Origin of the sequence: Rhizobium sp. 10PS4 (assembly GCF_032464805.1) — a bacterium.
Taxonomy (GTDB): Bacteria; Pseudomonadota; Alphaproteobacteria; order Rhizobiales; family Rhizobiaceae; genus Rhizobium; species Rhizobium laguerreae.
Window position 1 is genome coordinate 341,741 of the sequence record NZ_JAWDIW010000003.1, and the last position, 57,671, is coordinate 399,411.

The following is a 57,671-nucleotide window of genomic DNA, read 5'->3' on the forward strand; positions in this document are numbered from 1 at the left end:
AAGAGCTGCAGGCGCCCATTTTCGAGCGCCTGCCGCGCGGCCTGAAACTCACGAGTTCCGGCGAGATCCTCATCCAGCACATTCGCGAGACACTGCAGGCGCATCAGCGGATGCGGGCGCAGATCCAGTCCCTGAAGGGGCTCAATCGCGGCGAGGTGGTGCTGGCGACCATGGCAACGCTCGCTGCGGGCCCGATTGCCGAGATCGTTGCCGCCTACCGAGAAAAACATCCGCAGGTCAGCCTGCGGATCATGGTCGGCGACCGGACGACTGTTGCGGAGATGGTTGCGCTCGGCCAGGCCGATCTCGCCATTGCCTACAACCTGCCGGACGATACCCGGCTGCAACGCGCCGCCGAATTCCGCCATGCGCTGGGAGCCGTCGTCGCGCCCGCCCATCCCCTCGCAAACCGCAAGACCGTGCGCATGTCCGATTGCCTGCTCTACCCGCTGGTTCTGGCGGATCGATCGCTGTCGCTGCGCGAGGTCGTCGAGGCGACTGCTCCGGCGCGTGCCACCCTTGTTCCCGTCGTCGAGACCAATTCGATGGAACTGATGAAGCGCCTTGCCCGGACAACGCCTCACATAACCTTCCTCAACCGGCTCGATGTCGACCGCGAAATGGCGACCGGCGACCTGGTCTTCATTCCGCTGACGGGAACCGGCTCGCTGCAACGGCTCAATATCCTCCACCGCGCCCGCGGCTCGCTTTCGCCCGCCGGCAGCCATTTCATGCAATTCGCGCAGGAGCGTCTGCTCGCCTCGTTCGACCAGAGCTGACCGCTCGGCAACCCATCCAATAGAGACCCACCATGAACGATCTTTCCCTGTTTCCCACCCTTGCCTCCCGTCTGGCGAGACAGGAGCGCATTCGTCTTGCGAAGGCGCGCGTCCCGGTCGCGCTGCTAGCAGATGGCGTGCCTGGTGGTGCGGAGGTGGACAGGGACGGTTCCGCCCTCGTCGATATTCTGGTCGAGAACGGTGGGATCGCTGCGATAACGCCGGCCCTTGCCGATGGTGGCGAAGATGCAGTCGCGCTCCACGGCCGCCATGTCTGGCCGCTTCTGATCGACGCGCACGCCCATCTCGACAAGGGCCACACCATGGGACGTGCTCCCGATTCCGGCGGCACGCATCCCGGCGCGCGCGCCGCGACGACGGCGGACCGGCTTGCCCACTGGAATGCCGACGACCTCCTGCGACGGATGGAATTCGCTCTTGCAACGGCCGACGCCCATGGCGTGGCCGCTATCCGCACCCATCTCGACAGTCACGAGGGGCAGGCGGAAATCACCTGGAGCGCGTTTGCCGAAACGCGCGAACGTTGGAAAGGCTGCATCACCTTGCAGGCTGCCGGCCTCGTGCCGCTCGATGCCTATCGCGACGACTATGGCACCCGCCTTGCCGATATCGTTGCCGTCCACGGCGGCTTGCTCGGCGGCGTCACCCGCGCCTCCGGGGGCACCCATGGGTCAGGCCTCGACGATATCGACCTGCTGCTCGACCGGTTGTTTGCGCTGGCGAAGGAACGGGAACTGGATGTCGATCTACATGTCGACGAGGCGGCACAGGCCGACGCCCTGCCGCATGTGGCGCGTGCCGCCATCCGCCACGGTTACGAGGGGCGCGTGACATGCGGCCACTGCTGTTCGCTTGCGCTTCTGGGCGAGCAAGAATTGCGCGACACGATCGCGCTGATCGCCGATGCCGGCCTCTCGATCATCACGCTGCCGACCGTCAACATGTATCTCCAGGATCGTGAAGACGGCCGCACGCCACGCTGGCGCGGGGTCACGCCCGTGCAGGAGTTGCATGCGGCTGGCATTCCGGTCGCCGCGGCCGGCGACAATTGCCGTGATCCGTTCTTTGCCTATGGCGATCACGACATGCTGGACACCTGGCGGCAAGCGGTGCGCATCCTGCATCTCGACCACCCCTACGCGGATGCGCCCGCTCTTGCCGGCCCGGCACCCGCTGGCATCATGGGCATCGACGCCGGTACGATCGGCGTCGATCGTCCGGCAGACCTGATGATCCTGGAAGCCTGGAGCCTCGACCAGGTCATCGCCCGTCCGCACTCCGACCGCGTCCTCCTCCGCAAGGGGATCTTCGCCAACAGGACATTGCCCTCCTACAGCATGCTCACAGATTTCCAGACCGCTTGAGCCGCTCTCTAGCCAACCTCTTCCACATCCCCGGACACGATATCTCCTCCGGCCATCATCGAGAACTGCGTGCTGCGGCGATGAACCTGTGCGCGCAGATCGCTCGGGCATGAACCGTCGAGGCGCGGCCGGCCTAGAATTGCCTTGCGATCTTTAAGTTTACGATGCTCGTACCACTTTTCCGCGAGACAAAGGCTGAGCATATCGTCACCGAGCATGACAATCCGGCCGACTGGCGCCGCTTCGCCCGGCGTTCGATCGAGCACATCAAGGCGCTCGGCCTTTAACGCCGCCGCGGGATAGCGGCTGGCAAGGCCATCGACAGCGGAAATAACCTCCCGTCACGACACGCAAACCGCAGCCTCACGAAAGTGTTGGCAAAGCATTTCCTCCCCGTGTGGCGCGAGAATATGCAAATATTCGATGAAACTTCTTCTTTTTAAAGCAAAACCGCTATGCGTCGGGCTCTTATGGCTCTAACATGTTCTTGATTGGCCGGTGCGCTTGCGCGCCTTGGCTTTCAGGGGTGAGAACCGAGATGCAACGGACATCCGGAAGATGCTGACGAACAGGCTGTGCCTGCTCGGAAGACCGCGATTGCTGGCGGCGGGGAAGGAACTCCCCTTGCCGGAGAAGTCTTATTTTCTCCTCGCCATGCTCGCCGCCGAACCCAATTTCGAACTCGACCGCGAAACCGTCAGACGGCAGCTCTGGCAATCGGAGCTGCCGGAAAAGCGGGCTGGCAGCCTGCGTCAGCTGCTGGCGCGCATCGAACAGAGCATTCCTGCCGGCCTTCCACCGCTGCTGGACGCGACCCGAACCCATATCGGCCTTGCGGATGGCTGGGAGGTCGACGTTCATATCCTGAAACAGAAAGGGCCGCTCGCGCCCGAAGACGGCGACCTGCTGAACGGCGAATTGCTCGAAGGCGTCAAATCGCCGACGCAGGGCGCCGAGGACTGGCTGACCTTTGAGCGCCAGCGTGTCGACGAGTTGCGCTCCGCTCATCTCGCCCGGCTGGTCGAGACATCGGAAGACAGATCGGATGAAGATCAGGTCACGCTTGCCAGGCGCCTGCTGGAACTCGACCCTGCCAGCGAGACGGCCTATCGCGCCTTGATGCGCACCTATGTCAGGATGAACGATCCGGCAGCGGCGCGTCAGGCCTATCTGAAGTGCAAAAGCCAGCTGAAGGACGACTTCGACACCGAGCCGGAAGAAAGCACCACCGCTCTTGCCCGCGAACTGAACCTGGTGCCGGCGGCACAGGCGACGTCAGGGCATTCCCAGCCGGCGTCACATCTGTCCGGCAATTCGGTCGGCCAACCGCGCATCATCATCCTGCCGCCAGAAAGCATCTTCATCGATCCGCTGATGGAGCGCGTCGGCAGGGCCCTTCTCGAAGATGTCACCATCGGCCTCAGCCAGCAGCGCGGCTTCAAGGTGATCGCGGCGCATACGAGCCTGGAAATCCTCAGCCGTTCGATCGATCCGTCGCGTGCCGTGCCCGGTCCGCTCGACCTCAGCTTCGACTATGCGGTCTACGTCACCATCCAGGGCCGCGACGAGGATGTCTATGCGACCTGCCGGCTGACGCGGACGACGACTTCGGAGGTGATCTGGGCCATCGAACTGCCGCTGGTCATGCAGAAGATCAGCGAATCCTTCGCGCATTTGACGCGACGGATCGTCTCCTCGCTTGCCGACACGATCGAGCGTCACGAACTGGCGATACCGATCGGCGAGGCGCCGCCGTCGGCCTACCGTCTCTACCTGGAAGGCAAGCGGCTGATCGCCCAGACCGACCTGCAGCATCTGCGCCAGGCGCGCAAATGGTTCAAATCCTCGCTCAATCGTTATGAACATTTCTCCGCCGCCCATGCCGGCATGTCACGCGCGCTCGGCATGGAATGGCTGATCCGCGGCATGCGGGACAAGGAACTGCTCGACGAGGCGAACGGTGCCGCCCGGCAGGCGCAGCAGTCCGACCCGAACAGCGGCCGGGCCTATCGCGAACTCGGCTTCGTGGCGCTTTATCGGCGCCGCTTCGACGAAAGCCTGCAATATTTTCAGCAAGCCCAGGATCTCAATCCCAACGATGCCGACATCCTGGCCGACTATGCCGACGCGCTATGCCACTATGGCGACTTCGACAGAGCGCTGGAGCTGAATAAGGCTGCCTTCAGGCTCAACCCCCTGCCGCCTGACTATTACTACTGGAATCTCGGCGGCATTCACTTCGACCGCGAAGAATACGAAAAGACGATCGAGGCGCTTGAGCCAGTGAGATCCAAGCAGGCGACGGCCCGCTTGCTCGCTGCCGCCCATGCCATGGCAGGCAATGTGAAGAAGGCCCACACATACGCCAAGGTCGTTCTGGAAAATTTCCCGGATTTCCGTAGCGAGGATATCCGCCATTTCGTTCCTGATCGCGATTCTCGCTATACGGAATCGCTGATTCACGGCCTGCATCTGGCCGGACTTCCCTGATCCGTCGCCTTTTAAATAAGCCTGTAACGCTTAAGTGACGCAGGCAATGTTCCTCTCCGATGGTCAACGGCGGCCTCCCGCTGCCTTCCCTATCGGAGATGGAAAATGAAAACCAATGTTGAAACCAATGCCGCAATTCTTTCCCAGCCGCGTTTCTCGGCTGCAGCCAAGGCCGCGATGAAGCAGGACGAACTCAACATCGCTCCGAACGGTCTCGAAAACCTCACACATGCACTGAAGTTCCGCTAAGGAACAATCGGCATGTCCGCTTTCACCGACCTTGAAACGCTTGCCGGTGACCTTAAACAATCATCGGCCGGCGTCAGCGACTATCATGACCGCGCCGTCACGCCGGCTCAGACGTTGGCGACAATCAGGCCGCATCTGCGCGAATTCGGCATTACGCGCGTCGGTCTGCTGACTGCACTCGACGTTCTGAACATCCCCGTCGCCTTCGCAACGAGGCCGAACAGTCATACGCTGTCGGTCTTTCAGGGCAAGGGTATCGACAACGATGCCGCCATGGCCTCGGCGGCGATGGAGGCGGTCGAGACGCGGATCGCCGAAATTGCCCCCGCCGACCTGACGCAGGCGACGGTCGAGAGCATGCGGGCGGAGCGTGCCGCGATGATCGATCTCGACAATGTCGCACGCTGCGCGCCCGAGGAAATCGGCAGCAGTCCTATTCCGTGGTGCTCCGGGCTCGACATTCTTTCCGGCAGCAGCGTCTTCGTGCCCTGGTGGCTCGTCGGTCTCGACCATCGCGGCGAGAGGCCGCCGGGCTTCGAGCAGTCGAGCGATGGGCTTGCCTCCGGCAACACGCCGTCCGAAGCAGTCCTGCATGGGCTTTGCGAGCTGGTGGAGCGCGACGCCTGGGCCTTGACCCAGCTGAAATCGCCCGAGCGCCTGAAGGAGAGCCGCATCGACCCCGCCTCCTTCGGCGATGCGGTCATCGACGTCATGACCGACCGGATCACCCGCGCCGGCATGAAACTGCTGCTGCTCGACATGACGACGGATATCGGCGTTCCCGCTTTTCTGGCCGTCATCATGCCAGGCAACCTTTCCGACCGTGTCGACGCGCGCTGGTCGCACGTCTGCGGTGGCTGCGGCTGCCACCCCGATCCCGTGCGCGCCGCGCTGCGCGCCATCACCGAAGCGGCGCAGAGCCGGCTGACCGCGATTGCCGGCAGCCGCGACGATTTCTCGCCGCGCATCTATCAGCGGCTCGACAGAAGTGCGGCGATGCAGCAGGTGGTCGAGCTCTGCGAGGGCGACGGCCGGATGCGCTCGTTCCAGGCCCGCGATCGCCGCCCGGCGACGATCCAGGACACCATCGACCATATTGCCGACAGGCTGGCGGCGACCGGCATCCAGCAGATCGTCGTCGTGCCGGTTTCGCATCGAGCCCTGCCGGTCTCCGTCGTCAGGGTGATCGTGCCGGGACTGGAGGTCGATATTTCAGGCCAATACATTCAGCTCGGCCTGCGCGCGGTCAACACCATGAGAGGAGCCGAATCATGAAGGTGCTGTTCATCGGCCCAAGCCTTGGCAGCGATCTTGCCGCGGCAAGAGCCATGTCCCCCCGCATCGATTTCCGGCCGCCGGCCGCCTGCGGCGACATCCTGAAAGCCGTTGAGGACGGCGCCACCGCGATCGGTCTGGTCGACGGCTATTTCGGCGATCTGCCTTCGGTCTGGCACAAGGAAATCCTGTACGCACTCGAACACGATGTCGCCGTTGCCGGCGGCGCCAGCATGGGCGCGTTGCGGGCAGCCGAATGCGCGCCTTTCGGCATGGTCGGGCTCGGCTCGATCTTCGAAGATTATGAGTCCGGGCGGCTGCTCGACGATGAGGCCGTCGCGCTGGTGCATGCGCCGCAGGAGCTCGGCTGGCTGCCGCTTTCCGTACCCTGGGTCGATTTCGAACCGACCATCGATGCGCTTTACGCCAACGGCGAAATCTCGCTCAGCGAGCGCAAGAAGCTGCTGCTTGCCGGCCGCTTCCTGCATTTCTCCGAGCGCACCTATGCCAAGGTGGCCGACGAGTGCCATTTCCGCAAGCCGCGCCGCGACCACATCCTCGCCGCCATCCGGGGGAACCGTGTCGAGCGCAAGCGCGGCGACGCGTTACTGGTGCTGGAATGGCTGCGCCGGGACAAATTCCGCCCGGTCAACCGTGACTGGCGCTTTGCCGCGACCTCGCACTGGGAACTCCTGCACGCCGAAGTCACGCGCAATGCGGTTCCTGTAACGCTTGAATAACGGTCGCGGCGGAAGATGAAGTCATGATGGAATCGTAGGGTTCCACGACCAAAGAGGGCGGGAACAATGTTTGAACAACACAACGAAGGTACCGGCAGCGAATACGCAAGGATCTTCCGGCTGCTGTCGGCAGCCAAGGAGGAGGCTGAAAAGCTTCAGCTGCGCAATCTGATGCACCTGACGAACATGGCGCTGCTGCAGGTCGTCATCGATTGGGACGGCATAGATCCCGACAGGGAGCTTGACGTCAATCTCGAAAAGCTGGTTGGCAGCAAAGCCAAGATCGCAATGAAGGATGCCAGCGAGAATCTGATCCTGATCGATCGCCATTGATCTCGATCGATTGCTATTGATCTCGATCGATTGCTATTGATCCCGATCGATCGCCATTGATCCCGATCGATCGCCATTGATCCGATCGATCCTGGTTGACCCTCACGCGGTCCGTTGGATCACGTGAAAGACAACCGGTCTATTCGGCCGCTTCACTATCCAACTGTTCGGTATTGGCAATCGCCTGGACGAGCTTCAGGATCTTCTTACGAAGCGCCTCGTTCTTGATCGAAAAGAACGCCGCATTGAGAAGGACGCCTTCGCGCGAAATAACGAATTCCTCGCTGGGAGCGGGGTTGTCGTTGGCATTATCTGGGGTCGACAGGTCGTCGAAAAACGTCCTGACATCGACCTTCAGCGCGCCGGCGATTTCGACCAGCATGCTGGCGGAAACGCGGTTGGAGCCCTTTTCGTATTTCTGGATCTGCTGGAACGTTACGCCCACACGATCGCCCAGTTCCGTTTGAGAAACTTTCCTCAACAGACGCTGGATGCGGATCGTCTTTCCGACGTGAACATCGACGGAATGCGGTTCTTCTTTCATCTCATTTCCCTTCTGAAGGCAGCGGACAAGGGGTTATTCGCCATATCCGTGTCAACAACTTTTAGCCGAGATAAATAAGGCTAGCAATTGCTTGCATGTAGATAGAGTTAAACTCGAAAATCGGGCCCTTTTTGTCCCGAAATGGTACAAAAAACATGCCGAAACGGCACATCCAAGAGACCGGTCGCTTTATTTTGTGACATCAGAGCGACCAGAGGCGCTGTGCATTGGCGAAAAGCAGCTTCGAGCGCTCTGTCTCGCTTACGCCGGAAAGCATGGAGTGGGTCGCCGCAACCCAGGTGGAGAGGCCGCCGCCGAGCGTACAGACCGGCCAGTCGCTACCCCAGACGACGCGGTCCCAGCCGAAACTTGCGGTCACATGTTCGATATAGGGCTGCAGCGTTTGCGCCGTCCAGGTCTTCGCATCGGCATAGGCGACGACGCCGGAGACCTTGCAGACGACGTTCGGCCGCCGGGCAATCTCTGATATGCCGGTCTTCCACGGCCCAAAGGCATCCGAGCGGATATCCGGCACGCCACAATGGTCGAGCACGAACTGCACGTCGGGCGCAAGATCGGCGAGGGCGGTCACACGGCTCGCCTGATGCGGCAAGGTGCAAAGGTCGAAGGTCAGGCTGCTACCGCTAATGCGCCTGATGTTTTCGCGGAACAGGGCGCCTTCGGAGACATCATCGGGCACGACATGCAGCACGCGGCGGAACCCCTTGACGAAGGGATCGGCCTTTTGCCGCTCGAGATAGGCGGCGAAGCCTTCCTCTTCCGGCCGGCAGGAGACGATGGCGCCGGCAATCAGACTGCCTTCCTTTTTGGCGAGGCTGGCGACGTGATCGGTCTCTGCCTGTATCGCGGCAGGATCGACGTCGACCTCCATATGCAGCACCGTGGTGATGCCGCAGCGCCGGGCCTCCCTCGCATAGGCCTCGTAGAGGAAATCATGATCGAGATCAGGCACGCCCGAGAGCCAGGGATAGGGCAGCGCCGACCGATCGATGATATGCAGATGGGTGTCGATGAGCACGCTCTTCTCCTCCAGGAATGGCTTCTCGCAAAGCTATCCCTGGTGAATGGATTGTTCAAATAGAAATTCCCGGATCGTGCCAAGGGCTGCCCCTCACCCTAGCCCATCTTTCACGGTTCGCGGGGAGAGGGGACGTGCCATGCGAAACGTAGGCGAGGAACGGAGAGGGCGCGGCACATCCCCTTCGCCCCGTTTACGGGGAGAAGGTGCCGGCAGGCGGATGAGGGGCTGGCATCGGCAATCTCCCGGCCGAGAATGTCACACCCAATTGATGCTCCCAGCCGTCAGGCGGGGGTGACGACATCGGCGCCGGCAAGCAGTGAGAGTTGGGCCGCCGCCTTCTGCACCAGTGTGATCGCCTGGGTGATATCGGGAGCCGACGGCGCGTTGACCAGCGCGATGAAGGGGCAGGTGAGGGCGGCAATGCAGCGGCGGTCCGGCCCGAGAACGGGAGCGGAGAGATTGTAGACGCCGGAAGTCTGGGCGCTGGCCATCATCTCGTAGCCGCGCTCGCGGATCTGGTCGAGACGATCGTAGAATTCGGGGCCGAGTTCGACATCCGCGCGGCTGCGCACATGTTCGGAGATCATCATCTCCCGCTCCTCCTTGCTGCGGAAGGCCAGCAGCACATGCCCCGATCCGGTGTCGAAGAGGCTGATATGGGCGCCGATGCGGATCGAAAATCCCCAATAGTCCGGCGCCTCCTGCTGGGCGATGACGACGGCAGCACCCCGATCGAAGACGGCGAGATGATTGGCCTGGCGCGTGCGCTGGGCAAGATCGCGCATCAGCGGCGTGGCGTGAGAGGCGAGCCGGCGCACCGGCGCGTGCAGCTGCGCGAGGCCGAAGAGCTTCAGCGTCAGCGAGTAGCGGTCGCCATCCAGCCGGGTGACGTAACCGCGGCGCACCAAGCGATCGAGCATGCGGTAGAATTCGTTGGGGCTGCGGTCGAGCCGTTTGGCGATATCAGCCTGGGTGAGACCGCTGTCGACGCCAGCGAGCAGTTCCAGGATATCGAGGCCCTTGTCGAGGGCAGGAGCACGATAGCGGTCGGACTCGTCGGTCTCCATTCCTTCCTCCTGTGAATACTACTCTGCATATACGCAGAACCGCAGCCGGAAAAGGAAAACTTCGCACTTGACCACCGGCCAATCGTCTGTTTGTCTATAAACAGACAAATCATCACTGAAAACGGCCGGCGCGAAAGCGAGGCTGAGATACCGAAGGCGCCCGAGCGGCACGATCATAAGCAAGCCGGGGACAGGGAGGAAGACCGTGCAGCGCATGGGAATGGTCATCGGTCCTGCCGCCGGCGGAGATCGCCGAAAAAGCAGCCAATCAGCTGAATCCCCCGCTGATCTGCCTATGCAACAGCGCCAACTCCTCCATTTAACGGAGAGAGCCGCGCACCTCCGGAAGCAGACCGGCGCGCTCCATCACGACCGCGCTTCGCCAAGACATGAACCGCACTCCATCGTCCAGCGTAGACAATTCCAGAAAAGGCCCGTGATATGACAACCCCCGATTTGACAAGCAGACTTTCCGGCAAGACCGTTCTCATCACCGCCGCCGGCCAGGGCATCGGCCGGGCGACGGCGGCAGCCTTTGCCGCGATCGGCGCCAAGGTTCACGCGACCGACATTAACACCGAGGCGCTGGCGACGCTTGCCGCGGAAACCGGCGTCTCCACCCATAAGCTAAACGTGCTCGAAGAGGATGCGGTCAAAGCTCTGGTCGCCGAGATTGGCGCCGTCGACGTTCTGTTCAACTGCGCCGGCTTCGTCCATGCCGGCTCGATCCTCGAGATGAAGGATGCCGATCTCGAATTCGCCTTCGATCTCAACGTCAAGGCGATGATCCGCACCATCCGCGCCGTGCTGCCCGGCATGATCGAGCGCAAGGACGGAGCGATCATCAACATGGCCTCCGTCGCCTCCAGCATCAAGGGCGTGCCGAACCGCTTCGCCTATGGCGTCACCAAGGCGGCGGTGATCGGGCTCACCAAAGCCGTCGCCGCCGATTATGTCGGTCAGGGCATCCGCTGCAACGCCATCTGCCCCGGCACGGTGGAAAGCCCGTCACTGCAGGATCGCATGCGGGCGCAGGGCGATTACGACGCGGCGCGCGCCGCCTTCATCGCCCGCCAGCCGATGGGGCGGCTGGGCTCGCCGGAAGAGATCGCCGATCTCGCCGTCTATCTTGCCGGCGCGACCTACACGTCGGGCCAGGCGATCGCCATCGACGGCGGCTGGACGATCTGATTTCAGCGGATGCGCCGGCCCGGCAGTCTTGCCGGCCAGTTCGGCCACTGCAATCGGCTCTTTATAATCGGCCCATTGTAATCGGGAGAAACACCATGACCCGCATCACTGACCTTCGTGTCTTCGATCTCCGCTTTCCCACCTCGCAAAGCCTGGATGGATCCGATGCGATGAACCCCGATCCGGATTATTCGGCGGCCTACGTCATCCTCGATACGGATGCGCCTGATCTTGCCGGCCACGGACTGACCTTCACCATCGGCCGCGGCAACGACATTTGCTGCATGGCGATCGAGGCGATGCGCCACCTCGTCGTCGGCGCCGACCTCACAGAAATTCTCGCCCATCCCGGCAAATTCTGGCGGCATCTGACGAGCGACAGCCAGTTGCGCTGGATCGGCCCGGAAAAGGGCGCCATTCATCTGGCGACCGGCGCGGTCGTCAACGCCGTCTGGGATCTGCTCGCCAAGCAGGCCGGCAAGCCTGTCTGGCGGCTCGTCGCCGACATGTCGCCGGAAGAGATCGCCGACATCGTCGATTACCGCTATCTCACCGACGTTCTCACGCGTGACGAAGCGGTCGAGATCCTGAAGCGCGCCGAGGCGGGCAAGGCCGAGCGCATCGCCATCCTCGAAAAGGAGGGCTATGCCTGCTACACGACTTCGGCCGGATGGCTGGGTTACGAGGACGAGAAGTTGCGCCGCCTCTGCCAGGAGGCGATCGATGCCGGCTTCAACCATATCAAGATGAAGGTCGGCCGCGACCTGGAAGACGATATTCGCCGCCTCAGGATCGCCCGCGAGGTGATCGGCCTCGACCGCTACCTGATGATCGACGCCAACCAGGTCTGGGACGTCGGCCAGGCGATCGAGTGGGTAAAGGCGCTTTCCTTCGCCAAGCCCTTCTTCATCGAGGAACCCACAAGCCCTGACGATGTTGCCGGCCACCGCAAGATCCGCCAGGCGATCGGCCCGGTCAAGGTCGCGACCGGCGAGATGTGCCAGAACCGTATCATGTTCAAGCAGTTCATCGCCGAGGGCGCGATCGACATCGTGCAGATCGATTCCTGCCGCATGGGCGGGCTGAACGAGGTTCTCTCCGTGCTGCTGATCGCCGCCAAGTTCGACCTGCCGGTCTGGCCGCATGCGGGCGGCGTCGGGCTCTGCGAATATGTGCAGCATCTGTCGATGATCGATTACATCGCGGTGTCGGGGACCAAAGAAGGCCGCGTCATCGAATATGTCGATCATCTGCACGAACACTTCCTCGACCCCTGCCTGATCGAGAACGCCGCTTACATGCCGCCCACCCTGCCGGGCTTCTCCATCGAGATGAAACCGGCCTCGATCAGCAACTATACGTTTCGAGGCTAAGGAAACTTCGCTGACTGCATGTTAAATTCCTGAATTTTACAGTCTTTCCTGCCGACGATGGGCTTCCAATCTGACGGGACTGTTCCAATTCACTTGGAGGCGGCGAAGCTTGCTTTTTAGAGCGCCGAGGAATAGTTTTGAACTGTGAATGCGGAGGGGGCCCAGCACCAGCAGGCCAGCAAATTTTATTGAACTTAGACAATAGAATGTTTGCGATCGAGCCATGCCCAAGTTTCACTGCGTCAAGAGACTGTGCGCCTATCTGCTGATCATCGCAGCAATGCTGCTATCGATCGGTACGGTACATGCAACCGTCACCGAGGAGAGCGGACGCCGCGTCGCCCTCGTCATCGGCAACTCGGTCTACAAGACGCTGCCCTCGCTTCCCAATCCGGCCAATGATGTCGAAGAGGTCGCGACCACGTTGCGCGCGGCCGGTTTCGACGTGACGATCGGCGTCAATGTCGACCGCATCGGGCTCGAAGATACGGTGCGCCGCTTCCTGCGTTCGACCAGCAATGCCGAGGCCGGCCTGATCTACTATTCGGGCCACGGTATCCAGGTGGGCGGCCAGAATTTCATCGTGCCGGTCGATGCGACGCTGGAGACGCCCTATGACGTCGAGACGCAGACCATGCCCCTTGACCTCATCCTCAATCATCTCAAGCAGAACTCGCGGGTACAGCTGATCTTCCTCGACGCCTGCCGCAACAATCCCTTCAATGCCCAGAAATTCTGGATGGCGGAAAAACTGGAACCGGTCGGCGCCACGCGCGGGCTTGCACGGATTGACAGCGATCTCGGCAGCCTGATCGCCTTTTCCACGGAACCCGGCCAGGTGGCGCTCGATGGCACCGGAGCGCTCAGCCCCTATTCCGAATCCTTCATCAAGCGCGCCAGCGAACCCAACAGGGAAATCCGCCAGGTCCTGACCGACGTGCGCCGAGACGTGATCGCCATGACCGACGGCAAGCAGGTCCCCTGGGAAAACTCCTCGCTGATGGACAGCTTCTATTTCATTCCGGCGCCGCCGCCGCCAAGCGTCGAACCGATGCAGCAGGTGAGCGTGCCGGAGGGTGCGGCCACGACCAGATTGCCGATCGCCCCGCCGCATGACGAGACCGGCTCGGCGCTGCTCGTCACCCTCAACCAGCTTCCCAAGACCGGCAAGCTCAGCTTCGACGGCAAGCCGGTCGAGCAGGGCGCGAAGATGCCCGCCGCGGCACTGACGGCGCTGACCTATGATTCATCAGATGTTGCCGCCGGAACCGTCGGCCTGATCGGCTATACCGTGAGCGACCCTTACGGCCAGGCAACGCAGGGCGTCATTGCGATCACCGTCTCGGCCGATGCGGGCGCCAAGCTCGCCCAGCTCGAACAGGAAAAGCAGGTGCGGCTGGCCGATGCCGACGCTTATTTGAAAGAACTGCCGCGCGACGTGAGCACGACGATCGGCGTCGGCCCTGTTGAAGCCAGCCTGCCGGTCGTGCCGGCATCGACCGCGGAGATGACCTTCAAGGTCGCGGCCCTGCCCGACAAGGGCACGCTGCGCGCCGGAGACCGGGTGATCGGGCTCGGTCACGTGCTCGAAGCGGCCGATATTCCGGCTCTTTCCTACGAGCCGCAGATCGGCACGGAAAACCAGACCTACGCCTTGACGCTGCAGGCCGCCAACGACGACCTGCCGCCCGCGACCGTTACTTTCAAACCGGTGCTCAACGCCTGCGACACATCAGCCGCAGCTCCGCTCGACCTGCAGGGCGTGACAGCAGGCAAGCTGCCGAACGAGATCAACCCCGATGATGCACTGCCGGCCTGCACGGAGGCGATAAAGGCCTATCCAGAGGTGGCGCGCTTCGTCTATCAGCTCGGCCGTGCCCAGCTTGCCAACCGCGAGACGAAGACGGCCTTCGCGACGATCAAGAAGGCGATGGATGCCGGGCATGTCCGGGCGACCCATCATCTTTCGAGCATGTACGAAATTGGTGCGTCAGTGCCTCGCAATGTCGATAAGGCTGCAGAGATAGTTCAAGCAGCAGCCAAGAAAGGCGATCCCTACGCGTTGCACAGCTTCGGGAACGATCTGTATTATGGCCGGGGCATCAAAGCAGACCAGCAGCAGGGGTTACGCATGATGCTGCAGGCTGCCGATCTCGGCCATACCTACGCCATGAACGCTCTCGGCTATATCTTTCTCAACGGCGTCAAAGTTCCGGCCGATCCGGAGCGCGGCATTCGCTTTTACGAAGCCGGCGTCGAGCGCAACGACATCTATTCCCAAAACAATCTAGCGCTGGTCTATCGTTTTGGTAGAGGCGCGCCGCAGGATCTTCCCAAAGCGATCGACCTATTCACGCGGGCAGCAGAAGGTGGTCAGCCCTATGCTCCGACAAATCTCGGGCGTATGTATCGCGATGGTGTCGGCGTCGCGGCGGACAAGGCGGAAGCGGCAAAATGGCTGGAGATGGGCGCAGAACGTGGCGACTATTGGGGCGCTCTCGACCGCGCGAAACTGGCCAAAGATAACGGCGTTGACCCCGACAGTCTTGCGATCGCCGCACGCTATTTTGCGCTGGCGATGGCGGTAAACAGGCCAGGCAGCGGTGATCCGAAGAACCAGGCGCTGGCCGAACTCAAGGCCCTGCCTGACGCTGCGAAGAAAAAGGCGGAAGGAATTTTCGCCACCGAGCTAACTGCTCAGGAACAAAAGGCTCTTCCGAAAGCCAAGTCACTTAACGACAGACTCGTTCAGCTCGCCAAAGCGACGTGGGTAAAGCGAAATCCAAGGTACGATCTCTTCTGAAACGGCGATCTGGGGGCGCCCTACATGAACAGCAAGCTAATCATTCGTATCCTAATGGCCTCGACCTTGACTGTCGGCTCTGGCGCAACTTTGCAAAGCTGCATCTTCGACCCGGGCGCAAGAACACTTTTCGCCAGCGAAGAGCCGGCCAGGAATGTCACGCCTGTCAGGAAAACCACACCCACCGTCAGACGAGTGGCCAAGAGCAGCAATGAACCGGCTTTTGCCCGCTCCGATAACGGTTCCGGTGGGAATTCCAGTTCCGGTGGGAATTCCAACTCCGGCGGCATGGGCGGCGGCTCTAGCAGTTCCAGTGGCGGTAACGATGGCGGTTCTGACGGCGATAGCGGCACTTGGCACTAGGACAAGTCCGCTAGCATCCATTTGGCTGAAGCTTTTTTCATTTTCCTAGGAGATCGGCGAAACCAGCCTCTCGTAAAGTCGGGCTTAGTTGCCGCCTAGCGCATGAGCCGTTGTGGGCCTTCTGCGGAAGCGGCCATCGGTCGACATTCCGGCACTCTTTGACGTATTGCCGCTAAGAAGGGCAACATAGACGCCTTTTTATCTTGTCATCAACATCGGTCCCCCAAGCCTTGACCTGCCACTGAACTTTCATCCAGCGGCGACTAGAGCCCCGGCGGTTTTGAATACGCCAAGTGGCGCGGTGGGAGCAACCGGCGGAAACGCGAAGCTTTCATCTTGCGCAGCGTTGGAGCCGGTTGCGGCGATGGTCCCGGCAAAGTCTGCCGGGGTTTTGTATCCGAGCGATGAGTGCGGCCGGAAATGGTTGTAATCGTCCGCCCATTCAGCAATGGCGCTGCGGGCATGATCGAGGACGGGCCAATGGTCCGATGTGACAAAAGCATCTCTCCGCTCCGCCGAAACTCATAGTCACATAGCCAAGGAAGAGCGGCGTCGACTCGTCCGTCGGTCATTGGCTCTGGCGTCAACGACAAGGCAATAGAATTCAATGAAACTCCGGGGCCAAAGAATTCTTCCAGCTCGGATGGCTTCACATCTTGGACCGTGGTCGGATCGTTGATGTCGGTAAATGTCACCAGGCGAGGATATTGTTTTGCTGTCAGCCTTTTCGCCTCTGCTGTGAGTTGAATTCGATCAAGGGAACGTGCGTACTCGTCTCGATGACCTGATCGAAGCGGTGGACTGGCGAAGAGCGTGACCGCCAGTTCGGTCGCGGCATCGTCAACCAGCGCAAACAGATACTTGTTCGGCGCGACCTCCAATGTAACAGCTTCCCCGAGGAGCTTGAGCGGGCCACCGTGCCCGCCCCCCGATTCGCCAATTTTGAACCATTCAGGTGGCATATCCCAACTTACGGCAGTCACCGAACTGCCGCTTACTATCCCATCAGGTGTCTGAACCGACAGCGTAAGCTTCTGCCGCCAGCTCCAATAGCGGAAGCCAAATAGGTTTCCCTCCCAATAATAGCTGGCCGTCGCGCCGAAAATTAGCACTCCAATAATGCCAAATAGAATAAATCCTCTCATTGCGCGCTCCCCTGCAACCAAATTAAGTTTGGCACTAACCTATGATCGAAATCTGAATAGAACCGAAATGTGGGCAGACGTTCACCCGGATTATCCGAGACGAAGACAGCAACGCAGCCTGGGGGTGTCCGGGATCACGTGTCGGAGGCAGCGGTCTTGCGGACGAGCACGGCAGCTATAACTCGCATCCGCGCTATTCAAAGATCTGTTGGCGCCCATTCCCGACATTCACAAACCACCTGGCTCCGCCGCCGTTGCGGGATCGAGAGCCACTGGATTGGCGTCATTGGGGACCGGTGGAAAACTCAAATTCCTGTGTGAGGCCCTATCCTAAGCCTTGTTCCAGACGGGTTATACGTTACCAAATATCGACGTCATCCTGACCAGCTTCGCATTCTCCCTAGATCAACATGGCTATGTACAATTCATGTCTCCTTAACGAAATCTCATTCGCCTTCACACATCTGGTCTCGGACAGCATGCGTTCCCGGACGCTTCGCGTGCCATCGGGTACAACCATGGAGTCAATTGAAAATCGTGCGCCGTAAAGGTGATGGGCATTCGGATAGGCGTGCCTGTTACGGTCCTCCCAAAGCGGCGGCTGACCTCACCGACGGCCACCCCCTTCAACCATCCAGCCCCTTGAAGCGCACCGGCTGGTAGCCGCGCATCAACAGGCTGCCGAGCGAATAGGTATTGCGGCAGACGCGGCCCTTGCAGGCATTCGGCGAGGCTTCCATCACCTCCACCTTCTTGTCGGCCGTGAAGCGCATGAACAACAGCACATGCGAGCCCGGCTTGTTCAGCGCGTCGCCCGGCCGCATCGACCAGGGGTCGGAGAGGCGCTTGGTGATCCCGGGGATGGCGCGCGTCGAAACGTGCATCTTCAAGCCCCAGGCGTCGCTGACGAAACCGGAGCAGTCGACGCCGAGGATGTTGGATTGCGGCGCGCTCTTGGTGCAGACATTGCCGGCGGTCTGGCCCTTTTCGACGCCACCGATGAAATTCTCGAGCGGCGTCTTGCAGCCCCAGCAATAGGGAACACCCTTGACCGTCTGGCCGCGCTTACCGATCAGATAGATCGGACGGCGCAGCCGGTTCATGTTGACGCAGCCCGGACCCGGATCTCTGCCATAAGCAGCCGGCGTCACCAGCCAGTTCAGCGTCTCAAAACCGATGGCCCGCTCGATGACGTCGCTGCGCGATTTCGGCACGATCGCCACCTTCGGCGTCTTGCCGGGCTTACCGGCATTCAACTGTTTCGCGGGCAGGGCGGCGGCGAGCTTGCGGCCGGGCTCCCGGCCGTCGAGCCGCAGCACCTGTGCCCGGCTTTCCTGCGAGCGGAGATAGAGCACGTCGCCGCGCGGGCCGATCGCCACGAAGCGCCTGGAAAATACCGTGCCCGGTCCGATCGGCAGGTCGTAGACCCGGTCCATCACGCCGTTCGGCGTGAAGCGCACCACCAGCATGCCGGTGCGCTCGGGCCGCTCGGCGGGTACGAGCTCGACCAGCGCATAGGGCCTGCCTGTGGTGTCGATGTCGAGAAGTTCGACGGTGCCGATCCGCCCTTCCGAGGCGAGCTGCAGCGAAAGGAAATTCTCCTCCGAGCTGCTGCGCCGCAGCAGGATTTCCGCCTTGTCGTTTGCGGCAGCGCGGACCTCGGCAACGATATCGCCGAGCCCGCGGCTCGGCACGTATTGAATGACCGACGGGCGGGCCTCGGGCCTGTTGGTGCTGCGGCCGATCTCGTCGATGATGCTGTTCAGCGGACCCGGCGAGACCGAGCCCATCGAGGCGAAGACCGAGCGGGTGTAGTCGTCGGCATCACCGCCGCCGTCGACGGCGCGCAGCGTCTGCGACCGGCCGTCGGCATCGGTGGAGCGCTCGAGCGGCACGACGCCGTCGGACCAGAGGTAGAGTTCGTTGTGAACGACGGCGAGATCCTCCGGTGTGGCATTTTCCGGCAGCGGCAGGATTTCGGGCTCGGCCTGCGAACGTTCGGCGTCGACGGCGAGCACGCGGCCGTTGTTCTGGTCGAGGATGTAGATGGTGCCGTCGTCGCCGACGGTGATCGCCGCCGGCCCGGATGCCTCCGCTTCCTCGTTGGAAGAGATGATGCCGACCGAACGCGCGCCGTCGCCGCTGCGAAGCTCGATGATCGTCGTATCTTTGGCGAAAACCGGGAAGGCGACCGCAAGTGCCGCGGCAAACAAAATATGCGACCCAAAACTACGCATTGCCTCGACCCCCAAAACACCGTCAAGTCTTTAAAATGGTAGGCTAGATATGGCCCCTCAGCAAGCCGTTGCTTTCCAAACGATTTGGAGATCTGCGTCGGCGATAGTACAAGATCATCGTCTCGAAGATTTATCGGCAGGAAATGCTTATGCTGGAATGGAACGGTGACGAACTGGCGCTCGACATAAGCTTGCTGGAGCAGGTTCGCGCGGCGCGGATCAACTTCTCCGACCGCGTCTGCGCCGCCTCGGCCAGCAAGGATGACAAGCATCTGGCGCAGCTGCGCTCGGAGCCGACCTATCTGATGGCCGAGTTTCTCTATTCGATGAAGGTCTTCGGCATCAGCACCGCCGAGGATATTGAACGCTTCGCCGATCTGCACAATGATTACGTGGTTTCGCTCACCCGCGATCCGGCCAAGCTGCAGCGGCTGGGGCTTTCGCAGGATCGGGCGCTCGCCTCGATGTTCACCGCCGACACCAAGCCGCGGCTGATCCAGAACTGGGCTGATAAATCAGGCGCGATCGACCAGTCCAATCTCGCCCGTTTCCTTGTCGCGGTAATGTCGAGCGAGACCTGCCGCAAGACGTTGATCGATTTCGAGACGGCGGGTTTCATGCAGCGCAAGCGCTCGCCCTACGGCACCATGGTCGTCTGGTCGACCGGAATGATCGAGGAGATCTTCGGGGAGATGCTGCGCGATCTTCGCCTCGGTCTGCAGCAATTGAAGATCCTGTAATGCATGTCGCCCGGAAGTGTGTTGCGGGGGCAACGACATGCGCAAAACAAAGAGCGAAAGCGCCGCTGCCAGCCGATTTCACCCCTCCCAATCGATTGGCACCGAGCGCCGTTGCCTTCCTTCCGGCCTCTCCCTATTCTCGCGAGGCTTGTCGCGCAGTGGCGCCAATAAGACGGATTTGACGACGATGACGAAATCCTGGCTCATAACCTTGTCGATCGGCCTTCTGCTGGCGCTGCAGACCCCGCGGCTTGCCTATTCCGGCCCGACCGAAGACGCGCTTGCGGCGCGAAACCCCTCGCTTGCGGCGCTGCGCCAGCATGACGAGAAGGCCTTTGCTGCAGCGACTGCGATCATCGCCGAACACGAACGCGCCAAGGGGTTGACGCCCGGCGAGGCGAAGCTGCCCGATGCGACCTCGCCCGGCCGCGACATGGGCTCAGGCCCCGGCAAGGAATTCACGATCGACAATCCCGATATTCTCTGGCTCTACAATTCCTCGCCCGAAGGAATGAGCGACCTGATCTCGATTTTGAAATCAGCCGGGCAGAAACCCAAGAACTAACCGTCTCCGTGCAGTTGAACGGACTATAACAGGCCCCGGATATTGCCAAGCGTGAGTCTTGCTCACGTCTTTGCCTTGCCTGATTCTTCCAGGCTCCAAATAATTTGTAACCCTCCCTCAAGCAAGACAGGCGAAGCCATCCCAATTTCGCCAGTCAGTGCTATTCTCAACTTCAACACAGTGTGAGATGTTCGAAGAGGAGGTTTTCCAATGCCGAACCGCAAAGCCATCCTGGCAGCAGCCACCTTTCTTTCGTTCTTTTCGGTGGTTCCCGCCGTCGAGGCGCAGAACGAACGCACATTGACCGAAGCGCCGGCGCAAACCGGACCCGTCACCATCACCCTCGATCGCGCTGAAGCCAGATACGCCATCGGCGAAGTTGTCGGCCTCTTCATCCAGTCGACCGAGAATGCCTATGTCACGGTGCTGAACGTCTCGCCGAACGGCGCGGTCGTGAAGCTTTTCCCGAACAAGTATCAGACCGACGCCCTTGTCGGCGCCGGCAAGCGCGTGCAGGTGCCGGATCCGGCAAGCGGCGCCAAGCTGCAGGTTTCAGGCCCGGTCGGCCAGGAGCAGATCAAAGTTTTCTATTCCTCCAAGCCGCTGACCATCTTCGCCGATCTCGGCGGCAGCGGCGGCGGCATGTTCCGCTCGATCGACGGCGGCATGGACGCCGTTTCCCGCAGCCTTGAAGAAGCCCGCAGCCTCGGCACCAAGATCAGCAGCAAAACGCTGATGCTGACGACGGTCGATAGTCCGGCTGCCATCCCGCCCGTCGCAGCCGCCCCTGCAAAACCCGCCCCGGTCGAGCAGGCTGCAAAGCCGCCCGTTGGGCCGAAACCTGCGGCCGCGCCGAAACCGAAGCCGGTGACGAAACAGGAAGTCGCCAAGAAGCCGGAAACGGTGGTGGAAAAACCGAAGCCGGCTGCCCCGAAAAAGGTCGCGCCTAAGCCTGTCGAGCAGGCAACACAACAGCCGCCGAAGAAATACAAGATCGTCACCAACTTGGCGCCCGGCCAGGAGCTTGCCGCCGACGAACTGGAGCTGATCGGTCCGGCCGACACCACCTCATCCACCCGGCCGACCCAATATAAACAGCCCACGCAGTACAAGCAGCCGAGCCAGTCTTCGCAGACGAAGATGCCGAAACTGCCGATGCCGCAGATCAAGATGCCTCAATTCAAGCTTCCGGGCGGCTTCAGCATCAAGATGCCGCAGCTCAATCTCGGCCGTTCTGCCGAACTTGGCCAGCCCGGGGAGGAGCTCGAGGTAGCGAACGCCGATACGCCGGTTTGCACCGCCCTTCTCGACAAGCTGAACACCGCCGTCGCCGCCAAGGATATCAGTGCTGCCGCAACTGAGGCCGATGCGATCGCCGTCAGCGCCGATTGCGGCCAGTTCCAGGTGAATGCCCAACGCCGCGTCGCGGCCCTCAGGCTTTCCGCAGCCCAGGAGATGATGGCCGCCAACCAGCCGGTCGCCGATTACGAGCCGCTGCTTGTCGCCGCCGACAGCCCGCAGGTGCTCTGGCAGGCCTCCGCTACGCTCGGCGAGATCTATTTCTCCGCACGCCGCTTCGCCGATGCCGCCGCCGATTACCAGCAGGCGATCGAGATCATCAAGAATGAGACCCGCACGCCGAAAGCGCCGCCCGCCGAGACGATCTCCGATCTCATCCAGCGCGCCGCCCAGGCCCGCATCCTTGCCGCCAACCCGACGAGCGACAATCCTGAAGGCAGCTTCGTGCCGGCCGTGAAGGACCACCGCAGCGGCGTGCTCGGCGGCATCTATTCCGAGAATGTGCGCGGCATCGTGCCGGTCTCCATTCCGGTTCCGATCACCTTCGATTTCGACAAGTCGAGCTTCACCTCGATCGGCACCGAAGCCGCCCAGGAACTGCTGGAGGCGCTGAAGGAGCAGAAGCCCGGCCGCATCATCCTCGTCGGCCATACCGACCGGCGCGGCGGTGACGACTATAATCAGAAGCTGTCCAAACGCCGCGCCCAGGCCGTCGCCGACTTTCTGAAGAGCAACGGCCTCGACGCGACAATCGACGCCGAAGGCCGCGGAGCTTCCGAGCCGGTGGACGTGACGGCAACCGCAAACCTCACCGAAGACGATGTCGATGCGCTGAACCGCCGCGTCGAATGGCGCCGCGAATAGGACGGGCGAGGGGGAATCTGGCCATGACCGCATTCGTTTCCATGGCCGCAGCACTTGCCCTCCTCACCATGGCGGCCACCAACAGCCTGGCAAAGGTGATCGAGGCGCCCGAGCGTGGTGCGGTCAGGGCCGTGCTGATCGGCATCGACCTCTACCGCAACGTTCCGCCGCTGCACGGCGCTGTCGCCGACGCCGACGACCTTTCGCTCTCGCTGCGCTCTGTCGGCGTCGAGGACATGACGCTCCTGAAGAATGGCGCTGCCGACCGCGAGGGCATCTTCCATGCGATCGGGGCCGTGACCGAAAGGGCAGAGCCTGGCGACCTGATCGTGCTCGGCATTGCCGGCCACGGGTCGAGCGAGCCGGAACGCGTCAAGGGCTCGAAACCGAGCGGCCGCGACGAGGTCTATATCCTTGCTGGCTTCGATACCCGGCTGCCGGGATCGCGCGAGCGCATTTTCGGCGACGAATTCAAGACGCTGATCCGCAAGATCGAGGCCAAGGGCGCCGATGTCGTGTTCATCGCCGATACCTGCCATGCCGGCGGCATGACCCGCGACGTCGATCCGCGCGGCGCCGAGATCACCTGGCGTCAGGCGCCTTCCTATACGATCGAAGAGGACGATCTCGCGCCGATTTCGACCACGGCGGATGCGCTGTCCACCGGCTTCGATTTCAAGCGGCTGACCTTTCTCGCCGCCGTCGACGAGAACACCAAGTCGCCCGAAATATCAATTCCCGGCATTCCGCAAAAACGCGGCGCGCTGAGCTATGCCACCGCTCGCGCCTTCGAGGGGGCTGCGGACCGCAACGCCGACGGCGCCGTCAGCCGCCGTGAACTGTTCGAATATGTGCGCCAGGCGGTCTATCAGTTCACCAACCAGCGACAGAACATCTTTACCGAAAGCCCGCCCGGAACCGATCTCGATCGCGCGGTCGTCTATCATTACGGGGCGGGGGCCCAGGCGGCGGCGGAGAAATCAAACACTCCGCTGCCCGCCGAGCCCGCGCCGATCAGCGTTGCCGCCCTCGGCTCCGAGCCGGTGCTGCAGGGGATCGACCCCGCCGTCACCCCTTTCAAGCTGGCGGAGGGTGCTGATGCCGAACTCGTCTTCGATCCCGAAAAACACGAGGCGATTGCCGGCGGCGATGTCGTCGCCTCCGGCGTCGGCGCCGGGGATATGCCTTTCGTCGTCGACCGGATGGCCGCGCTCGATGCGCTGAAGCGGCTCTCCGAGACCAACCCGCAGACCGTGCGCGTGACGCCTTCCGACACCGTCCATCGTGAAGGTGAACGCGTCGGCGTCACCGTTTCGGATCTATCAGGCCGCAAGCTCGTGCTCTTCGACGTCACCGGCGATGGGACCGTCCAGTTCCTCTATCCGGGCGAGAAGGAGGTCGATGCCGAGATGTCTCAGACCTTCGATCTGGACCTTTCCGTCGTCGCACCTTTCGGCACGGACCTGCTCGTCGCCGTCGCCTCTGACACCCCGATGCCCGACCTTATTGAATTCCTGAAGCAGAACGACAGGCGCCGCACCGCCGGCAATATCGCCAAACGCCTCGGCGAATTCCTGCCCGAGGGCGCGCGCGTCGGATTTACGGTCCTCTATACCTCCGCCGGAGCCAAGCTATGAGCACGTCGATCAGCAGGATCCTCAACGTTACGGCCATCATGCTGTTGCTCGGCTCTCCGGCTCTTGCGCAGCAGGATACCGATTTCGCCGGCGAGGATGGCGGGCGGGTCATCGGCGGCCAGACAGCCAAGAAGGGCGAATGGCCCTGGCAGGTGAAGATCCTGGCACCCGATCCCGAACAGCGCGGCCGCTTCGGCGGCCATTGCGGCGGCTCGCTGATTGCGCCGCGCTGGATATTGACGGCCGCCCATTGCGTCACCAGCGGCCGCTCCGGCAAACAGGATCTCTTCGCCCGCGACCTGCTGATCGTCGAGGGCAAGTCGAAGATCGACAAGGTGATCGCGGTCGACGGGCCCGACAAACCGGGGCTTGCCGTGGAAGAGGTGATCATCCACGAGGATTTCGACCGCAAGGTCTTCGCCAACGACATTGCCCTCATCAAGTTGAGCGAGCCCGCTAAATCGAAGCCGACGATCCTTGCCTCGGCCTCGGATGATGAGGTAGAGGCCGCCGGCCACCCGGCCGTCGTCACCGGCTGGGGTTACACCAAGGCCGATCACGGCTGGGACGACAAATACCTGCCGACCGAGCTGCAGGAAGTGGAACTGCCGATCGTCCCGCGTGAGGACTGCCGCGCCGCCTACCGCGACAGCTCGATGCGCATGAACCCGATCGACGAGCGCAATGTCTGCGCTGGCTACGCCAAGGGCGGCAAGGATGCCTGCCAGGGCGACAGCGGCGGGCCGCTGGTCGCCCAGCGTCCCGACAAGCGCTGGATCCAGCTCGGCATCGTCAGCTGGGGTGCTGGCTGCGCCGAGGCCGAACATTACGGTGTCTATACCCGTGTTGCCGCCTTCCGCGACTGGATCGCCGCAAAGACGGACGGCGACGTGCCAAACATCGAAGGACCTGCCACCGGCGATCAGGTCGCCTCCACCACGACCAGTGGCGGGATGAAGCAGGGACAGTCCGGGCAGAAACTGGCCAATCTCGTCATCACCACCCCGCACTCCGGCGATACCGCGCCGGCTGGGACGACAGAAACGCCAGGCGCGCCCGCCAGCGATACTCCGCCGGCTGATCAGCCCGTCGCCGACGAACCCGCCGTTCAGCCGCCAGTCGTCCAGACGCCGGTGATCGAAAGTTCGCCCGGCGACCGCGCGCTGTTGATCGGCATCGACGATTACGAGATGCGCGAGGCGAAGCTGACCGGCTCCGCCACCGATGTGAAGGCGATGCAAGTCTTCCTCGCCAAGACACTCGCCTACCGCCCGGAACAGATCCACACGCTGACCAACCGCAAGGCGACCCGCGAGGCGATCCTTGCCGAAATCGACGACTGGCTGGTGCGTCAGTCGACGCCGGCAAGCCGCGTCTTCCTCTATTTCAGCGGTCACGGTTCGGAGGAAATGGGCGCCGAGGCGACGACCAGCCCGACGCTGGTTGCAGCCGATGCCAAGCTGGTGCGCGAGGGCGGCAAGGTGACCGTCACCAACCAGATCCGCGAAACCGAAATCGCCGCAAGGCTGAACAGCCTCAAGGACCGCCGCGTCACGCTGCTGATCGATGCCTGCCATGTCGGGCCCGGCAGCCGCAGCGCGGTGGCGGCACCCTCCGGCACCGTGCGTTGCCTCGGCCCGGCGCTGGCAGCGCTCGAACCACCGAACAAATCAGGCAAGGAAGCCAAATTCTCCTTCGGCGGCGAAAACGCCATGGTCTGGTCGGCCGTCAACGCGGGGCAGTGGGCCTTCGTCGACCGCGAGGCCAAGCCGGCGCTCGGCGTCTTCACCCGCCGCTTCATCGAAGGCGTGCAGGATGGCGTGGCGCGCGCGGCCGACAAGCCGAATGTCAGCAATGCCGCTTTGCTCGACTATGTCCGGCGCAAATCGGACGAATATTGCCGGACGCATGCTGAGGATTGCCGCTTCACCCCGGTGCCGCAATTTTATGGCCAGCCGGATGCGCTTGGCCGGGATGTCATCACCGGCGAGGAAGCCAAGACGCCGCTCGCCGCCGTCGAAAACACGCTGAAGAGCGACAATGAGGCGGGCGTCGCCGTCGATGTGCTGCCCGGCACCGCGGTCAGCATCGGCGACAAGGTGGCGATGCGCGTCTCCACCAAGAAGTCCGGTTACCTGATCCTGGTCGATATCGACGCCTCCGGCAAGCTGACGCAGCTTTACCCGAACAAGCGCTCGATGGGCCTGAAACCATCAGCCAAAAGCGGCGACAACCGGCTCGATCCGGCCCGGCCGGTTGTCGTGCCCGATGCGCGCAATCCCTATACCGGCTTCGAATATGTGGTGGAGGGCCCGGCCGGCGTCGGCATGGTCGTTGCCATCCTCAGCGACAAGCCGATCGAAGTGCTAGACCTGCCCGATGTGCCGACGCCTCTCGTCGGCCAGCGCGCCGCCTTCAACTATGTCTACGATCTCGCCCGAAGCCTCAGGATCGTCGGCGACGACGAAACCGGCGCCCAAGGCAAATGGTCGTTCGATTCCAAATTCTATCGCATCCGCTGAACAGGAGCGAACCATGCCGAAATCCACTCTGCTGGCGGGTCTTGCCGCTTCCCTGATGGCGCTTGCTTCGGCTCATGCCGGCGACAGCAAGGCGATGCTTACAGCGCAAGCCGGGCTCGCCGCCGAACTGATCGACCGGACGCTGGCAAAGGAGGGGGTGGCCAATATCATGGTGTCGCCCGCAACCCTTACCGCAGCACTCGGTCTGGCAAGCCTCGGCGCCTCCGACCAAGGCAAGGCGGCGATCGCCAAGGGCCTCGGCTTCGGCGGCGAGGTGAAGGGACCGGAGGCGGTGCTTGACGCGATGTATCAGGAAAAGCCGGCAGCGCCGGATGCGCCTTTGACGACGGCGGTCGCGATCGTCTTCGACGACAAGCTGGTGCTCGTTCCCGACGCGCTCTCCATGCTCGCCCGTCACCACATCAAGCCTTCGATCGAGGATCTCGACGGACCGAAATCGGTCGAACACATCAACGGCTGGGTCAAACAAGCGACGCGGGGCGCCATTCCGGTCATCCTGGACTCACCGCCCGGCGGCGGCTTCGTCAGTCTCGGCGCGCTTTCCTTCAAGGCGCGCTGGAAGACCTCATTCGATAGGGAAAGCCCGGCAAGCCCTTTTCAGCGGCCGGATGGCTCGACGATTTCCGTACCGATGATGCATCTTGCCGGCGATGGGCAAAAATTCCGCTTCGACGAGAAATTCACCGCCGTCGACCTTGCCTATGCCGGCGGGAGCTACAGCATGGTCGTGGTGGCGGCCCGTTCCGGCAAGGGTGTGGGCGGCGCGGACCTGAAGGCGCTCACTTCCTGGCTGCAAGGGGAAAAATTCGAAGCCGCCAAGGGCGAAATCTTCCTGCCCCGCTTTTCCCTGAACGACGGGCGTGATTTGATGCCGATACTCAATGCGATGGGAGTGGCGCCCGAGAAGGCCAAGGATGCGGGTTTCCCGGGTTTCACCAAGGAAAACATCAGCCTGGCGCGCGTCCTTCAGAAGACGATGATCAAGGTAGACGAAAACGGCACGGAGGCGGCGGCAGCCACGGCTGTTATCACGGAACGCAGTATCGATCCGAAGCTTATTCGTGTCGTGGCCGATGCCCGTTTTGCCTTCGCGCTTCGCGATACAAGAACCGGCCTGCTGCTGGCCGCGGGCCTGATCGGCGATCCATTACTGGCAGGCGAATAGTATTCGGTTTCATGAATGTAATGAATGCAGGGGGACAAGTGCATGAGAAGTGATCTGATCGCCCGCTACACGATCGGCGAGCCGGTCTATGAGAACGAGTTCATCGTCTATCCGGCCCAAGACAAGCGGATGGACCATGCGGTCTTCATCGTCGCGCCCGATATGGCGCTGAAACTGGACAAGGCTCGTTTCGAGCGGGTCTGGACCTCCATCAACGAGGCCAAATCGCTGACGGCGCGCCGCTTCGTCGAAATCGAGGACCTCATTCCGCCGTCGCCGGAAGACGACAATTTCTATATTGTCGAGAAGCGGCCGTCGAAAACGCTGCACCAATATCTCGACGAAACGGAGATGGTGGCCTACGAGCGCGCCGTCGAGATCGGCCGCCACATCCTTGAGGGGCTGGCGACGCTGCACGGCGCCGGTTATGCCCACAATGCGCTGACGGACCAGTGCATCTATGTCTCCGAGGATTATTCCGGCCTGTCGGTGCGGATCGGCAACCTGCACCTGATCTCGAAGATCGGCGAGCACATCATCCCGCCCTATGTGCCGGAATTCGGCGCGCCGGAGATCTATGCCAGCGGTACTTTTTCCGCCTCCGCCGCGCTCGACATCTACGCCATGGGCATGATCGCCTACAAGCTGTTCCTGCCGCGGCAGGCCTACGCCAGCGTCTTCGACAGCGTCATGGTCTGGGAAGACGAGCACCAGCGCGAGCAGAGCTGGAAGAACATCCATCTCGATCCTTCCAATATCTTTCCCCGCCTCGACGTGCTGATTCCGGGCTTTCCCGAAGGTCTTGCAAGCCTGGTGGAAAGGATGCTGAGCCGCGACCCCTCCGCGCGACCGCGCACGGGCGCCGATGCGCTCGGCGAATTTGCGCGCGTGACGACAGGCATCCAGCCGATGTCGTGGGATCCGCGCGGCAGCATGCAGCAGCAGCCGGACGTCCCGAAACCGAAAAAGTGGACGCCTGTCAAAATCTCCATGATCGCAGCATTGCTGCTGATCTGCATCGGCGTCGGCGTCGTCACCATCCCCAAGCTGCTGGCCCCGGATCCGAAGCTCGTCGCCGACGTCGGCACCTGGAAGAAGGAGGCCGAAAGCCGCAAACAGAAGGCGATTGCCGCCAAGGCGCCGGAGCGCCCGGCTAATGACCAGGCAAAGCTATCCTATGACACCGGCGCATCGGCCCTGACATCGGCCGATGCCCTGCTCAAGGACGAAGATTACGAAAAGGCACTTCCGGGATTCCAGACGGCGGCCATCAATCTCGGCAATGCGCTGATCGGCATCTCGAAGGAGAATGCCGAGAAAGCGAGGGCTGCCGCTTCGGCCGCAGGCGGCGACAAGGCGCCGGGTTTTGCCGAGGCCGACGTCAAGATGAAGACTGCCGCCGATGCCGCCACCGCAAAGCAGATGCATGCTGCTGTCGGCGCCTACGACGAGTCGAAAACGACGTTTGACGATCTCGCCAAGGCGCTCACCGCGCTGACGGCGGCCGAAAAGGACGCGGCGGCAAAGCGCGAAACCGTCAATCGGATTGGCGCCGGCGATAGCCCCGATGTTGCCAAGGCGAGCGGGCTGATGACCGAGGCCAAGGCCAAGGCCGAGCAATGGCAGATGCCGGCAGCGACATCAGCCTACGGCGACGCCGCCAAACTGTTCGACGCCGTCATCGCCGATGTCATGGCGGCGAAGGATGAGGCAACGGCGCTGAAGCAGAAGGTCACCGATCTCAGCGCCTCGATCGCGACACGCGCCGGTGCTGCCGATCCGACGCTTGCGGCACTCGCCCCGAAGATCGGCGAGGCCGACGGCCGCTACACCACGGAGGCCTATAAGCTCGCGATCGCAGCCTACCAGCCGATCCTTGCCGATCTCGAGGCGCTATCGGCACGCGGCTTCTGCCCGGTTTCGCAGACGGTTGCCTTCGAGACCGTCCCAGCGGGAAACTATTCGCTGGAGAATGTCCGGCTGATGACCTCGTCGATGAAGGAGCTCGGCGGCATGCTTGGCGTCGCCAATGGCGCCGTGAAGGTCGACAAATCCTTCTGCATGCAGTCGAAGGCCGTCACCCGGGCGGAGATGGCGGAATATTACAGCGCCAATTCCGATCCAGCCGCAGCCCAGGCCTATGCCGACAATCCGCAGCAGCCGGCCGACGACGTGCCGCTTGCCGAGGCGCAGAACTATACGGCCTGGCTGTCGAAGCAGCTGAACGCGCCCGTTCACCTCCCGTCGGCGACGGAATGGATGGCGAGCGCGGCGAAGATCCCGCCGGAAAAGCTGCCCGACAACGGCGATATCATCCTGCAATGGAGCGCCACCCCCTGCGAAGCCGGCGGCAATGTCGCCTTCATGGCGCAGGAAGGCTCGACCTTCGTGGTCTGCTCCGACGCGTCGGCCGGCGGTATCTTCCGGGTTACTGCAGAATTGCGGTGAGCGCGGCGAAAAATGGGGCCGAATAGGGCAGTTTGCGCGCCGTTTCTGCTTCATTCGGCAGCTCGCGCTCAAGCCGCATCATTCGACAAATTTCAATTCCAAATTACAAAATACGCGCGTATATTGAACGTGGGGACTGCGGTATCCGTGCCTTGAGGGGTCGAGGACAATGTGCTGGAATACATCATCAGCATTCACGCCGGTTGGGTTTGCCTTGCGAGGTCCGGCATCTCGCAAGATCGTATGGACGTTGGGCGACGCGGCCCGTCTCCTGATCAACGACTGGCCGTGCGATGACGGCGAGGAATACGTGGCTGCCGTGAAAGCCTGCGTCGACGCATTGAGCGGGAAGATTGCTCCGGAACAATTCCGGGAAACGCTTCTGCGTGCGGCCGATGAGGCGGGTATCGCTACTCTATCGCTGGTCCGGCAGGGCGTTGGAGAGCAACGACCGGACATGCCTTCAAGCGCGCAAAGATAGTCCGAATTTCGAGAGGCTACTCGGCTTTCGACGTCATGTTTGCGCCAGAAGCCGCAGACATCAGTCCCAAAGCTAGAAAAGCACAAAATGCAGGATGATGAAGCCGATCCGAGTTTGTCTCTTGGTCTTTTCAGACTCAGTGGCCTCTTCGCCTCTGTCGTTATCATCGTATATATTTTCTGGGAAATGTTCAGCCAAAGCGCAGCCCTCATTCGGCTTTCGATGACAGCAAAACATTTCCCTTATGCTGAGAGATGTGACGCTAGCGGTAATCCGATTACTACAGGAGAGCCTAATTGCGTCGACCTTGGCCGCTATCTGGTCGTCTACGGCCCTGTCATCAAGGTCGTCCGCAGGGCGTGTTCCGGGAGTGACGGCGCCGCCGAGACGCTCATCCTAGACAAGGCGTCGAGGATCGAAATCAGCCTGGTGGAAAAATCCCTGAGTTTTCGAGCTCGCAATGGAGTAAGCGTACTTTGTATTCCATCTAATCTCAGCCCCGAGCAAAGCAACTAAGCTCCTCACCAACGACCGCTCAGGGCCAACTCTGCCATGGCTCAGGGCTCAGATACACCAAAACGCCTATCCCGACGTCAGCATCGAGCTATCGTTCGACAACAATGTCCATGACCTCGCCGGCGAGGGGTTCGAGCTCGGTATCCACATCGGTCCGCTCTCGGACAGCAGCTTGGTCGCCCGCCCGCGGATTCTCGCTGCCTCGCCGGACTATCTTGCCCGTCATGGCCGACCAACCTCGCCGGAGGCTTTGGCGAACCATCTCTGCCTCGGCCACTCCTATTGGCGCATGCAGGATCACTGGCACCTGGTCGGGCCGGGGGGCGAAATGCGCGATGTGTTGATTTCCGGAAAGTTCTCGACCAACCAGGGGGCGGCGCTGCGAATGGCAGCGCTCAGCAGCGCGGGAGTAGCGCTTCAACCGGAAGTGCTGCTCGCTGCCGATATCGCCGACCTGCTTCGGTGCATTTGTCGTGAGCTTCGCCGTCGCTTTCTGGGTGATAGTCAGGGTGCTCTCTAAGACCGACTGCCTTGTAGATAAGCCGCAAGATCAGGGCCTCAGTTGGCGGGAACGGCAAGCACGCAGGCGCAGCCGCTTCGACAGGTATTACGTCGCCGAGGAGTTTCGTTCATTGCGAAAGGCAGCAGCCATCGCCCAGGCAGGTTGTGCTTTATCCTTCGGCTCCCTTCTATTGCTGGGCTTATTGTTTGGCGAGAGAGCGTCTCATTAAGTTCGAACCACTCCTTCCGGTCAAATGCCTATCAAACCGGCGATCACCGCCGCGCCGGCGGCTTCACCGCGGCCCGCCGCTGCAGCGCGAAGCGTGCGGCTGAGCAGTTGACGTCGGGAACGAGATCGTAGGTCTGCTGGTAGAGGGTCTGCGCCAGCGTATTGTTGCCGCGGTTTTCCGAGGCGAGAGCTGCGAGCGCCGTGCGTTTGTAGGCCTCGACGATCGGTTCGGCTGCCTTGGCCAGCGCGGCGTCGTCTGACGGCTCGGCTGCCAGCGAAAGGGCGGCATAGGTTGCGTCGCCATCCCTGCCGACTCGGCCGCCGACGGCGCCGTTGAAGCTGGCCTCCGAAACCTGGCGCATGCGCCGGGCGTTCTTGATGCATGTCGGAATGCGGGCGGCCTCCGCATTGATGCGTTCTGCCGTTGGGCCACCCTCCGCGCTGCCGCTGTCCGACAGGATCACGTAGCCGATGATGCCGACGATGGCGAGATAGGCGACACCCATGCCGGCGAGGAAGGCCGGCTGCTTGAGGAGCGACTTCTTCGGCTTGTCGTCACCTGCCTTGGAGGCCTCCTTCTTCGGCGCCTCCTTGGCAGCAGCTTTGACGACGAATTGGAATTCAACGTCCTTGCCGAGACGGAAGCTGTCGCCGGCTTTCAGCGAGGCCGTCTGCAACAGCGCTTCGCCGCGCAGCATGATCGGGTTCAGCCCCATGCGGCGAATGATGAAGCCGCCATCGCTCTGCCGCTCGATGCGCGCATGGATCGGCGCCAGGAACGGATCGTCGACGACGATATCGGCGTTAGAAGCCCGGCCGATCGACATTTCCGGCCGGTCGAGCACATGGCTGCGGCTCTGGCCGCCGGGACCGGTCTGCAGAAGGCTAGGCTTGTTTCCGCGAAAGAAGGAAAAGACCATGATCAGAACATCCCACTCGACATCATCTCGACAATTGCAGGCGCCAGCACCAGAAGAAGGATCGATACGACGATCATCATCGCCGGCATGACGATCTTGGCCTTCAGCTTTTCACTGGCCCGGTCGGCCTTTTCCCAGCGGCGGAAGCGCAGGTCGCGCGCATGTTCGCGCAACAGCTCGACGCGGTTGCTGCCCTCGACTTCGCCCTGGATCACGGCGCGGATGACGCGGATGACCTCCTCGGCGGTCATGCGACGCTCTAGACGCTGCAGCGCCTCGATCATGCCGGTTCCGAGCGCCACATCCTTCAGCGTCTGTTCGATCTCCTCGCTCATGACAGTGCCGGGTGCCGCTTCGGCATAAAGCCTCAGGCTTTCCGGCAGCGTCGCCTGCGCCTGCTGCGTCATGACGACGAGATCGAGAAAGTAGGGAAATTCGCGCGAGATGCGTTCCTTGCGATCCTGCGCCTTGTCGTCGGCGACGACCCAGAAATAGATCGCGGGGATCAGGCCGAGGATCAGCCCGGCCACGAGCCCGCCGATGACGCTGCCGCTGGCGATGCCGAACAGCAGGCCGAGCAGGACGAAACCGAAAAGGCTCAAAACAACGAGCAGCGCGATATATTCCCGCCCCGTGACGCCGCCGAAAGGCCGGCCGCCATAGATCAGCTTCTGCTCGAGCTGCGCACCGTAGTCGGCCAGCAGCGGCTCGAAATGCGTCAGCACGAATTCGACCGGCGTGCGCATGCCGATGCTGTCGACGATATTCGGCGGCGGACCATCGCCGCCTGCGGTCCGGCGCACCACCTGAATGCTGCCGAGCATATCGCCGATCCACCAGACGAACAGCGCAGCGGTGATGCCGGCAAAGACGATGGTGATCGCGGCGAGGGGTATCTGAGACATCATACCGACACCTTCATCATCGAGCGCATCCAGAAGAAACCGGTCGCATAGAGAATGGCGCCGACGATCGCGATGACGATGCCGATGGCGTTGCCGAACACCTTGTCGATCAGTTCCGGCTGGCCGAAGAAGATCATCAGCATCATGAACAGCGCGCCGCCATTGACGACGCGGAAGTTCATGCGCGCCTGCGACGACGAGGTGGTGATCTTCTGATCGAGCTTCCAGATTTCCTTGAAGGATTTCGACATTTCGGTCAGCGGCTCGGAAATGTCGCCGCCCTGGCGGGCAAAAAGACCGAGTGCCGCATCGACCATCTTGAAATGCAGGCTCGGGACGTTGCGGCCGTGGCGGTCGAGCGCCTCGACCAAGCCGATGCCGAGCTTCTGTTCGCGGGCAATGCGCTCAAACTCGCGCGAGGCCGGCATCTGGCCGGTATCGGCCACCGCATTGACGGCGATGGCGAGCGGCTTACCGGTGCGCACCGCCGAGACGATCTGGTCGACGGCATAGGGCAGCTGCGATTCGATCTGCAGCCAGCGGCGCTGCAGATAATAACGGATCACGCCCTTGGGCAGGAAGATGGCGACCGGGATTGCGATGACGAAGCCGAAGATCGGCCCGAAGATCAGCGAAATCACGATGAAGACGACGATCGCCGTGATGCCGTAGGCGAGGATCATCGTATAGGGCGGAACGGCATCGCGCCCGAAGACCTGTGCTGCCTCGCTGGCGAGCGCGATGTCACGCTCGGTGGCGCGCAGCAGCGGCGCCGGCCAGCGCACCGGCGCGCCCCAGACGAGCAGCCCCGCCGTTATTGCGCCGAGGGCGACCGTAAAAATCTGCAGAATGCTGATATTCATCGCTTTGCCCTCAGACGAACATGTCCAGTTTTTCGATTTCGCCGTCGTCGTTGAACTCGACGAGCTCGGCGACGAAGCTCGGCAGGTAGCCGGTGAAAGCATGCACGGCCTGGCCGCCGGCGCGGCCGACCAGATTGAAGATCGGCTCGACGATGATCAGACCGGTATCCGGATCGATGCCGATCACCTCCGATATTTCGGTGACGGCGCGCCGCCCGTTCGCCAAGCGGTTCAACTGCACGACGAGCTCGACGGCGGCAACGATCTGCTGGCGGATCGCCATGACAGGCAGCGAGCTCTGCCCCTGCAGCACCATCACCTCAAGGCGGGTCATCATGTCCTGCGGCGTGTTGGCATGCGCCGTCGTCATCGAGCCGGCATGGCCGGTGTTCATCGCCTGCAGCATGTCGATCGCCTCCGCACCACGGCACTCGCCGACGATGATGCGGTCGGGACGCATGCGCAGCGCGTTGCGCACGAGATCGCGGATGGTGACGCTGGTCTCGGATTCCGCCGTCTTCGGCCGCGATTGCAGGTAGACGACATGGATGCCGTCGAGCTGCAGTTCGGAGGTGTCCTCGACGGCAACGACGCGCTCGCCGACGGGGATGAACTGCGACAGGCTGTTCAAGAGCGTCGTCTTGCCGGAACCGGTGCCGCCTGAGACAACGATGTTCTTGCGCGAGCGGACAGCCGCCTCGAGGAAGGCGCGCATCGGCTCGCTGAGCGCACCGGCGGTGACCAGCTTGCTGATATCGAGCCGCGACTTGCCGCCGAACTTGCGGATGGTGAGGCAAGCGCCCTTGACCGCCAGCGGCGGAATGACGGCGTTGACACGCGAACCATCCGGCATGCGGAAGTCGGCCATCGCCTCGCTCTCGTTGATCGAGCGGTTGGAATCGACGGCGATGCGCTCGATCACCTTCATCAGCTGCCGCTCATTGGCGAAGGCGAAGGGATAGCGCTCCAGCAGACCGAATTTTTCGACGTAGATCTCGTCGTAGCGCGTCACCATGATTTCCGAGATGACGTCGAGATCCATCAGCTCGGAGATCGTCCCCCAGCGATACATCAGCTCCTCGATGCTGGAGCGCAGGTGCATATGGGCGATTTCATAGCGGTCGCCGGCGTTGAAAAGGGCTTGCCGGGACTGGAAGGCGGCGCTGAACCGGGTATCGAGCTGGGCGAAGTCGGAGCGGGTGGATTCGAAGTTCAGCTTGAGCTGCAAGGCCGATATCAGCGCCTTGCCGACGTCGAACAAGCGGCGATTGTCCTGCTCCTCGCGCGACAGGCTTGCGGCATTCGACGAGGCGTCGCGCCGCCCCGTGCGGGCAATGCGTTTGGCCAGCCACCGATAGACGGCGTTCTTGATGACGAGGATGACGAGATCCTGCGGTGCAGCGTCGAGCGCCTCCTTGATGAACATGTCGAGGCGCTCGCGGATTCGGTTTCGCGTGTCCTCGCGGCCGAAATCGGCGGATTTCACCAGCCGGTCATATTGCGTGTCCTTCAGCAGGCGCTCGTGGATTTCCATCTGCAGCGCGAGCACGCGTTCCTGATCGGGAAACTGCGTGACCGCTTCGGCGGCCGCGGCCGGCTCGACGAGCTCGATCGTGACGTTCGGCACCCAGATCGACATGCCGGCCGAGACCGCAACCGGCGTGCCGGCCCGAAGCGGCTGATCGTCGACGCGCGTCGGGTTGCGGCCATGATGCTGCACCGACCAGCCCTGGCCCGACTTCCGCAGCACGAATTGCGGTGAAGAGACGTGGCTGCCGCGCAGGCGCACGACGCCCGCGCCGGCAGGCAGCGTCAGCGTGCTGCTTTCGCCGACGAAATAGGTCTCGTTCGCCGAGAGCGGGATCACCTCCCGACCGCTGCCGTCCTCATAGGAAATCTTCAACAGCATGGCTCATTCCCCCGCGGCGGTCACATGCGCGTCCAGTTGATGCTCGGCAGGTCCTCGACGGTATTGTCGGCCGGATTGCGCAGCACGAGGTTCAGGCTGCCGTTCGACTGGCCCATGGCAAAAATCAGCATTTCAGCTTCCGACGGCGTCACTTCGACGGTCACATTGTTGTAGGTGCTGTTGGCCTTGGTGACCGCACCCTCCGCCGTCGTCGCCGCGCCGACGGCCAGAACCTTGACATTCTGCAGGAAGGTGCGGGTGACGACGCGGGTGCGCGAGCTTATGCCGAGTTTATAATCCTGCGCCTGTTTGCGGTAGGCGTTGACGTCGTTCTCGTCTGCGCCGGGATATTGGGTGAGGTAGTTCTTCAGCATCTGCTCGACGGGCGACTGCGGCTGGGCTGGAGCCTGCGGCTGTCCTGCTGTGGCCGGCGCCTGACCAGGGACGGCAGGCTGGCCTGGCACGGCAGCGGGCTGGCCAGGGGCCCCCGGTTGGGCCGCTGCGGCCGGCGCCACGGGCTCGACCGGTTCGTCGACCGTGCCGATGATATCGACATAGCTGCCTGGCTCGACGAAATGGCCGACGGCCGCGGCTGCGTTGACGGGAAGGGTCAGCGCCCGCTTACCCGGCGCGATCATCGTCGTAAGGCGTCCGCCGTCGGTATCGTCGAAATACTGGAAGAGCAGCACGGAGCCGGCCGGAATATCGCTCGCAGCCGTCCTGTCCTTCAGCCATTCCTGATAGGCGCTGGCGGCAGGCACCGCGAGTTTGGCGAGCGCCCCGAAGCTTTCCGGCAGCATCACCGGCTCGGCAAGCATGTCGGGCGTGATCGCCTGTCCTCGCGTGACCTTCCTGTCGGGCTGGAGCCGCATGAAGGCATAGGCCGTCTGCTCGTTCTTGACGCTCTCGGTCCAGAAGTAGAGCAGAACGCCGGTGATTAGCCCGACGATGACAGCCGCGATGAGCTTCCAGTTCATGGTGTTATTCCCCCTACGAAGGGTTGCCTGATTTGAATGACCTCGACGGTTCGGCCGTCGGTTTTGCTGCGAGTGTAAAGAACATTGGCCTCGACGCTGCCGCGCCGGCCATAAAGCGCAGTAACCCCGCCGCGCTGCGCTGGCGGCGTCTCGATGGTGAAGCCGTCGCGGGCAAGCAGATCGGCGCGCTGATCGGACCAGCGCACGGCCGACAGCGTACCTTTCGACACGACCGTGCGTGACGTGTGGCCCTTGTCGCGATCGCCGATATCGCTCAGCACCTCGACACCGGCCGGCGGACGCAGCGACTGCGGCAGCTTGGTGACATCGGCAGGTGCTGCAAAGGCCGGCAGCGTCGAGGCAACATCGTCGAAGCGGCTCATCAGCACCTCGGTCATCGGCGCATCGGCCGGCCTGCGGATCATGATCGTGACGCCCGGGATGGGCGCTCTCGCCGAAGAATTTGCAGGGTCCTGACGTCTGAGATAATCGAGGGCAGCCTCGCCGTCGCCGTCGAAGAATCGCACCACCACGGCGAGATCGTCGCGAATGCGGCTCGTCTTCGGGACGATCAGCATGTTGGCGGCAATGACGGCGGTCAGTTCTTCCTTGTCGTTGCTTTTCGGCAGGGCGGGTCGGGTATTGACGGCCAGCACCCGCAGCCACTCGTCGGTGATATCGGAAATGCTGCGATCGCTCTGATAGGGCGTGAATTCAAGCGGCTGGCCGTTGATGACGAGATCGCGCGGCGCGCGTTCCGGCGCGCCAAGGATGCCGGCCAGCATCGAATTCAGCGTCACCCTCAAATCCTTGTAGATCTCGGCTCGAACAGGTGTGGCCGCGGCGGCGTCAAGCCCGATGACGAGCACCAAAGCGGCGAGATGGCTGGTAAAACTAAAGGAGATGCGCGGGCCCCGTCTCATCTTATTTCGCTCCCGGAAAGACGCCGTCGAACAGATCGCCAGAATCGCTGGCCACTCCGCGGATTTCCCGGCGCAGGGTCGGATCGTAGCCTCGGCGCGTGGTATCGTTGTTGTGGGAGGCAAACAGTGTCGAGTCATCCACCGTGAACGCGTCCTTCCAGCGGAGGCTCCTGATGGTATCGAGATCGTCGGAATCCCTGAACTTGTAGACTCGATCGGCCGTCGCGGTGACGAGCTGCGGCTTCTCATTGGCGAGGTCGCCGACCATGTCGCCGAAATCGCGGCCGTCGCTCTTCCAGGTCTTCTGTACGTCGTCCCAGACAAAGGTGCGCTGCGGGTCGCCGCCGCCTTCATGCGATGGTGTGCGTGAGCAGCTCATGGCGTCGCGTCCGGGCAGTGCCGGCAAGGCCGGTATCGGGAAGACGTTCGAGAAATCCGACGTGCAGGACAGGCCGTTCGCCTCGGCGAAGGCGGCGTTGCGCATTGCAACCATGGTTCCGACCTTCTTGGTGGAAATCTTGTTCGCATGAATGACGAAAATCACGATCAGCAGGATGACCGGCGCGGCGAGCACGAATTCAATCGAGGCGAGACCGCGCCTATCGCGGTGCAGCCGCATCAGCAGCCCGCGGCCGGGAGGACCGCTCATAGGCTCAGTGTGTGTTGACGGCAGCCCAGGCATTGGCTCCTCCTCGGTCGAAGACGCGGGTCAGGCCGGTAAAACTATCGGCCGCCGGGCTCTGCTTGATGGTGTTGGAAACTTGGCCGATATCGTCGGCGAGTGTCGCGGGGGCAAGCGATGCCAGCCAGTCCTGGGTGTAGAGGTCGAAGGCCGTGTAGTTGTGGACCCAGCTCTGCGCCAAGGCGTAGGCGGACGGTGTCTTGTCCTTGAAGATGCGGATCTGCAGCCTGGCGCGCGGGGCGCGGGAAACGATCGCCAGCGTCTGGTAGTCGTCGAGCTGCTCGCCGCCGAAGGGCGTGAAGTTAAACGGTATGCGTCCTTTCAGCCAGTAAGGCTTCGGGAAGGAGATGACAGGCAGGGGAGCACCCGCCACGGAAATCGCGCCACCGGCTGGGCCGCAGACCTGATTCCAGATCATGTCGAACTTGCGGGTGAAATCGTTCTCGTCTTTTGTCTGCTTGTCGGAATAGCGCGGCGGTACGTCGATCGGCAGCTGAAAGGGGTTCACGATGCCGAACTCGATGCCGAAGAGTTCCTCGGCGATATAGAAGCTGCCATCGAGCAGCAATTCCTGCCACCAGCTGAGATCGCCAAATTGCTCGATGATTGCCTTGAACGGGACCTTGCTCAGATAGGCCGGGCCGAAGGCTTCATAAAAGATGTAGAAGTCCACTAAAGCATCGTCGATGCCGCTCTCGTGGTTGACCCAGTCGCGGATATGGCTGCCGTCGACGCCGCCCGCGGTCAACGGGCCCTTGCCGTTGGGGAAGCCACGTTTGGCAAACTCGCCGCGCATGAGGAGCGGATCCTGCCCTTGCGTGCCCTTGCTCATCGCCAGGCACATTTCAGCATAGGCCGCAGCGGGATTGATGCCGTCGCGATCGACCGGCAGGTTGCCGCCGGCGCCCTCTCCGGCGTCGTTGCAGGATTCGCACGGCGGGTGGAAGACGACATGATCCGACTTGTTCAGGCGCACCAGATGCAGGGCTTCGTTGCCCACGCGCTGAGGAAAGCTCTCGACGAGGTAGTCGTTGAGGTCGTTCATGGCGTCGATAATGTCGCTGGACTTTTCGATAAGGCCCCATGGATCATAATCGAGCTGTGCTTTTACCGTATATGCAAGCGCCTTGGTGGCTCCTATCGCCCGGACCCCCTGGAATGCCAGGCAAGCACCGTAGATGATGCCGCCGATGATCGGGACCTTCTGCCAGCCCGGGCAATAGGGCATCGGCGGCATCGGCGGCAAAAGGGATGCCGGCCCGAAGCCTTCAGTAAAAGAATATTGGGCGAGTTTTGCCAGAATGGCGGTAGAGCGCAGGGCAAGCTCCGCCGTCGTCAGCTGGAAGGCGACTGACGTCGCCATGACGACGGTTGCCTGCGAGGAGGCGACGTTGTTCATCGCCATAATGTTGAGATAGCGGGCTTCCCAGTCGGCGTGGACGAGAGCAGCAGCGTCGGCCGTGTCTTGCGTGCGCTGCTTGTCGTAGATCATCTGTCCCGTATTCAGGATCCAGACGATCATCAGGGCGAGCGCGATCGTCATGTAGAGAATAATCGGTGACAGGAAGCCGCGTTCGTCGCGGTGCAGGCGCTTGATAAGGGTCGGTGTCATAGCAGGTTCACCTCCGCCGTCGAGATCGTGTAGTAGCGGCCGTCCTTCCTCTGGCCGCGGGCAAAGACCCAGCCGGCATATTCGAGCAGCAGGAAGCGCGCTTCCACCTTGGCGGTAACCGGCACATGCGGCGAACGGTTGATGGCGGCATAGATCGCCATCGGCGCGCGGTCGACGGTCACGGTGACGTTCTGCGGGTCGAACATATAGCGGGCCTGGTTGCGCATCGCGCGCCAGTTCTTCGACAGGCCCGAGGCATCGGCAAGGCTTTTCAGCGCATCTTCCGGCGGCTGGCAGGCACCGACGCATTTCAGCTGGTCGTAGGGTGCGGCCGGGATCAGCGCCAGGCGGGCGGCAAGATCGGCCTTGCCGGCGGCAGCATCGTCGTCGCAGGTCCTGGCGTCGATCAAGCTCCGGATGGTGATCGGCAGGGCCGGACAGAAATAGACACGGGCGCTGCGCGCCGCCGCATAGGCGGCATAGTGGGTGAAGAGGTGGTTCTTGGCCAGGATGGTGAACTGGAAGACCACGAACATGAAGAAGACGAAGACCGGTGTCACGAGAACGAAATCCATCATCGTCGTGCTGCCGGAGATGTCGCCGTGCAGCTCCGATATCCGGCGCCGGCGGGCGGAAAGCCGCGGCAGCAGCAGCAGCGAGGCAAGCAGCATCAAGGCGATCGCAAAGGTACCGAGGAGCGCGCCGTGATCCTGAGGGACCCAGAAGGTCCGCGAGTGCAGGATCGAACTCCAGAAGGCACCGTCGAAGATGGGGCGTTCGAGTTCAGCGCGCATTGCCGTTACCTCACGAGTGAAAGAGGGGTGAAATCGGGCATGAAAAGGCACCAGAGAAGTCCGAGAGCAGCGGCAACGCCGAAGCGGACCGTGTGTTGGGTTTCGCGCGGCTTCAGCACCGAAGCGGCATCGCGGAAACCGGCAGGCAGGAGAAGCGCAAACAATCCGACCGTTCGGGCCAGCACGCTCCACTGAACACGCCGCGCCATGGAGAAAACGGCGATCACGCCGCCGGCCATCAGCGAGGCAAGTGTGACGTCGATGGCGGGCCAGAGGCCGAGAATGGCGCCGAGCGCCGCCATCAGCTTGACGTCGCCGCCGCCGCAGCTTCCGGCTGCGAAGGCGATGATGAAGATCAGGCCGGCTGCAAGGAGGCCTGCGAAGGCAAGCCCTATTCCTGCGAGACCGCCGCTGATTGCCGCCAACATGAACCCGCCAAGCAGGCAGGGGTAGGTGACGGCGTTCGGGATATGACCGTGGCGATGGTCGAGCACCGCCGCGGTCATGGTGCAGGCGACGGCAAGAGCCGCCGCCGCAGGCATCAGGGTCAGATCATAGGTCGTATCCATGATCCCGATCCGCTTATTGACCCGGCTCAGGAATTCTCTCGGCATCCGAGAGCGCCGTGTTCTTTTCGTTGAACCATTCGCCGATCTGTTTGCCGAAGGCGAGCAGGATCAGCATCAGCGGAATGACGATCAGGGCGACCGCCAGGACGATCTGGGCCATGTCGCCGCGTTCGTCCTTGTGAAGTGCAATTGCGAGAGTCTTGAGTTTACCAAACATGTGATTACTCCTCATTCTCAGGTTTGTTTCGGTTCGAAGCCGTGGTGAAGATGAACCAAGCATACGCCATCGATCCGAACGAGCATGTTGCTCGATCCAATGATTTTTTCTGCTTCAGCTTATCTTCCCCGGCGGCCAACGTTTGTTGAGCAACACCATTAAGACCCAAGAGTGCGCCCAAGGCCAGCCCTCCGTCAAGCAAACGAAACGAAGGGTTCCAATTGTCTTGGAGGCATCGCCGGAAAAATCGCAGTTGACGACGGATTCTCTTAACTAAGCTTTTGAACAGGCTGCAGTTTTACATGCGAAGAGGAAGTTTTTGATGGTTCTTCGCGGCTTCGTCTACTGCTCCATAATTGGTCAATTCTTTCAAAGCGATAGAAGAAACGGCGTACTGCGATCAGAATCACTGCCTGCGCGACGCCCGACCATGGTGTTGTTTGATGATCTGGATTAAGCTTTCCCAAAATGGTGGGTACCGCCCGCCAGTCGATCCGGAGAGAAAACGATGGAAACGATGAGCAGCATCTTAATACTTGCATTGGTCCTCATTCCATTGATGATGTTCTTTCCCACCGCGGTTCAGATGATGGCGACACTGTTCGGCATGAGCACGGTCCTGGTCGGGATGCCGCTCTGATGAAAGCCGTTTCCGACGACGCTGCCGAACAGGCAACCTTCCAGGTCCTGACCCGGGCGCTGGACAAGCTGCTCGGGCCGATCCGTTTTCTCCTCGATGATCCGAGCGTGTCCGAAATCCTGATCAACGGCACATCCGACATCTTCGTCGAAAGGCGAGGCAAGCTCGAACGCGCCGATACGCGCTTCGCCAGCCGCGAAGACCTGGAATCGGCCGCGCGCAGCATCGCGCAGTTCTCAGGCAAGCGGCTGACGCCGGAGGAGCCGAGCGTCGAGGCGCGTTTGCCGGATGGTTCGCGCGTGCAGATGATCCAGCCGCCCGCCTCCCGCACCGGGCTTTGCATCTCCATTCGCCGCTTTCTGAAAGAACATCGCAGCATCCGCGATCTCGTCACCCAGGGCAGCCTGACCGACCAGTCGCTGACGCTGCTGCAGGCGGCCGTCGGGCTGCAGAAAAACGTGATCATCTCCGGCGGCACCGGCACCGGCAAGACGACGATGCTGAACGCGCTGTCGGAAGCCTTTGCCGACCACGAGCGCATCATCGTCATCGAGGACACGTCGGAACTGCAGATCCGCAAGGAACACGTCGTCTATCTCGAAGTGACCAAGCCCGACCGTTTCGGCCGCGGCGGCGCCAGCATCCGCGACCTCTTCCGCTCGTCGCTGCGCATGCGGCCGGACCGGGTCATCGTCGGCGAGTGCCGCGGCGGCGAGGCGCTCGATATGATCCAGGCGATGACATCAGGCCACAGCGGCAGCCTTTCGACGGTACATGCGAACACGCCCTATGACTCCCTGCACCGGCTGGAAACGCTGGCGCTGATGTCTGATATCGACATGCCGCTTCGGCCGCTGCGCGCCCAGATCGCCTCGGCGGTCGACGTCGTCGTGCAGATCGCCCGCTTCAAGCGCACCGGAAGGCGCCGGGTGATCGAGATCTCCGAGATCAAGGGCCTGAACAATGACGGCCAGTATATCGTCGAAAGCATCTACAAGCTCGAGGGCGACGGACATTCCAATCCCGATGGCGCGCTGCTGTGGACCGGTGTCGTGCCGAGCTTCGCCGCCGATGCGGTGGAAGAGCTGCAAGGCGCCGAGCGCCCCGAATGGGTCGGCGCCGCCGCGCTGCATACAGCCTAAAAACAATCGAAATTCTGTTCTACATTATATAGTTAGAGCACGATGTCATCCGAAAACCGCTCACACCTTTGGGCATCATGCTCTGTCAGACGCCGTCCTTTTCGGCGCTCGCCGCCATATGGGTAAGATCGTCCCAGAGGCTTTCGGCAAAACTGCGCAGGACCGTGAGTTCGAAGCTGTCATCGCCGGTGCGGACGATCTGCACCGAGAGATGACCGACCATTGTCATGGCCGAATGGCCTTCCGGAAAGACGGAAGGATCGAGATCGACGGCGGTCCCCCTTGAGAGAAGCGCCCGCGAAGAACGGCCGGAAACGCCGATACGCACGCGCCCGTGGCTCTGGTCCATGACGAAGGCCTTTCCCGCAAGCGCTGCAACGAGAGCATCGAGGCTGGCGGGCACGAACGGTTCGTCGCCGGCGACGAACCATTGGCGGAAACCCGCCTGGCGGATCGAACTTTGCGCAAAGCCTGCTTTCACCAATTCCGTGGCGAGCGCGGTGGGCTCGATCGCGCCGAGCACATGCAGGAGATGGCCCTCCGGCAAGGCTTCCAGCCGGACGCCCGCCCCTGAGATGCCGTTATATGCCATGCCGGCAAGAACCGGTTTGTGCTGCGGAAGATCACGCATGGAGCTTCTCGTTTTCGGGATCGATGAAGACGGGATGGCAGAGCACCGCATCGGTGATTTCGTTGCGCAGGCCGTTCCAGACCGTCACCTTTTCACCGATGCGCTCCGGCCCACGCCTGACGAGCGCCAGGCCGATCGTATGGCCGAGCCCCGGCGAAAACGCGCTTGAGGTGACGTAGCCCTGGTCGTTCTCGAGCGTCGCCGCAGCACCCTCGGCAAGAATATGCGAGCCGGTGCGGAAGCCGCTTGCCGGATTAAGCGGCTTGACGCCGACGAGGCGGGGCCGCTCGGGATCCTTCAGCCCTTCACGGGCAAGCATTGCCTTGCCGATGAAATCCGGCTTCGTTGAGGAAACCATGCGGCCGAAACCGAGATCGCCGGGCGTCACCGTGCCGTTGATCTCGGCATGGGTGACATGGCCCTTTTCGATACGCATGACACCGAGCGCTTCGGCGCCGTAGGCGCAGATGCCATATCTCTCGCCCGCCGCCATGACCGCATCGGCAACGCCTTCGCCGTAGCCGGCGGGTACTGCCAGCTCGTAGGCAAGTTCGCCGGAGAAGGAGATCCGGAAGAGCCGGCCTTCGAGGCGGCCGCCGAAGAGGGAGACCTTGCGGGCGCTCATGAAGGGGAAGGCCGCATCCGACAAATCCTCGTCGACGATCTCCTGGAGAATGGTACGCGACTTCGGCCCGGCGACGGCCATCTGCGCCCATTGATCGGTCGAGGAGGCGAAGCAGACGTCGAGTTCCGGCCACAGCGTCTGGGCGCAGAATTCCAGATGGGTCAGCACGCCGGCGGCGAGCGCCGTCGTCGTCGTCATGAAGAAATGCTCGTCACCGAACCGGCTGGTGGTGCCGTCATCATAGATGAAGCCGTCCTCGCGCAGCATGATGCCGTAACGCGCTTTGCCGACGGCGAGCTTGGCGAAGCCGTTACAATAGATGCGATCGAGGAAGGTCGCGGCATCCTTGCCAAAGATTTCGATCTTGCCGAGGGTCGAGACATCGCAGAGGCCGGCATTCTTCCGGATGTTCAGCACCTCGCGGTCGACGCTTTGGCGCCACGTCGCCTCGCCGGCGCGCGGAAACCAGGCGGAACGGTACCAGAGGCCGGTTTCGACGAAGACCGCGCCGTTCTTCTCGGCCCAGCCATGCAGCGGCGATTTGCGCGCCGGCTGGAAATGTTTGCCGCGCGACGTCCCGGTCAAAGCGCCGAAGGAAACCGGCGTATAGAAGGGCCGGAACGTTGTCGTTCCCACTTCGGCAGGTGACACGCCACGCGCCTCGGCAAGAATTCCGATGGCGTTGATGTTGGAAAGCTTGCCCTGATCGGTCGCCATGCCTGATGTCGTGTAACGCTTGGCGAGTTCGACATGGCCGTAGCCTTCGCGGACAGCGAGACCCAAATCCTTGAGATGCACGTCGTTCTGATAGTCGACGAAAGCCTTGCTCTTCGAACCCTTCACCGACCAGAGTGGCTTTGCCTGTGCAGCCGTCTCGGACGCCTCGCCAAAGGCCGGCTCCGCCGTTGCGAAACCGATCGCCTTCAACGCGGCAGATGCCTTTGCGGCGCCATCGCCGAGGCAGGTCGCCGTCTTCGCAAGGCCGGCGGCCGAGCCGGCAACGGCAAGACTTTCCTGCTGGGCGGGCGCCAGAAACGCCGAGGCCTCGTGCGACCATTGCGGCTTCGCGCCGCGATGACAGGCAAGATGAATGATTGGGCTCCAGCCGCCTGACATGGCAAGCGCATCCGCTTCGATACGGCGGGTGCCGTCTGCGGTCTTGACGTTGACGCCGCGCAGGCTCTTGCCGCCAAACGCATCGATGACCCTGGCGCCCTCCAGCACTTCGGCGCGGCCCTGCCAACTCCCACCTCCATCCCCGCGGCTGTCGACGATCGCCGCGACCGCGAGGCCGGCGGCCTCGAGATCGGCGGCGGTGCGATATCCGGCGTCGTTGGTGGTGAAGATGACAGTGCTTCTGCCGGGTGCGACCGCCTGTCGATTGAGATAGCTGCGCATCGCGCCTGCCATCATCACACCGGGAATATCGTTGCCGCCGAAGACGAGCGGACGCTCCTCGGCGCCGGTTGCAAGGATCGCCTGGCGGGCGACGATGCGCCACAACCGTTCGACGGGGCGTTCCGGGTCGGGTATCGCCACGTGCTTCTGCACCCGTTCGACCGCGCCGAAGACATTGTCATCGTACCAGCCGAACACCGTCATGCGCGGCAGGCGGCGCACATTCTCCAGGCTCGCCAGTTCGGCAAGCAGCTCACCGAGAAGCGCGTCATCCTCGCCGTCGATGGTGCCGCTGTCGGAAAGCAGGCTGCCGCCGAGTTCGGATCCCTCGTCGGCGAGGATGACGCGCGCACCGGCGCGGCCGGCAGTGAGCGCTGCGGCAAGACCGGCAGGGCCGGCGCCGATCACCAGCAGATCGCAATGCGCCCAGCATTTCTCGTAAGTGTCGGGATCGGCTTCGTAGGAGGCTCTGCCGAGGCCGGCCGCCTTACGGATCACCGGCTCGTAGAGCTTTTCCCAGAGGGCCGCCGGCCACATGAAGGTCTTGTAGTAGAAACCGGCGCTGAGGAAGGGCGACAGCAGTCCGTTGACCGCGCCGACATCGAAGCCGAGCGAGGGCCAGCGGTTCTGACTCTTTGCCGTCAGCCCCTCGTAGAGCTCGATCATCGTCGCGCGCGTATTCGGTTCGGTGCGCCCGCCGCTGCCCGTCGTCACCAGCGCGTTCGGTTCGGCAGCCCCCGCCGTCAGAATGCCGCGCGGGCGATGATATTTGAAACTGCGGCCGACGAGTTGGACGCCGTTGGCAAGCAGCGCCGAGGCGAGTGTGTCGCCCGGATGGCCCTCAAGAGGCTTGCCGTCGAAGGTGAAACCGAGCGAAGTAGTGCGGTCGATGCGGCCGCCGGAAGAAAGACGGAAGCTCGTCATGCCGGTTCTCCGCCGAGCTTGGAGAGGGCGGCATCCCTGACGCCGTGGACCGCATGGGTGACGGTATCCCGTTCGACGATCAGCCAGCGGCGGCATCCGGAGGAATGGTGCCAGTATTCGCTGTGCCGGCCCCGCGGATTGTCGCGCAGATAGACATAATCGTACCAGGCCTCCGCACCGGCATCCGGCGCCGGCCGAGCAAGGCCGGCATCGCCGCGGATCGAGAACTCCTCCTTCGGTCGGACGCCGCAATGAGGACAGGAAATCAGGCTTGCCATCGTCAAATGTCCTCAGTGCAGATTGGGCTGGGCGCCGACGCCCTTTTCGTCGATCGGGTAGCCGCGCGCGAAGCGGTCGAGCCGGAAGGCGCGGGCGGTCTGATGCGGCGCATTGCGGGCGATCAGATGGGCGTAGCAGAAGCCGGAGGCGGGTGTCGCCTTGAAGCCGCCGTAACACCAGCCGGTGTTGAGATAGAGATTGTCGATGTGGGTGCGGTCGATGATCGGCGAGCCGTCCATGCTCATATCCATGACGCCACCCCAGGAGCGCAGATATCGCACGCGCGACAGCGAGGGAATCAGCGCAAGCCCGGCTTCGGCGACATGCTCGACCGAGGCGAGATTGCCGCGCTGGGCATAGGAATTGTAGCCGTCGATGTCGCCGCCGAAGACAAGGCCGCCCTTATCCGACTGGGACGCGTAGAAATGCCCGGCGCCGAAGGTGACGACGGTGTCGATGAACGGTTTGAGCCCTTCCGAAACAAAGGCCTGCAGCACATGGCTTTCAATCGGCAGCCGCAGGCCGGCCATATCGGCGACGACGGTGGAGTTGCCGGCAGCCGCCAGCGCCAGCTTGCCGCAGCCGATGAAACCCTTGCTGGTCTCGACGCCGGTAATCTGACCGTTTTCGCGGCGGATGCCGGTCACCTCGCACTGGGTGATGATGTCGACGCCGCGTTGATCGGCGCCGCGCGCATAACCCCAGGCGACCGCATCATGGCGCACCGTGCCGCCGCGCGGCTGGAACAGGCCGCCCATAATGGGGAAACGGGCATTGTCGAAATCGAGGAATGGCAATTTCTTGCGCACCGCCTGCCGGTCGAGAATCTCGGCATCGACGCCGTGCAGCCGCATGGCATTGCCGCGGCGCGTATAGGCGTCGCGCTGCGCATCGGAATGGAAGAGGTTGAGCACGCCGCGCTGCGAGACCATGGCGTTGAAGTTGAAGTCCTGCTCCAGCCCTTCCCAGAGCTTCATCGACAGCTCGTAGAAGGGATTGTTGCCCGGCAGCAGGTAGTTCGAGCGGATGATCGTCGTGTTCCTGCCGATGTTGCCAGAGCCGAGATAGCCCTTTTCGAGGACGGCGACATTGGTGACGCCGAATTCCTTGGCAAGATAATAGGCGGTGGCAAGACCATGGCCGCCGCCGCCAACGATAATGACGTCGTAATGCGGCTTCGGCGCCGGATCGCGCCAGGCCGGCGCCCAGCCTTTGTTGCCGCGAAGGCCGTTCAGGAAAATCGAAAGAGCGGAATAGCGCATGGTCACCCCGGAAAGAAGAGGTGCATGATGCCAGAAAGGGGAGGGCGGACTTGCACAGAAGGGACATCAATCGCTAAGAAAGAGACATGTCCTCGCTTGATAGCAGAAATGTGCAGACGATCGGCTTTATCCTTATCCCGGGATTCGCCCTGATGTCCTATGCCTCGGCGACCGAACCGCTGAGGGCGGCAAATCTTCTGGCTGGACGCGAGATCTATCGGCTGCAGATCTTCTCGCCGGATGGCGCAGCGGCACTCTCCTCCTCGGGTGTCAGCGTCCCTGCCGAACCTCTCCCTGTCAGGGGCGCGGGGCTCGGAACGGCCTTCGTCTGCGCCGGCGGCTTGCCCCGCGACTGGCGGTATCCCGGCGTGCTTTCCTGCTTGCGGCAGCTGTCGCGCGAAGGTGTGAGGATCGGCGGCATCTCGGGCGGCCCCTATCTTATGGCCGCCGCCGGACTGCTTGGCGGCCGCGACTTCACCATCCACTGGGAGCATGCGGCCGCCCTTCTCGAAGCCTTCCCGGATCTCACGCCGCGCCAGGCGCGCTTCATGATCGACGGCAACAGGATCACCTGCGGCGGCGGCATCGCACCGCTCGACATGATGCATGTGCTGATCGCCGAGCGCATGGGGCCGGATTTCGCTCGCCGTGTCAGCGACTGGTATCTTCATACAGAGGTCAACGAGCCCGCTGCACCCCAGCGCGCATCCTTGGCCGAGCGTTACGGCGTCCATCATCCCGGCCTGCTTAACGTTCTCGAACGAATGGAGGAGACGATCGAGATGCCGCTCGAGCGTGCCGCCATGGCGCGCATCGCCGGCGTCACGACCCGCCATCTCGACCGGCTCTTTGCTGCCCATCTCGGCACCACCTTTCTTGATCAATACCGCAGGATCAGGCTGCAGCATGCCCATCGGCTGCTGAAGCAGAGCCCGCTTTCCGTCTCGGAAATCGCGGTTGCCACCGGCTTTTCCAGTCTGAGCCATTTTTCCCGCATGTTCCGTGCCGTCTATGGCATCGCCCCGCGTGAGGCACGGCGGGAATAGGTTTTCTTCACGGTTGAGGAATTTTCACTATGACGATAGGGTTGCCTTCAGAAATGAGAAGGCGGCAGGGGAAAACCCATGAAATCCAAGCGTGCAGCGGCAGAGCAACCGGAACAGGCGAATAGTGGACGCGCTCCCTTTTCCCAGGACCCTCACGCCGTCCGCGAGCCGAAGGAAAACAACCTCGAAATGGCGATCGGCCATGAGGTGCGCGCCTACCGCAAGAAACTCGGCATCACGGTGACCGATCTGGCGGCAGCGACGGGCATCTCGCTCGGCATGCTGTCGAAGATCGAGAACGGCAACATTTCGCCGTCGCTGACGACGCTGCAATCGCTGTCGCGGGCGCTCGGCGTCCCGCTGACGGCCTTCTTCCGACGTTTCGAGGAACCGCGCAACGCCGTCTTCGTCAAGGCGGGCCAGGGCATCGAGCTCGAACGGCGCGGCACCCGCGCCGGTCATCAATATAATGTGCTCGGTCATATCGATAACAATACCAGCGGCGTCATCGTCGAGCCTTACCTCATCACCCTGACGACCGATTCCGACATCTTCCCGACCTTCCAGCACGAGGGGATGGAGTTTCTCTATATGCTCGAAGGCGAAGTTGTTTACCGCCACGGCGACCAGCTTTTCCAGATGCAGCCGGGCGACAGCCTGTTCTTCGACGCCGATGCGCCGCATGGGCCGGAACAGCTGGTGAAACTGCCGAGCAAATACCTCTCGATCATTAGCTATCCACAGCAGAGCTCGAAAGGCTGACTTGCCTTAAAAGAAAAAATCTTTCTTCCGAGTTGAAAACCCAAAACAGACCTGCTAGTCCTTTCTCAACACGAACGGAGGTCTGGTCATGTGCGGAATTGTGGGTCTCTTCCTCAAGGATAAAAGTCTCGAACCGGAGCTCGGGGCACTGCTGTCCTCGATGCTGGTGACGATGACGGATCGGGGGCCGGACAGCGCCGGAATCGCGATCTATGGCGACGCCAGCGGCAACAATGCCAAGATCACCATCCAGTCGGCCAATCCGAAGAAGGATTTCGCCGGCCTCGAGGCCGAGCTCGGCCAGGCGGTTGGCGCATCGGTCGCCATCCAGGTGAAGAGCACGCATGCCGTCATCACGCTTGCGAAGGATCTGCTCGAGGCGGGCAAGGCAGCCGTTTCGGAATTGCGTCCGAACATCCGGATCATGAGCAGCGGCGACGCCATTGAGATCTACAAGGAGACCGGCCTACCGAAGGATGTCGTCTCCCGCTTCGCGGTCAATTCAATGGCCGGCACCCACGGCATCGGCCATACCCGCATGGCGACGGAATCGGCCGTCACGACGCTCGGCGCCCATCCTTTTTCCACCGGCTCCGACCAATGCCTGGTGCATAATGGCTCGCTCTCCAACCACAACAATCTGCGCCGCGAGCTGAAGCGCGAAGGCATGACCTTCGAAACCGAAAACGACACTGAGGTCGCCGCCGCCTATCTGACGGCAGAGATGGCCAAGGGCAAGAATCTCGGCCAGGCGCTGGAAGGCGCGGTGGATGATCTCGACGGCTTCTTCACCTTCGTCGTCGGCACGAAGTCCGGCTTCGGCGTCGTGCGCGACGCGATTGCCTGCAAGCCCGCTGTCATGGCTGAAACGGACCAGTATGTCGCCTTCGGTTCGGAATACCGGGCGCTCGTCAATCTGCCCGGCATCGAGAATGCTCGGGTCTGGGAGCCGGAGCCTGCAACCGTCTATTTCTGGGATCACCAGAAGGTCGCTTGACCGGCGCCTCATGCGTATTCTCCAAGGGTTTATCGAAACATGCCTGTCATTGATCTTGCCACTACGCCGTTACGTGAACTCAATAGTGCCCTGCACAACATCCAGAACGGTTCGAACGATCTTTCCTTCGAAGTCGTCAATCCGCGCGGCAGCCATTCGGTTGCCGTCGGCATCGATGCGCCCGTCACGGTCGATGTGAAGGGGTCGGTCGGCTATTACTGCGCCGGCATGAACGACGGCGGGACCGTCACCGTTCACGGTTCGGCAGGTCCGGGTGTTGCGGAAAACATGATGTCTGGAACCGTCGTCATCGAGGGCGATGCCAGCCAGTATGCCGGCGCAACCGGCCGCGGCGGCCTCCTTGTCATCAAGGGCAATGCGGCGTCACGCTGCGGCATCTCGATGAAGGGCATCGACATCGTCGTTCATGGCAATATTGGCCACATGTCCGCCTTCATGGGTCAGTCCGGCCACCTCGTGGTGCTCGGCGATGCCGGCGATGCGCTTGGGGATTCGCTCTACGAAGCGAAGCTCTTCGTGCGCGGTTCGGTCAAGAGCCTGGGTGCCGATTGCATCGAAAAGGAGCTGCGTCCCGAGCACCTGACGAAGCTGGCCGAACTTCTTGAAAAGGCGGGCGTGACCGAAGTGAGGCCCGAGGAATTCAAGCGTTACGGCTCGGCCCGCAAGCTTTACAATTTCAATATCGACAACGCCGACGCGTATTAAGGCGAGGGACCATCATGAGCTACCACAACCCCTATACCCCGCCGCGCAAGTCCGCGACCTTCGACGATTACACGCTGGCGGAAATCCGCCGTGCCGCGGCGACCGGCATTTACGACATCCGTGGCGCCGGCACCAAACGGAAGGTTCCGCATTTCGATGACCTGCTGTTTCTCGGCGCATCGATCTCGCGTTATCCGCTCGAAGGTTACCGCGAGAAGTGCGACACATCGGTTGTCCTCGGCGCGCGCTTCGCCAAAAAGCCCATTCATCTGAAGACGCCGATCACCATTGCCGGCATGAGCTTCGGCGCGCTCTCCGGCAATGCCAAGGAAGCGCTCGGACGCGGCGCGACGATTGCCGGAACCTCCACCACGACAGGCGACGGCGGGATGACCGATGAAGAGCGCGGCCATTCACAGACGCTGGTCTACCAGTATCTGCCGTCGCGATACGGCATGAATCCCAAGGACCTGCGTCGCGCCGACGCGATCGAAGTGGTTGTCGGTCAAGGCGCAAAGCCCGGCGGCGGCGGCATGCTGCTCGGCCAGAAGATCTCCGATCGCGTCGCCCATATGCGCAACCTGCCGATGGGCATCGACCAGCGCTCGGCCTGCCGCCATCCGGATTGGACCGGCCCGGACGACCTCGAAATCAAGATCCTGGAACTGCGCGAGATCACCGACTGGGAAAAGCCGATCTATGTGAAGGTCGGCGGCGCGCGGCCTTATTACGATACAGCGCTTGCTGTGAAGGCCGGGGCCGACGTGGTGGTGCTCGATGGCATGCAGGGCGGAACCGCAGCCACGCAGGATGTCTTCATCGAAAATGTCGGCATGCCGACGCTCGCCTGCATCCGCCCCGCGGTCCAGGCGCTGCAGGATCTCGGCATGCATCGCAAGGTGCAACTGATCATCTCGGGCGGCATCCGTTCGGGCGCCGACGTGGCCAAGGCACTGGCGCTCGGCGCCGATGCCGTTGCCATCGGCACGGCGGCACTCGTTGCGATCGGCGACAACGATCCGCGCTGGGAAGAAGAATACCAAAAGCTCGGCACCACGGCCGGCGCCTATGACGATTGGCACGAAGGCAAGGACCCGGCGGGCATCACCACGCAGGATCCGGAGCTGATGAAGCGGCTCGATCCGATCGCCGCCGGCCGCCGTCTCGCCAACTATCTGAAGGTTATGACGCTGGAAGCCCAGACCATCGCGCGCGCCTGCGGCAAGAACCACCTGCACAACCTGGAACCGGAAGATCTTTGCGCGCTGACGATGGAGGCGGCCGCCATGGCCCAGATCCCGCTCGCCGGCACAAACTGGTATCCCGGCAAGGGAGGCTACTGATTTCTACCGGCCGGGCAAACGTCCCGGCCGTCTCGCATCCATAAGCAAAGTGTCTCCAAGAAATCCAAAGGGGAACGAGAATGACACTGGACCTTGCTGCTTTTGCCAAAGACAAAGGCATCAAATATTTCATGATCAGCTATACCGACCTGTTCGGCGGCCAACGCGCCAAGCTGGTCCCCGCAGAAGCCATCGCCGATATGCAGAAAGATGGCGCCGGCTTCGCGGGCTTTGCGACCTGGCTCGATTTGACGCCTGCCCATCCCGACCTGTTCGCGCTTCCCGATGCTTCCTCCGTCATCCAGCTCCCCTGGAAGAAAGACGTCGCATGGGTTGCTGCCGACTGCGTCATGGACGATCAGCCTGTCGAACAGGCACCGCGTGTGGTGCTGAAAAGACTGGTCGCTGAAGCTGCGAAAGAGGGGCTCCGGGTGAAAACCGGCGTGGAACCCGAGTTCTTTCTCATCTCTGCGGACGGCTCGGTGATTTCAGACCAGTTCGATACAGCCGAAAAGCCTTGCTACGATCAGCAGGCCGTGATGCGTCGCTATGATGTCATCGCCGAGATTTGCGACTACATGCTCGAGCTCGGCTGGAAGCCCTATCAGAACGACCACGAGGACGCGAACGGCCAGTTCGAGATGAACTGGGAATATGACGACGCGCTTCAGACGGCAGACAAGCACTCCTTCTTCAAGTTCATGGTCAAATCGGTCGCCGAAAAGCACGGCCTTCGCGCGACGTTCATGCCAAAGCCCTTCAAGGGCCTGACCGGAAACGGGTGCCATGCCCATATCTCGGTCTGGGACGTCGATGGCAAGGTCAACGCCTTCGCCGACAAGGAGATGCCATTTGGGCTCTCCGCTCAGGGTAAAACCTTTCTCGGCGGCATCATGAAACATGCGTCCGCGCTTGCCGCGATCACCAATCCGACAGTCAATTCCTACAAGCGCATCAACGCGCCGCGCACCACATCGGGCGCGACCTGGGCGCCGAACACGGTCACCTGGACGGGCAACAACCGCACCCACATGGTGCGCGTGCCGGGACCGGGTCGCTTCGAGCTGCGCCTGCCTGATGGTGCTGTTAATCCGTACCTGCTCCAGGCGATCATCATCGCGGCCGGCCTCGACGGCATCCGCAGCCAAGCCGATCCCGGCCGGCACTACGATATCGACATGTATGCCGAGGGGTATCTGGTCAAGGATGCGCCGCGCCTGCCGCTCAATCTGCTCGATGCGTTGCGCGCCTATGATGCCGACGAGGGCTTGAAGCAGGCGATCGGGGCCGAGTTTTCCGCCGCCTATCTCAAGCTCAAGCATCAGGAATGGAATGCTTTCTGCTCGCATTTCACCCAATGGGAACGCGACAGCACGCTCGACATCTGAGTGGTTGGACGTTCTGAAGACACGCTCATCACGCCGGAGCGGACAGGCTCCGGCGTCATCTAGCCCGCTGTGCTTGGGATAGCGAAGGAAGCGACAGCATGAAGAGTTTCGTACTCACCGTATCCTGCAAATCGACGCGCGGCATCGTCGCGGCGATTTCGAGCTATCTGGCCGACAAGGGCTGCAACATCATCGACAGCTCGCAGTTCGACGATCTCGATACCGGCAAGTTCTTCATGCGCGTCGGCTTCATTTCGGAAGAGGGGCTTTCGGGCGCCGATATCGACGCCGGTTTCGCGACCGTCGCCGCTCCTTTCGAAATGGACTACGATTTTCACGACAACGAGAAGCGCATGAAGGTGCTCTTGATGGTGTCGCGCTTCGGCCATTGTCTGAACGACCTGCTTTACCGCTGGAAAATCGGCGCCCTGCCGATCGATATCGTCGGCGTCGTCTCCAACCATTTCGACTACCAGAAGGTGGTGGTCAACCACGACATCCCCTTCCACCATATTCCGGTCACCAAGGCCAACAAGGCGCAGGCCGAGGCCCATATCATGGAGGTGGCCGAGCAGATCGGCACGGAGTTGATCGTGCTCGCCCGCTACATGCAGATCCTATCGGACGAGATGTGCCAGAAGATGTCCGGGAAGATCATCAATATCCACCATTCCTTCCTGCCGAGCTTCAAGGGCGCTAACCCTTACAAGCAAGCCTATCAACGCGGCGTGAAGCTGATCGGGGCGACGGCACATTACGTCACCGCCGATCTCGACGAAGGTCCGATCATCGAGCAGGACACGGCGCGCATCACCCATGCGCAGTCGCCCGACGACTATGTCTCGATCGGCCGCGACGTCGAAAGCCAGGTGCTGGCGCGCGCCATCCACGCCCATATCCATCACCGCACCTTCATCAACGGCAGTCGCACCGTGGTCTTCCCGGCAAGCCCCGGCAGCTACGCCTCGGAACGCATGGGTTAGAGGCGGGTTGAGGGACGGCAAAAGCGTAGCCGTATCCCTCATTCATTCGGTGAGGGATGCAGCGAGGGCGCCGAAAGTTTTGGGAAATGCATGTCGGGCGGGCTTGCCACGGCGCGAAAGACGAATATAGTCAGGAAATAAATATTCCGTAGAGGAAACAAAAGGGAACGGACAATGGCTTTATCATGGCGTTTCTCCGTCTTGGCGGATCGGCATCGCGCTCTGGGATCGAAGCTCGAGGACTGGAGCGGCATGGGCACCGCCTGGACCTACGACAAGGACATGTCGGAAGAGCATGTCGCCGTCCGCACCAAGGCCGGCATCATGGATGTCTCGGGCCTGAAGAAGGTGCACCTGGTCGGCCCGCACGCCATCGCCGTGCTCGACCACATCACCACCCGCGACCTGACGAAGATCTACCCCGGCCGCTCGGTCTACGCGACCATGCTGAACGAGCGCGGCCACTTCACCGACGACTGCATCGTCTATCGCACCGGCCCGAATTCCTGGATGCTCGTGCATGGCTCCGGCTCCGGCCACGAGGAACTCGTCAAGCAGGCGGCGGGCCGCAATTGCGCGGTGCTCTTCGACGATGACCTGCATGACCTGTCGCTGCAGGGTCCGATCGCGGTCGACTATCTCGCCAAATATGTGCCCGGCATCCGCGACCTCAAATATTTCCACCACATGCAGACGACGCTGTTCGGCGCGCCGGTGATGATCTCGCGCACCGGTTATACCGGCGAACGCGGCTACGAGATCTTCGTGCGCGGCCAGGACGCCGTCATGGTCTGGGACCGGATCGTCGAGGAAGGCAAGGAGATGGGCATCATCCCCTGCTGCTTCTCCGTTCTCGACATGCTGCGGGTCGAAAGCTACCTGCTGTTCTACCCCTATGACAATTCGCAGATGTATCCCTTCGCCGACCAGCCGCCCGGCGACAGCCTCTGGGAACTCGGCCTCGACTTTACCGTCAGCCCCGGCAAGACGGGTTTCCGCGGCGCCGAGGAACATGCGCGCCTCAAGGGCAAGGAACGCTTCAAGATCTTCGGCATGCTGATCGATGCCGACGGACCGGCCGACCTCGGCGACGAAGTCTTTGCCGACGGCAAAAAGGTCGGCGTCATCACCTGCCCGAGCTATTCGTCGC

49 protein-coding genes and 3 pseudogenes (2 of these 52 running past the window's edge) are annotated in these 57,671 nt (G+C 62.1%); 32 read left to right on the forward strand and 20 right to left on the reverse strand.

The window, feature by feature from the left end:
• From RWJ89_RS07360 to RWJ89_RS07400, 9 genes and pseudogenes are all read left to right on the forward strand, one after another.
• A protein-coding gene (locus RWJ89_RS07360) for a LysR family transcriptional regulator (protein WP_168283489.1) crosses the window boundary here: on the forward strand, positions 1–779 show its 3' portion. It extends 193 nt beyond the left edge of the window; the window shows 779 of its 972 coding nt (coding positions 194–972); its start codon lies off the left edge, out of view; its stop codon occupies positions 777–779.
• 32 nt (positions 780–811) lie between these two features.
• The gene (locus RWJ89_RS07365; protein WP_168283488.1) at positions 812–2,164 is read left to right on the forward strand and encodes a cytosine deaminase; all 1,353 of its coding nucleotides are present in this window, start codon (positions 812–814) and stop codon (positions 2,162–2,164) included.
• A gap of 8 nt (positions 2,165–2,172) precedes the next feature.
• Positions 2,173–2,277 (forward strand): annotated as a pseudogene (locus tag RWJ89_RS33295) (IS6 family transposase); the annotation flags it as partial.
• 51 nt (positions 2,278–2,328) lie between these two features.
• Entirely contained in the window at positions 2,329–2,451 is a 123-nt protein-coding gene (locus RWJ89_RS07375; RefSeq protein WP_260692880.1) for a hypothetical protein, read from the forward strand.
• A gap of 211 nt (positions 2,452–2,662) precedes the next feature.
• Positions 2,663–4,654 carry a BTAD domain-containing putative transcriptional regulator gene (locus RWJ89_RS07380; protein WP_316030777.1) on the forward strand — a complete coding sequence of 664 codons (1,992 nt, stop codon included), beginning with the start codon at positions 2,663–2,665 and terminating at the stop codon, positions 4,652–4,654.
• Positions 4,655–4,759: 105 nt separating this feature from the next.
• The gene (locus RWJ89_RS07385; RefSeq protein WP_003548235.1) at positions 4,760–4,903 is read left to right on the forward strand and encodes a hypothetical protein; all 144 of its coding nucleotides are present in this window, start codon (positions 4,760–4,762) and stop codon (positions 4,901–4,903) included.
• Positions 4,904–4,915: 12 nt separating this feature from the next.
• Positions 4,916–6,178 (forward strand): YcaO-like family protein, encoded by a 1,263-nt coding sequence (locus RWJ89_RS07390; protein ID WP_316030778.1) that lies wholly within the window; start codon positions 4,916–4,918, stop codon positions 6,176–6,178.
• Positions 6,175–6,918, forward strand: coding sequence for a TfuA-like protein (locus tag RWJ89_RS07395; protein ID WP_316030779.1), 744 nt, complete (start codon positions 6,175–6,177; stop codon positions 6,916–6,918). Before RWJ89_RS07390 ends, RWJ89_RS07395 begins: the two co-directional genes overlap by 4 nt.
• Before the next feature lie 66 nt (positions 6,919–6,984).
• Positions 6,985–7,251 carry a hypothetical protein gene (locus RWJ89_RS07400; protein WP_020052848.1) on the forward strand — a complete coding sequence of 89 codons (267 nt, stop codon included), beginning with the start codon at positions 6,985–6,987 and terminating at the stop codon, positions 7,249–7,251.
• Positions 7,252–7,390: 139 nt separating this feature from the next.
• Here the strand turns inward: RWJ89_RS07400 and RWJ89_RS07405 are convergent, their stop codons facing one another.
• The 3 genes from RWJ89_RS07405 to RWJ89_RS07415 form a co-directional block, all read right to left on the reverse strand.
• Positions 7,391–7,795: a helix-turn-helix domain-containing protein gene (locus tag RWJ89_RS07405; RefSeq protein WP_077980003.1), complete on the reverse strand. Its 405-nt coding sequence runs from the start codon at positions 7,793–7,795 to the stop codon at positions 7,391–7,393.
• Between the two features lie 202 nt (positions 7,796–7,997).
• Complete coding sequence (locus RWJ89_RS07410; protein ID WP_131662479.1) at positions 7,998–8,834, reverse strand: amidohydrolase family protein; 837 nt, start codon at positions 8,832–8,834, stop codon at positions 7,998–8,000.
• A gap of 284 nt (positions 8,835–9,118) precedes the next feature.
• Complete coding sequence (locus tag RWJ89_RS07415) at positions 9,119–9,904, reverse strand: IclR family transcriptional regulator (RefSeq protein WP_316030780.1); 786 nt, start codon at positions 9,902–9,904, stop codon at positions 9,119–9,121.
• Between the two features lie 456 nt (positions 9,905–10,360).
• Between RWJ89_RS07415 and RWJ89_RS07420 the strand changes: the two genes are divergently transcribed.
• The 4 genes from RWJ89_RS07420 (at position 10,361) to RWJ89_RS07435 (ending at position 15,634) form a co-directional block, all read left to right on the forward strand.
• Positions 10,361–11,095, forward strand: a complete 735-nt coding sequence (locus tag RWJ89_RS07420; RefSeq protein WP_316030816.1) for an SDR family oxidoreductase — start codon at positions 10,361–10,363, stop codon at positions 11,093–11,095.
• A 95-nt stretch (positions 11,096–11,190) separates the two neighbouring features.
• The gene (locus tag RWJ89_RS07425; RefSeq protein WP_316030781.1) at positions 11,191–12,468 is read left to right on the forward strand and encodes an L-fuconate dehydratase; all 1,278 of its coding nucleotides are present in this window, start codon (positions 11,191–11,193) and stop codon (positions 12,466–12,468) included.
• Positions 12,469–12,691: 223 nt separating this feature from the next.
• Entirely contained in the window at positions 12,692–15,271 is a 2,580-nt protein-coding gene (locus tag RWJ89_RS07430; RefSeq protein WP_316030782.1) for a caspase family protein, read from the forward strand.
• Positions 15,272–15,295: 24 nt separating this feature from the next.
• Positions 15,296–15,634: a hypothetical protein gene (locus RWJ89_RS07435; RefSeq protein ID WP_155247564.1), complete on the forward strand. Its 339-nt coding sequence runs from the start codon at positions 15,296–15,298 to the stop codon at positions 15,632–15,634.
• Between the two features lie 249 nt (positions 15,635–15,883).
• Here the strand turns inward: RWJ89_RS07435 and RWJ89_RS07440 are convergent.
• Positions 15,884–16,108: pseudogene (locus tag RWJ89_RS07440) on the reverse strand (integrase core domain-containing protein); the annotation flags it as partial.
• A 1,297-nt stretch (positions 16,109–17,405) separates the two neighbouring features.
• A complete protein-coding gene (locus tag RWJ89_RS07445; RefSeq protein WP_316030783.1) occupies positions 17,406–19,016 on the reverse strand; it encodes a hypothetical protein in 1,611 nt (536 codons plus the stop codon).
• A 149-nt stretch (positions 19,017–19,165) separates the two neighbouring features.
• Here RWJ89_RS07445 and RWJ89_RS07450 point away from each other — a divergent pair, with 149 nt between their 5' ends.
• From RWJ89_RS07450 to RWJ89_RS07495, 10 genes and pseudogenes are all read left to right on the forward strand, one after another.
• Positions 19,166–19,756, forward strand: a complete 591-nt coding sequence (locus RWJ89_RS07450; RefSeq protein WP_017957743.1) for a hypothetical protein — start codon at positions 19,166–19,168, stop codon at positions 19,754–19,756.
• A gap of 187 nt (positions 19,757–19,943) precedes the next feature.
• Positions 19,944–20,321, forward strand: a complete 378-nt coding sequence (locus tag RWJ89_RS07455; RefSeq protein ID WP_316030784.1) for a hypothetical protein — start codon at positions 19,944–19,946, stop codon at positions 20,319–20,321.
• Positions 20,322–20,531: 210 nt separating this feature from the next.
• A complete protein-coding gene (locus tag RWJ89_RS07460) occupies positions 20,532–22,484 on the forward strand; it encodes a DUF4384 domain-containing protein (protein ID WP_316030785.1) in 1,953 nt (650 codons plus the stop codon).
• Between the two features lie 23 nt (positions 22,485–22,507).
• Positions 22,508–24,121 (forward strand): caspase family protein, encoded by a 1,614-nt coding sequence (locus tag RWJ89_RS07465; protein WP_222010954.1) that lies wholly within the window; start codon positions 22,508–22,510, stop codon positions 24,119–24,121.
• A complete protein-coding gene (locus RWJ89_RS07470; RefSeq protein WP_316030786.1) occupies positions 24,118–26,643 on the forward strand; it encodes a trypsin-like serine protease in 2,526 nt (841 codons plus the stop codon). Before RWJ89_RS07465 ends, RWJ89_RS07470 begins: the two co-directional genes overlap by 4 nt.
• Positions 26,644–26,656: 13 nt before the next feature.
• Positions 26,657–27,829 carry a serpin family protein gene (locus tag RWJ89_RS07475; RefSeq protein ID WP_222061265.1) on the forward strand — a complete coding sequence of 391 codons (1,173 nt, stop codon included), beginning with the start codon at positions 26,657–26,659 and terminating at the stop codon, positions 27,827–27,829.
• Positions 27,830–27,871: 42 nt separating this feature from the next.
• Complete coding sequence (locus RWJ89_RS07480; protein ID WP_316030787.1) at positions 27,872–30,277, forward strand: protein kinase domain-containing protein; 2,406 nt, start codon at positions 27,872–27,874, stop codon at positions 30,275–30,277.
• Positions 30,278–30,446: 169 nt separating this feature from the next.
• Positions 30,447–30,758 carry a DUF982 domain-containing protein gene (locus RWJ89_RS07485; protein WP_168336379.1) on the forward strand — a complete coding sequence of 104 codons (312 nt, stop codon included), beginning with the start codon at positions 30,447–30,449 and terminating at the stop codon, positions 30,756–30,758.
• An 87-nt stretch (positions 30,759–30,845) separates the two neighbouring features.
• Positions 30,846–31,274, forward strand: a complete 429-nt coding sequence (locus RWJ89_RS07490; RefSeq protein WP_206113115.1) for a hypothetical protein — start codon at positions 30,846–30,848, stop codon at positions 31,272–31,274.
• A gap of 55 nt (positions 31,275–31,329) precedes the next feature.
• A pseudogene (locus tag RWJ89_RS07495) lies at positions 31,330–31,728 on the forward strand (LysR substrate-binding domain-containing protein); the annotation flags it as partial.
• 320 nt (positions 31,729–32,048) lie between these two features.
• Here the strand turns inward: RWJ89_RS07495 and RWJ89_RS07500 are convergent.
• From RWJ89_RS07500 to RWJ89_RS07550, 11 genes are read right to left on the reverse strand one after another with little or no spacing between them, the layout of a single operon-like run.
• Positions 32,049–32,924, reverse strand: a complete 876-nt coding sequence (locus RWJ89_RS07500) for an FHA domain-containing protein (protein WP_077980019.1) — start codon at positions 32,922–32,924, stop codon at positions 32,049–32,051.
• A gap of 2 nt (positions 32,925–32,926) precedes the next feature.
• Positions 32,927–33,832, reverse strand: a complete 906-nt coding sequence (locus RWJ89_RS07505; RefSeq protein ID WP_077980020.1) for a type II secretion system F family protein — start codon at positions 33,830–33,832, stop codon at positions 32,927–32,929.
• Positions 33,829–34,692 carry a type II secretion system F family protein gene (locus RWJ89_RS07510; protein WP_077980021.1) on the reverse strand — a complete coding sequence of 288 codons (864 nt, stop codon included), beginning with the start codon at positions 34,690–34,692 and terminating at the stop codon, positions 33,829–33,831. The genes RWJ89_RS07505 and RWJ89_RS07510 overlap by 4 nt, the downstream gene beginning before the upstream one ends.
• 10 nt (positions 34,693–34,702) lie before the next feature.
• On the reverse strand, positions 34,703–36,601 hold the full coding sequence (locus RWJ89_RS07515) for an ATPase, T2SS/T4P/T4SS family (protein ID WP_003548183.1): 1,899 nt from the start codon (positions 36,599–36,601) through the stop codon (positions 34,703–34,705).
• Positions 36,602–36,621: 20 nt separating this feature from the next.
• The gene (gene cpaB, locus RWJ89_RS07520; RefSeq protein WP_131628631.1) at positions 36,622–37,578 is read right to left on the reverse strand and encodes a Flp pilus assembly protein CpaB; all 957 of its coding nucleotides are present in this window, start codon (positions 37,576–37,578) and stop codon (positions 36,622–36,624) included.
• Positions 37,575–38,501, reverse strand: coding sequence for a hypothetical protein (locus RWJ89_RS07525; RefSeq protein WP_316030788.1), 927 nt, complete (start codon positions 38,499–38,501; stop codon positions 37,575–37,577). The genes cpaB and RWJ89_RS07525 overlap by 4 nt, the downstream gene beginning before the upstream one ends.
• Before the next feature lies 1 nt (position 38,502).
• Positions 38,503–39,183, reverse strand: coding sequence for a TadE/TadG family type IV pilus assembly protein (locus RWJ89_RS07530; RefSeq protein WP_222020649.1), 681 nt, complete (start codon positions 39,181–39,183; stop codon positions 38,503–38,505).
• The gene (locus tag RWJ89_RS07535) at positions 39,155–40,795 is read right to left on the reverse strand and encodes a TadE/TadG family type IV pilus assembly protein (RefSeq protein WP_316030789.1); all 1,641 of its coding nucleotides are present in this window, start codon (positions 40,793–40,795) and stop codon (positions 39,155–39,157) included. The genes RWJ89_RS07530 and RWJ89_RS07535 overlap by 29 nt, the downstream gene beginning before the upstream one ends.
• Positions 40,792–41,589: a TadE/TadG family type IV pilus assembly protein gene (locus RWJ89_RS07540; RefSeq protein WP_221947113.1), complete on the reverse strand. Its 798-nt coding sequence runs from the start codon at positions 41,587–41,589 to the stop codon at positions 40,792–40,794. The genes RWJ89_RS07535 and RWJ89_RS07540 overlap by 4 nt, the downstream gene beginning before the upstream one ends.
• Positions 41,590–41,594: 5 nt before the next feature.
• Positions 41,595–42,158, reverse strand: a complete 564-nt coding sequence (locus tag RWJ89_RS07545) for an A24 family peptidase (protein WP_131640623.1) — start codon at positions 42,156–42,158, stop codon at positions 41,595–41,597.
• 13 nt (positions 42,159–42,171) lie between these two features.
• On the reverse strand, positions 42,172–42,375 hold the full coding sequence (locus RWJ89_RS07550) for a hypothetical protein (protein ID WP_003548168.1): 204 nt from the start codon (positions 42,373–42,375) through the stop codon (positions 42,172–42,174).
• 468 nt (positions 42,376–42,843) lie between these two features.
• Between RWJ89_RS07550 and RWJ89_RS07555 the strand changes: the two genes are divergently transcribed.
• The gene (locus RWJ89_RS07555; protein ID WP_245289859.1) at positions 42,844–44,157 is read left to right on the forward strand and encodes a CpaF family protein; all 1,314 of its coding nucleotides are present in this window, start codon (positions 42,844–42,846) and stop codon (positions 44,155–44,157) included.
• 85 nt (positions 44,158–44,242) lie between these two features.
• Here the strand turns inward: RWJ89_RS07555 and RWJ89_RS07560 are convergent, their stop codons facing one another.
• The 4 genes from RWJ89_RS07560 to RWJ89_RS07575 are packed head-to-tail and all read right to left on the reverse strand — an operon-like array spanning position 44,243 to position 49,276.
• Positions 44,243–44,788: a sarcosine oxidase subunit gamma gene (locus tag RWJ89_RS07560; protein ID WP_131662498.1), complete on the reverse strand. Its 546-nt coding sequence runs from the start codon at positions 44,786–44,788 to the stop codon at positions 44,243–44,245.
• Positions 44,781–47,735: a sarcosine oxidase subunit alpha family protein gene (locus RWJ89_RS07565; protein WP_316030790.1), complete on the reverse strand. Its 2,955-nt coding sequence runs from the start codon at positions 47,733–47,735 to the stop codon at positions 44,781–44,783. Before RWJ89_RS07565 ends, RWJ89_RS07560 begins: the two co-directional genes overlap by 8 nt.
• Complete coding sequence (locus tag RWJ89_RS07570; RefSeq protein WP_131640619.1) at positions 47,732–48,013, reverse strand: sarcosine oxidase subunit delta; 282 nt, start codon at positions 48,011–48,013, stop codon at positions 47,732–47,734. The genes RWJ89_RS07565 and RWJ89_RS07570 overlap by 4 nt, the downstream gene beginning before the upstream one ends.
• A gap of 12 nt (positions 48,014–48,025) precedes the next feature.
• Entirely contained in the window at positions 48,026–49,276 is a 1,251-nt protein-coding gene (locus RWJ89_RS07575) for a sarcosine oxidase subunit beta family protein (protein ID WP_131662500.1), read from the reverse strand.
• A gap of 86 nt (positions 49,277–49,362) precedes the next feature.
• On the opposite strand from RWJ89_RS07575, the gene RWJ89_RS07580 reads away from it, so the two are divergent.
• From RWJ89_RS07580 to RWJ89_RS07615, 8 genes are all read left to right on the forward strand, one after another.
• Complete coding sequence (locus tag RWJ89_RS07580; protein ID WP_131662501.1) at positions 49,363–50,322, forward strand: GlxA family transcriptional regulator; 960 nt, start codon at positions 49,363–49,365, stop codon at positions 50,320–50,322.
• Positions 50,323–50,400: 78 nt separating this feature from the next.
• A complete protein-coding gene (locus RWJ89_RS07585) occupies positions 50,401–51,084 on the forward strand; it encodes a helix-turn-helix domain-containing protein (RefSeq protein ID WP_131662502.1) in 684 nt (227 codons plus the stop codon).
• 88 nt (positions 51,085–51,172) lie between these two features.
• Positions 51,173–52,081 carry a class II glutamine amidotransferase gene (locus RWJ89_RS07590; RefSeq protein ID WP_131662503.1) on the forward strand — a complete coding sequence of 303 codons (909 nt, stop codon included), beginning with the start codon at positions 51,173–51,175 and terminating at the stop codon, positions 52,079–52,081.
• 39 nt (positions 52,082–52,120) lie between these two features.
• On the forward strand, positions 52,121–52,807 hold the full coding sequence (locus RWJ89_RS07595; protein WP_003548139.1) for a GXGXG domain-containing protein: 687 nt from the start codon (positions 52,121–52,123) through the stop codon (positions 52,805–52,807).
• Between the two features lie 14 nt (positions 52,808–52,821).
• A complete protein-coding gene (locus RWJ89_RS07600) occupies positions 52,822–54,150 on the forward strand; it encodes an FMN-binding glutamate synthase family protein (protein WP_131662504.1) in 1,329 nt (442 codons plus the stop codon).
• Positions 54,151–54,230: 80 nt separating this feature from the next.
• Positions 54,231–55,538 (forward strand): type III glutamate--ammonia ligase, encoded by a 1,308-nt coding sequence (gene glnT, locus RWJ89_RS07605; RefSeq protein WP_131662505.1) that lies wholly within the window; start codon positions 54,231–54,233, stop codon positions 55,536–55,538.
• Positions 55,539–55,636: 98 nt separating this feature from the next.
• Positions 55,637–56,521, forward strand: coding sequence for a formyltetrahydrofolate deformylase (gene purU, locus RWJ89_RS07610; protein WP_316030791.1), 885 nt, complete (start codon positions 55,637–55,639; stop codon positions 56,519–56,521).
• Between the two features lie 174 nt (positions 56,522–56,695).
• Positions 56,696–57,671, forward strand: partial view of an aminomethyltransferase family protein gene (locus tag RWJ89_RS07615; RefSeq protein ID WP_077980038.1) — the 5' portion only. Its footprint extends 158 nt past the window's final position; only the first 976 of its 1,134 coding nucleotides appear in the window; the start codon lies at positions 56,696–56,698; the stop codon falls past the right edge of the window.

What these genes read in the sequence shown, in the direction of transcription:
- RWJ89_RS07365 (WP_168283488.1), top strand. Translation starts at nt 812, where the DNA reads ATGAACGATCTTTCCCTGTTTCCCACCCTTGCCTCCCGTCTGGCGAGA.
- RWJ89_RS07375 (WP_260692880.1), top strand. Translation starts at nt 2,329, where the DNA reads ATGCTCGTACCACTTTTCCGCGAGACAAAGGCTGAGCATATCGTCACC.
- RWJ89_RS07385 (WP_003548235.1), top strand. Translation starts at nt 4,760, where the DNA reads ATGAAAACCAATGTTGAAACCAATGCCGCAATTCTTTCCCAGCCGCGT.
- RWJ89_RS07390 (WP_316030778.1), top strand. Translation starts at nt 4,916, where the DNA reads ATGTCCGCTTTCACCGACCTTGAAACGCTTGCCGGTGACCTTAAACAA.
- RWJ89_RS07395 (WP_316030779.1), top strand. Translation starts at nt 6,175, where the DNA reads ATGAAGGTGCTGTTCATCGGCCCAAGCCTTGGCAGCGATCTTGCCGCG.
- RWJ89_RS07400 (WP_020052848.1), top strand. Translation starts at nt 6,985, where the DNA reads ATGTTTGAACAACACAACGAAGGTACCGGCAGCGAATACGCAAGGATC.
- RWJ89_RS07405 (WP_077980003.1), bottom strand. Translation starts at nt 7,795, where the DNA reads ATGAAAGAAGAACCGCATTCCGTCGATGTTCACGTCGGAAAGACGATC.
- RWJ89_RS07415 (WP_316030780.1), bottom strand. Translation starts at nt 9,904, where the DNA reads ATGGAGACCGACGAGTCCGACCGCTATCGTGCTCCTGCCCTCGACAAG.
- RWJ89_RS07425 (WP_316030781.1), top strand. Translation starts at nt 11,191, where the DNA reads ATGACCCGCATCACTGACCTTCGTGTCTTCGATCTCCGCTTTCCCACC.
- RWJ89_RS07430 (WP_316030782.1), top strand. Translation starts at nt 12,692, where the DNA reads ATGCCCAAGTTTCACTGCGTCAAGAGACTGTGCGCCTATCTGCTGATC.
- RWJ89_RS07435 (WP_155247564.1), top strand. Translation starts at nt 15,296, where the DNA reads ATGAACAGCAAGCTAATCATTCGTATCCTAATGGCCTCGACCTTGACT.
- RWJ89_RS07445 (WP_316030783.1), bottom strand. Translation starts at nt 19,016, where the DNA reads ATGCGTAGTTTTGGGTCGCATATTTTGTTTGCCGCGGCACTTGCGGTC.
- RWJ89_RS07450 (WP_017957743.1), top strand. Translation starts at nt 19,166, where the DNA reads ATGCTGGAATGGAACGGTGACGAACTGGCGCTCGACATAAGCTTGCTG.
- RWJ89_RS07455 (WP_316030784.1), top strand. Translation starts at nt 19,944, where the DNA reads ATGACGAAATCCTGGCTCATAACCTTGTCGATCGGCCTTCTGCTGGCG.
- RWJ89_RS07460 (WP_316030785.1), top strand. Translation starts at nt 20,532, where the DNA reads ATGCCGAACCGCAAAGCCATCCTGGCAGCAGCCACCTTTCTTTCGTTC.
- RWJ89_RS07465 (WP_222010954.1), top strand. Translation starts at nt 22,508, where the DNA reads ATGACCGCATTCGTTTCCATGGCCGCAGCACTTGCCCTCCTCACCATG.
- RWJ89_RS07470 (WP_316030786.1), top strand. Translation starts at nt 24,118, where the DNA reads ATGAGCACGTCGATCAGCAGGATCCTCAACGTTACGGCCATCATGCTG.
- RWJ89_RS07475 (WP_222061265.1), top strand. Translation starts at nt 26,657, where the DNA reads ATGCCGAAATCCACTCTGCTGGCGGGTCTTGCCGCTTCCCTGATGGCG.
- RWJ89_RS07480 (WP_316030787.1), top strand. Translation starts at nt 27,872, where the DNA reads ATGAGAAGTGATCTGATCGCCCGCTACACGATCGGCGAGCCGGTCTAT.
- RWJ89_RS07485 (WP_168336379.1), top strand. Translation starts at nt 30,447, where the DNA reads ATGTGCTGGAATACATCATCAGCATTCACGCCGGTTGGGTTTGCCTTG.
- RWJ89_RS07490 (WP_206113115.1), top strand. Translation starts at nt 30,846, where the DNA reads ATGCAGGATGATGAAGCCGATCCGAGTTTGTCTCTTGGTCTTTTCAGA.
- RWJ89_RS07500 (WP_077980019.1), bottom strand. Translation starts at nt 32,924, where the DNA reads ATGGTCTTTTCCTTCTTTCGCGGAAACAAGCCTAGCCTTCTGCAGACC.
- RWJ89_RS07505 (WP_077980020.1), bottom strand. Translation starts at nt 33,832, where the DNA reads ATGATGTCTCAGATACCCCTCGCCGCGATCACCATCGTCTTTGCCGGC.
- RWJ89_RS07510 (WP_077980021.1), bottom strand. Translation starts at nt 34,692, where the DNA reads ATGAATATCAGCATTCTGCAGATTTTTACGGTCGCCCTCGGCGCAATA.
- RWJ89_RS07515 (WP_003548183.1), bottom strand. Translation starts at nt 36,601, where the DNA reads ATGCTGTTGAAGATTTCCTATGAGGACGGCAGCGGTCGGGAGGTGATC.
- cpaB (WP_131628631.1), bottom strand. Translation starts at nt 37,578, where the DNA reads ATGAACTGGAAGCTCATCGCGGCTGTCATCGTCGGGCTAATCACCGGC.
- RWJ89_RS07525 (WP_316030788.1), bottom strand. Translation starts at nt 38,501, where the DNA reads ATGAGACGGGGCCCGCGCATCTCCTTTAGTTTTACCAGCCATCTCGCC.
- RWJ89_RS07530 (WP_222020649.1), bottom strand. Translation starts at nt 39,183, where the DNA reads ATGCCTGGGCTGCCGTCAACACACACTGAGCCTATGAGCGGTCCTCCC.
- RWJ89_RS07535 (WP_316030789.1), bottom strand. Translation starts at nt 40,795, where the DNA reads ATGACACCGACCCTTATCAAGCGCCTGCACCGCGACGAACGCGGCTTC.
- RWJ89_RS07540 (WP_221947113.1), bottom strand. Translation starts at nt 41,589, where the DNA reads ATGCGCGCTGAACTCGAACGCCCCATCTTCGACGGTGCCTTCTGGAGT.
- RWJ89_RS07545 (WP_131640623.1), bottom strand. Translation starts at nt 42,158, where the DNA reads ATGGATACGACCTATGATCTGACCCTGATGCCTGCGGCGGCGGCTCTT.
- RWJ89_RS07550 (WP_003548168.1), bottom strand. Translation starts at nt 42,375, where the DNA reads ATGTTTGGTAAACTCAAGACTCTCGCAATTGCACTTCACAAGGACGAA.
- RWJ89_RS07555 (WP_245289859.1), top strand. Translation starts at nt 42,844, where the DNA reads ATGGTGGGTACCGCCCGCCAGTCGATCCGGAGAGAAAACGATGGAAAC.
- RWJ89_RS07560 (WP_131662498.1), bottom strand. Translation starts at nt 44,788, where the DNA reads ATGCGTGATCTTCCGCAGCACAAACCGGTTCTTGCCGGCATGGCATAT.
- RWJ89_RS07565 (WP_316030790.1), bottom strand. Translation starts at nt 47,735, where the DNA reads ATGACGAGCTTCCGTCTTTCTTCCGGCGGCCGCATCGACCGCACTACT.
- RWJ89_RS07570 (WP_131640619.1), bottom strand. Translation starts at nt 48,013, where the DNA reads ATGGCAAGCCTGATTTCCTGTCCTCATTGCGGCGTCCGACCGAAGGAG.
- RWJ89_RS07575 (WP_131662500.1), bottom strand. Translation starts at nt 49,276, where the DNA reads ATGCGCTATTCCGCTCTTTCGATTTTCCTGAACGGCCTTCGCGGCAAC.
- RWJ89_RS07580 (WP_131662501.1), top strand. Translation starts at nt 49,363, where the DNA reads ATGTCCTCGCTTGATAGCAGAAATGTGCAGACGATCGGCTTTATCCTT.
- RWJ89_RS07585 (WP_131662502.1), top strand. Translation starts at nt 50,401, where the DNA reads ATGAAATCCAAGCGTGCAGCGGCAGAGCAACCGGAACAGGCGAATAGT.
- RWJ89_RS07590 (WP_131662503.1), top strand. Translation starts at nt 51,173, where the DNA reads ATGTGCGGAATTGTGGGTCTCTTCCTCAAGGATAAAAGTCTCGAACCG.
- RWJ89_RS07595 (WP_003548139.1), top strand. Translation starts at nt 52,121, where the DNA reads ATGCCTGTCATTGATCTTGCCACTACGCCGTTACGTGAACTCAATAGT.
- RWJ89_RS07600 (WP_131662504.1), top strand. Translation starts at nt 52,822, where the DNA reads ATGAGCTACCACAACCCCTATACCCCGCCGCGCAAGTCCGCGACCTTC.
- glnT (WP_131662505.1), top strand. Translation starts at nt 54,231, where the DNA reads ATGACACTGGACCTTGCTGCTTTTGCCAAAGACAAAGGCATCAAATAT.
- purU (WP_316030791.1), top strand. Translation starts at nt 55,637, where the DNA reads ATGAAGAGTTTCGTACTCACCGTATCCTGCAAATCGACGCGCGGCATC.